Source organism: Micromonospora sp. NPDC023966 (genome assembly GCF_040639095.1).
Classification (GTDB): Bacteria; Actinomycetota; Actinomycetes; order Mycobacteriales; family Micromonosporaceae; genus Micromonospora.
The window spans coordinates 1-53403 of record NZ_JBEZZJ010000019.1 but is presented as its reverse complement, the minus strand read 5'-3'; the positions used below and the strand labels follow the sequence as shown (position 1 = coordinate 53403).

Genomic DNA, 53403 nt, shown 5'->3' with positions numbered 1-53403 from the left:
CGGACTGCGCCCCGAGCGCGGCCGGGCGCACCGCCACCGGCGACCAGGCGGCGGTGAGCACCCGCCGGGAGATCTCCGCGACCACCGGCGGGCGCAGCCAGGGGGCGAGCGGGGCGTATCCACCGCCGAGCACCACGGTGTCCAGGTCAAGCAGGTTCACCACGCCCGCGACGGCCACCCCGAGGGCGGTCCCGGCGTCCGCCAGCGCGGCCAGCGTGGCCGGGTCGCCCGCTGCGGCCAGGTCGGCCAGCCGGGTGGCCGCGGTGTCCGCCGGCAGGTCCGCGCCGGCCAGGCCGGCGGCGGCCAGGATCGCCTCCTGGCCCGCGTACCGCTCCAGGCAGCCCTGGCCGCCGCAGCGGCACGGCCGCCCCTGCGGCTGCACGGGGATGTGACCGATCTCGCCGCTCCAGCCGCGCGTGCCCCGGTAGAGCACCCCGTCCAGCACGATCCCGGCGCCGATGCCGATCTCGCCGGTGATGTGCAGGAAGCTCGCCGAGCCGGGTGGGCCGGCGTGCAGTTCCCCGAGGGCGGCCAGGTTGGCCTCGTTGTCGACCACCAGCGGAGGGACCCCGTGGACGCGCTCGGCGAGCGGGTTCCCGGCGAGCAGGGCGGGCACGTCGACCTCGCGCCAGCCGAGGTTGGGCGCGAGCCGGACGAGGCCGCCGTCGCCGACCAGCCCCGGCACGGCGAGCGCCGCGCCGGCCAGGGTCAGGCCGTCGCGTACGGCGGCGGCGCGGGCCTCGGCGGCCAGCGCGGCGAGCCGGTCCAGGGCGTCGGTGGGGGAGACCGGGCGCAGATCGGCGCGGCGCACCAGGTGGTGCCGGACCGTCCCGGTCAGGTCGACCACGCAGGCGGCCAGGTAGTCGACGTTCACCTCCAGCCCGAGTCCGGCCGGGCCGTCGGCGGCCAGCACCAGGCCGCGGGCGGGCCGCCCCGCCCCGGTGCGCGGCGCGGGCTCCGCCTCGGCCACCAACCGGCCGGCGATCAGGTCGTCGACCACCGCGGAGACGGTGGCCCGGGTCAGCCCGGTCCCGGCGGCGATCTCGGCCCGGGACGGCGGTCGGTCGGCGGCGGCGATCCGCCGGAGCACGACCGCGAGGTTGAGCTCGCGGAGGCTGCCCTGCCGGACCGCCCCGTCGGTGCTGGCGCTGGTCACCGCTTGACACTGCCACATCGCCGCCATTTAATTCAACCACTGAACAAATTGCGGACGACATCCCCGGAGGTCCCCATGGCATCCCGTCCCACCCCCGCCGACAAGTTCTCCTTCGGTCTCTGGACCGTGGGCTGGCCGGCCCGCGACCCGTTCGGCGACGCCACCCGGCCCGCGCTGGACGCGGTCGAGGCCGTCCACAAGCTGGCCGAGCTGGGCGCGTACGGGATCACCTTCCACGACGACGACCTGGTCCCCTTCGGCGCGGACGCCGTCACCCGCGACGGCCACCTGACCCGGTTCCGCAAGGCCCTCGACGAGACCGGCCTGGTCGTGCCGATGGTCACCACCAACCTCTTCACCCACCCGGTGTTCAAGGACGGCGGCTTCACCAGCAACGACCGCGACATCCGCCGGTACGCGCTGCGCAAGGTGCTGCGCAACGTCGACCTCGCCGCCGAGCTGGGCGCCCGCACCTTCGTGATGTGGGGCGGCCGGGAGGGCGCCGAGTACGACCTGGCCAAGGACGTCCGCGCCGCGCTGGACCGCTACCGGGAGGCCGTCGACCTGCTCTGCCAGTACGTCGTCGACCAGGGCTACGACCTGCGCTTCGCCCTCGAGCCGAAGCCGAACGAGCCGCGGGGCGACATCCTGCTGCCGACCGTCGGGCACGCGATGGCCTTCATCTCCACCCTGGCCCACCCCGAGCTGGTCGGCCTGAACCCCGAGGTCGGCCACGAGCAGATGGCCGGGCTGAACTTCGCGCACGGCATCGCCCAGGCGCTCTGGCAGGGCAAGCTGTTCCACATCGACCTCAACGGCCAGCGCGGCATCAAGTACGACCAGGACCTGGTCTTCGGCCACGGTGACCTGCTCAACGCGTTCGCCCTGGTCGACCTGCTGGAGAACGGCGGGCCGAACGGCGGTCCCGCCTACGACGGGCCGCGGCACTTCGACTACAAGCCCTCCCGGACCGAGGACATGACCGGCGTGTGGGCGTCGGCCGAGGCGAACATGCGCACCTACCTGCTGCTCAAGGAGCGGGCCGCGGCGTTCCGGGCCGACCCGGAGGTGGCCGAGGCGCTGGCCGCCAGCAAGGTGACCGAGCTGGCCACCCCGACGCTCAACCCGGGCGAGGGCTACGCCGACCTGCTCGCCGACCGCTCCGCGTTCGAGGAGTTCGACCCGGACGCGGCCGGGGCGAAGGGCTTCGGCTTCGTCCGGCTCAACCAGCTCGCCGTCGAGCACCTGCTCGGCGCGCGCTGAGGCGGGTCGCCATGCCGCTCGTCGCCGGAATCGACTCGTCGACCCAGTCCTGCAAGGTGGTGGTCCGGGACGCGGAGACCGGCGCGCTGGTCCGGCAGGGCCGCGCGCCGCACCCCGAGGGCACCGAGGTCGACCCCCAGGCCTGGTGGGAGGCCCTGCGGACGGCCGTCGCCGAGGCCGGCGGGCTGACCGACGTGGCCGCCGTCGCGGTCGGTGGCCAGCAGCACGGCATGGTCTGCCTGGACGAGGCGGGGCAGGTGGTCCGCCCGGCGCTGCTCTGGAACGACACCCGCTCCGCCGACGCCGCCCGCGAGCTGGTCGAGGAGGCGGGCGGCGGGGAGGCCGGCCGCCGGTTCTGGGCCGACGCGACCGGCTCCGTGCCGGTGGCCAGCTTCACCGTGACGAAGCTGCGCTGGCTGGCCCGGCACGAGCCGGCCAACGCCGACCGGGTGGCCGCCGTCTGCCTGCCGCACGACTGGCTCACCTGGCGGCTGGCCGGCGCCCCCGGCCTGGCCGCGCTGCGCACCGACCGGGGCGACGCCAGCGGCACCGGCTACTGGTCGCCGCGCACCGGCGAATACCGGCTCGACCTGCTGGAACGCGCCTTCGGACGGCGGCTGCGGGTGCCCGTGGTGCTCGGCCCGGCCGAGGTGGCCGGGCACCTCGACCCGGGGGCGCTCGGCGGCGGAGCGGGCGGCGCCGCCGGCCCGGTCCTGCTCGGACCGGGCACCGGGGACAACGCCGCCGCCGCGCTCGGCGCCGGGGCCGGCCCGGGCGACGTGGTCGTCTCGATCGGCACCTCGGGCACCGTCTTCGCGGTCGCCGACACGCCGGCCGCCGACCCGAGCGGGGCGGTCGCGGGCTTCGCGGACGCCACCGGCCGGTTCCTGCCGCTGGTCTGCACCCTCAACGCGGCCCGGGTGCTCGACGCCGCCGCGAGGCTGCTCGGCGTCGACCTGGCCACGCTGAGCGAGCTGGCCCTGGCCGCCCCGCCGGGTGCCGACGGGCTGGTCATGGTGCCCTACCTGGAGGGGGAGCGGACCCCGGACCGGCCCACCGCCACCGGCGCGCTGCACGGCCTCACCCTGGGCACCTCGACCCCGGCCCACCTGGCCCGGGCCGCCGTCGAGGGCATGCTCTGCGCGCTGGCCGACGGCCTCGACGCGCTGACCGCGCAGGGCGCCCGCGCCGACCGGATCATCCTGGTCGGCGGCGGGGCCCGGTCCGCCGCGGTGCGGCGGATCGCCCCGCAGGTCTTCGGCCGCCCGGTGGTCGTGCCCCCGCCCGGGGAGTACGTCGCCGACGGGGCCGCCCGCCAGGCCGCCTGGGTCGCCCTGGGCGGGGCGGCGCCGCCCACCTGGTCGATCGGCGACACCGAGGAGTACGGGGTCGACGACGGTGCCGGACGCGCCGGGCCGGAGTCGTCGGACGTTCCCGCGGTCCGCGAGCGTTACGCGCTGGCCCGGGACCGCGTAGTGGACCGGGTGCGCGGATAAACCGGATGCCGGGCGGCCGACCGGTGGGGATCATCGTGGCGTGCCGCCACCTTCCCCTCCCGGAGACGCCGCCCGGCCCAGCCCGCTGCCCGTCTTCCAGTACGACGACGTCGACAGCCCGGGCGACGTCATCGACACGCTGCTGCTGACCGACTTCGTCACCGGCCGCCATCCCTGGGCGCGGACCGTCCGCCTGGCCAAGGTCCGGGCCGGGGCCCGGCTGGTGCCCGAGCGGGCGGCGCTGACCCGGACCGCCATCGAGCGCAACCGGGTGGCCCGGCTCGCCGGCGGCGACGGCTGGACGGTACGGGTGGTGAGCTGGCGTGGCCGAGGCGCGGAGGTGACGGTCACCGCCGTCGACGAGGCGACCGGCGCGGCGGTCCTTGACGAGATCGTCAAGGGCGGGGCGGAGCCGGTGCAGCCGGACACCGGCCCGATCGGGTTCTGGCACCAGAACCCCCGCCGAGGGGCCCAACGGGACACCCGGCGGATCACGACGCCGACCTGGGCCGACATCCGGGCCAACTATCCAGCCGCGGCGGCGACCCCGCTGGACGCCCTGATGGCGGCGACCCCCGAGACGGTCGCCGGCCGGCTGCTGCTCATGCACGGGCCGCCGGGCACCGGGAAGACCACGGCGCTGCGTGCGCTCGCCCTTCAGTGGCGTGACTGGTGCCAGGTGGACTGCGTCCTCGACCCCGAGGCGCTCTTCGGCGATCCCGCCTACCTGGCCGAGGTGGCGGTGGGGGAGGACGAGGAGGGCGACGACGGCGAGGACCGCCGCCGGTGGCGGCTGCTCATCCTCGAGGACTGCGACGAGCTGATCCGGGGGGAGGCCCGGCAGGCGACCGGGCAGGCCCTGTCCCGCCTGCTCAACCTGACCGATGGGCTGCTCGGCCAGGGGCGCAACGTGCTGGTCGCGATCACCACCAACGAGGAGCTGTCCCGCCTGCATCCGGCGGTGACCCGGCCCGGGCGCTGCCTGGCCCGGATCGAGGTCGGCCCGCTGTCGCACGCCGAGGCGGCCGACTGGCTGGGCACCTCCGCCGGCGTCCCGCCGCAGGGCGCCACCCTCGCCGAGCTGTACGCGCTGCGCGCCGGGACGGCGCCGGCCGGCGCGGTGCCGGTCGAGATCGGCGGCTACCTCTGACCGGGTGGGGGCCCGTGTTCCGGCTGTGATCCGCACCTGATTGGCTGCCCGGCATGAGCAGTGGCACGAGGGTCTCCCGGCGGGGGAACGCGGCCCACCGGTTCTACAGCGTCGTGGTGTTCGTGGTCCTCGCCTCGCTGGACAACGTGGCCATCGGCTTGATCCCGCCGCTGTACGGGCCGATCTCCGGCGCGCTGGGCGTGTCGCAGCGGCTGCTCGGCCTGGTCACCGCGGTCAGCTTCCTGGTCAGCGCGCTCGCCGCGGTGGCCTGGGCGTACGTCGGCGACCGCACCGACCGCAAGCCGCTGCTCATGGTCGGCACGCTGATCTGGGCGGCGGGCACCGGGGGCAGCGCCCTCGCCCAGCACTACCCGACGTTCCTGATCGCCCAGCTCGTCGCCGCGGTCGGGCTGGGCGCGGTCGGCTCGGTCGGCTTCTCCGTTGTCACCGACCTGATCTCGCCCCGCCGCCGGGGGCTGGTGATGAGCTTCTGGGGCCTGTCCCAGGGCGTCGGCACGCTGGCCGGCACCCTGACCGGGGGCCTGCTCGGCGCCACCGACTGGCGGCGGCCGTTCCTGGTGCTCACCGGGGTCGGCCTGGCCGCCACCGTGGCGTACCTGTTCACCTACGACATCCGGCGCGGACAGAGCGAACCGGAGCTGGCCGCGGCGCTTGACGCCGGCGGCGAGTACGACTACCGGATCAGCCGCGCGGACCTGCCCCGGATCCTGGCCCGGCGGACCAACCACTGGCTGGTCCTCCAGGGGCTGACCGCGCAGGCGGCCTTCGGCTCGCTGGTCTGGCTGCCGGTGCTGTTCAGCCAGCGGGCCGAGGCACAGGGCTATTCGGCGGCCACCGCCGTGGTGGTGGGCAGCGTCTTCGCCACCCTGTTCCAGCTCGGCGGGGTGCTCTCCATCGTGGGCGGCCTGGCCGGCGACGCGCTGCAACGGCGTACGCCGAGCGGGCGGGCCCTGGTCGCGGCGGTGGGCATCCTCGCGGCCGTGCCGTTCTACCTGGTCCTGTTCTTCGTGCCGATCCGGATCGACGTGCCGGACGGCGGCAGCTCCGGCGCGGTGATCAGGGCCGTGCTGGCCAGCGTGTTCACCGAGCCGACGGTCGGGCTGAGCCTGCTCGCGGCCGTGCTCGCCCTCGCGCTCACCTCGGCCAACTCGCCCAACTGGTTCGCGCTGATCGCCGACGTCAACCCGCCCGAGCACCGGGGCACGGTCTACAGCCTCGGCAACCTGGTCAACGGGGTCGGCCGGGCGGCCGGCAACGGGCTGGTCGGGGTGGCCTTCCAGGCGCTCCGCGGGGCCTTCCCGCCGCCGCTGAACTACGCCGTCGGGCTGGCCGCGTTCCAGCTCTTCTTCATCCCGACCGGCGTCATGTACTGGCTGGCCGCCCGCACCTCACCCCGGGACATCGCCCAGGTCCACGACCTCCTGCACGCCCGCGCCGACCGCCTGTGAGGAGGGGCCCCCTCTCAACGCCAGGCGTTGAGAGGGGCCCTCCTCGCAGTGTCAGGCGCGGTACCAGACGGTCGTGTCGGTGGAGACGGCATCGCCCTCCAGCGGGCCGCTCGACGCCAGCACCTCGGCGCCGGCCGGCAGCGGCACCGGCTCCGCGCCGAAGTTGGTCAGCACGGTGAGCCCGCCGTTGGTGAAGGCGAGCACCTCGTCACCGGAGGAGAGCCAGCGCAGCGGCCCCCGGGCCAGGCCGTGCTCGCGGCGCAGCCGCAGCGCCGTCCGGTACAGCTCGTAGGTCGAGCCGTCGACCCCGCGCTGCCGGTCGAGCGCGTACTCGGCCCAGAGCGGCGGCTGGGGGAGCCAGCTCGCGTCGGTCGGGCCGAAGCCGTACGACGGGGCGTCGGCCTCCCACGGGATCGGCACCCGGCAGCCGTCCCGGCCGCGCTGGGTGTGCAGGCTGCGCTCCCAGGTCGGGTCCTGCCGGGCCTCGTCGGGCAGCGTGGTGTGCTCAGGCAGCCCCAGTTCCTCGCCCTGGTAGAGGTAGGCCGAGCCGGGTAGGGCGAGCATCAGCAGGCTGGCCGCCCGGGCCCGGCGCAGGCCGAGCGCGGCGTCGGGCTGCGGGTCTCCGATGCCGATGCCGTTGGGGCGGCCGCCGCCGACGGCGAGCCCGAGCCGGGAGGCGTGCCGGACCACGTCGTGGTTCGACAGCACCCACGTGGTCGGGGCGCCCACCGAGTCGGTGGCCTCCAGCGAGCGGGTGATCACCGCGTACTGGGCGGGGGCGGTCCAGGCGGCGAGCAGGTACTCGAAGTTGAACGCCTGGTGCATCTCGTCCGGCCGGACGTAGCGGGCCAGCCGCTCGGCCGGCTCCACCCACGCCTCGGCGACCAGGATCCGCTCCCCGTCGTAGGAGTCGAGCAGCCGCCGCCACTCCCGGTAGATGTCGTGCACACCGTCCTGGTCCCACATCGGCGGGCGCGGCTTGTCCACCTCCTGACCGGAGAGGATCTCCTGCGGCTCCTGCCAGTCGGCCAGGTCGGCCTGCTTGATCAGCCCGTGCGCCACGTCGACCCGGAACCCGTCGACGCCCCGGTCCAGCCAGAACCGCAGGATGTCCAGGAACTCGGCGCGCACCTCCGGGTTGCCCCAGTTGAGGTCGGGCTGGCCGGAGTCGAACAGGTGCAGGTACCACTGGCCGTCCGGCAGCCGGGTCCAGGCCGGCCCGCCGAAGACGCTCTCCCAGTCGTTCGGCGGCGCGGCCCCCTGCGGGCCCTTGCCGTCCCGGAAGATGTACCGCTGCCGCTCCGGGCTGCCCGGCGCGGCCGTGACGGCGGCCTGGAACCAGCGGTGCTGGGACGAGGTGTGGTTCGGGACCAGGTCGACGATCACCCGCAGGCCGCGTGCCTTCGCCTCGGCGATCATCTTGTCGGCGTCCGCCAGGGTGCCGAAGAGCGGGTCGACGTCGCGGTAGTCCGCCACGTCGTAGCCGGCGTCGGCCTGCGGGGACGGGTAGAACGGCGACAGCCAGATCGCGTCGACCCCCAGCTCGCTGAGGTGACCGAGGCGGGCCGTGATGCCCGGGAGGTCGCCGATGCCGTCGCCGTTGGAGTCGGCGAACGAGCGCGGGTAGATCTGGTAGATGACGGCCTCGGTCCACCAGCCGGTGGCCGGGTCCTGCTGCGTCGCGTCGGTGTTCAGCGCCTTCTCCCTGTCGTGCGTGCGGGACGAATCCGTTCAGTTTGCCCGGGGCGGCGCGGTCGATTCACGCACCACCAGGCGAGTGGGCAGGATCACCGAGGCCGGCGACCCGTCGTCGGTGTCGGCGCCGCGCGGCGCCGGCACCAGCCCCGGGTACGCGTGGGCGGCGCGCCCGCCCAGCGGGTCGAGGAGCATCCGCGCGGCGAGCAGCCCCTGCTCCGCCGCCGGTTGGGCGATCGTGCTCAGCCCGAGCGCGCCGGCCAGGTCGTGGTCGTCGATGCCGATCACGCTGACGTCCTGCGGCACCCGCAACCCCGCGTCGCGCAGCGCGGTCATCGCGCCCATCGCCATCTCGTCGCAGGCGGCGAAGATCGCGGTGGGCGGCTCTCCCCGGGCCAGCAGCTCGGCGGTCGCCCGGGTGCCGCCGTCGACGGTGAACTGCGACTCGACGTCCAGGCTCGGGTCGGGCCGGAGCCCGGCCGTGCGCAGCGCCTCCTCGTAGCCGCGTCGCCGGTCCAGGTGGGTGGTGAAGGCCAGCTCGTCGTCCGGGTCGCCGGAGATGTGCGCGATCCGGGTGTGGCCGAGGTCGAGCAGGTGCCGGGTGGCGGTCCGTGCCGCGGCCACGTCGTCGATCCGGACGCAGGGCCAGCCGGGCACCCCGCTGCCGGAGCTGATTGTCACGCCGGGCAGGGCCAGCTTGGTCAGCGCGGTCAGGTCGGCCGGCCGCAGCGGGGTGGCGACCAGGATGATCGCGTCGACCCGCTTGTGCAGGCTGGCCGGGTGCAGCACCCGCTGCCGGATCTGTTCCCGCCCGCCGAGGTTGTAGAGCAGCAGGTCGTAGCCGTTCTGGTGGAGGAAGTCCTCGACCGCCTCGACCACGGTGCCGAAGAACCAGCGGGTGATCCGGGGGACCACCACCGCCACCGTGCCGGTCTTCCCGCCGGCCAGTCGGGAGGCGCTCGGCGAGACGGCGTACTGGAGCTGCTCGGCGGCGGCGAGGACCCGGCGCCGCGTCGCGGCCGAGACCGTCGGCAGGCCGCGCAGCGCCCGGGAGACGGTGGCCGTGGAGACCCCGGCCAGTCGGGCGACATCGTCAATCTTCGTCATCGGTTCCCCGCTCCGACCCGCGCCCGCCGCCGCCGGAGAACCGGCGGCGGCGGAGCATCGGATCAGCCCTTGACGCTGCCGGCGAGCAGGCCCCGCACGAAAAAGCGCTGGAGGGACAGGAACACGATCAGCGGTACGACGATCGACACGAACGCGCCGGCCGTCAGCCGTTGCCACTCGTTGCCCCGGGTGCCGGCCAGCTCGGCGAGCCGGACGGTGAGCGGGGCGGTCTCGTCGCCGCCACCCGCGAAGATCAGCGCGACCAGCAGGTCGTTCCAGACCCACAGGAACTGGAAGATGCCGAACGCGGCCAGTGCCGGGGTGATCAGCGGCAGGACGATGGTGCGGAAGATCTTCGGGTGGGTGGCCCCGTCGACCCGGGCCGCCTCCATCAGGTCCCCCGGGAGCTGCGCGATGAAGTTGTGCAGCAGGAACACGGCGAACGGGAGCGCGAAGCAGGTGTGCGCGAACCACACCTGGGCGAACTTCTGCTCGTCGACCAGGTCCCAGGCGGGGAGCACCTGGACCCCGGCGATGGTGACGCCGGTGGAGAAGAACTTCAGCAGCGGCACGAGAGCCATCTGCAGCGGCACGATCTGCAGCGCGAAGATGGCGATGTAGACCCAGTCCCGTCCCTTGAAGTTCATCCACGCCAGCGCGTACGCGGCCAGCGAGGCGAACGCCAGCGGGAAGAGCACCGACGGGATGGTGATCGCCAGCGAGTTGATGAAGTAGCTGGCCAGCTGCCCCGACGAGCCGGTGCTGAACAACACCTCCTGGTAGTTCTCCAGGGTGAACTGCGGGTCGCTGAAGAACGTCCACCAGCCGGTGGTCTTGATCTGGTCCTCGGGCCGGATCGAGGAGATGAACAGGCCGAAGGTCGGGATCGTCCAGAGCAGCGCGATGACGATCGAGACCAGCGTGGCGGTGCGGCTGTTCAGCCGCTTGCGGACCCGGGCGGCCCGGCTGGGCGTCCCGGTGGCCTGGACGCCGGCTCCGACGGTGGGGGTGGCGGTGGTCATCTCAGCCCTCCCGCTGCTGACGCAGGTTGCGGATCTGGTAGATCACGATCGGGATGACCAGGACGAAGAGGAAGACCGCGAGCGCGGAGCCCTGCCCGTTCTCCTGGTACCGGAACGCCTGGTTGTACATCTCGGTGGCGATCACGTTGGTGTCGTAGTTGCCGTTGGTGGCGGTCCGGACGATGTCGAAGACCTTGAGCGTGGCGATCGAGAGCGTCACCACCACGACGATCAGCGCCGGCCGGATGCTCGGCATGGTGATCTGCCAGAACATCTGCCACGGGGAGACCCCGTCGAGGCGGGCCGCCTCGACGATGTCGGCCGGGATGGCCTTGATCGCCGCGGAGAGCACCACCATGGCGAAGCCGGCCTGGATCCACACCATGATCACGATCAGCAGGAAGGTGTTCAGCGGCGATTCCAGCAGCCACTGCTTCGGCTCCCCGCCCAGGCTCACGACGATCTGGTTGAGCAGGCCGATCTGGTCGCTGTCGCCGCGGTAGGCGTAGACGAACTTCCAGATGATGGCGGCGCCGACGAACGAGATCGCCATCGGCAGGAAGATCAGGGACTTGGCCACCGCCTCGAACCGGGCCTTGTCCACGAGGACGGCGTAGATCAGGCCGAACGCGGTGGCCAGCAGCGGCACGAGGAGCACCCAGACCAGGCTGTTGATCAGCACCCGGACGATCGAGTCCTCGGAGAACATCCAGGTGTAGTTGGCCAGGCCCACCCAGTTGCTGCTGTCCTTGTCCATGAACGAGAGGAGGGTGGTCCGGATCGCCGGCACCACCAGTCCGACGATGAGAAACAGCAGTGTCGGCAACAGGAAGAAGAGCGCGATCACGCCTTCCCGCGGCTTGCGCCGGCGGGGCAGGGACGCGCCGCTCGCCACGGCGGCGACCAGCCTCTCCTCCCGCCGGCGGGCGAACCAGGCCGGCACCACGTCGAGGAGCAGGAGCAGCCCGCCCACCACCGCGACGAAAGCGATCAGCCCGTACATCAGCATGAGGAACTTCGGCTGTTCCGCCGCGAAGTCGAACTCCATCGACCCTCCCTCAAGGGTTCGGTTGCGGGCGGTGGCCCGGCCCGCGTCGCGGACCGGGCCACCGCCTCAGATCACTTCCAGCTGCTCTCGATGCCGTTCAGCACCGTGGTGGTGTCCTTGCCGTTGATCCAGTCGACCATGCCCTTCCAGAAGGTGCCCGCGCCGACCGCGGCCGGCATCAGGTCCGAGCCGTCGAACCGGAACTCGGTCTTCGGGTCCTGCAGGATCTGGACGGAGAGCTTGTCCACCGGGTTCGGGACGTTGTTGATGTCGAGCTTCTTGTTCGCCGACAGCCAGTCGCCGATCTTGGCGCGGCTGTTGACGTACTCGCCGGAGGCCAGGTAGGTCTGCACCGCCTGGACCTCGGGACGGTCCGCGAAGGCCGAGACGAACTCACCGGCGCCCAGCACCGGCTTGCCCTTGGCCGGGTCGACGGCCGGGAAGTAGAACGCGAAGACGTCGCCGTCCTCGGCCACCTTGGTGCCCTCCGGCCACTGGTTGGCGTAGAAGGACGCCTGGCGGTGCATGGCGCACTTGCCGGTGGTGATCGGCGTGCCGGCCTCCTGGAAGGAGGTGGTGGCGATGCTCTTCACGCCGCCGAAGCCGCCGTTGACGTACTTCTCGTTCTTGAGGATGCTGCCGGCCTTGTCGACCGCGTCGGCGACCTTCGGGTCGTTGAACGGGATGCCGTGGGTGGTCCACTGGTCGTAGACCTCCACGCCCTGGGTGCGCAGCAGCACGTCCTCGATCCAGTCGGTGGCCGGCCAGCCGGTGGCGTCACCGGACTCGATGCCCGCGCACCACGGCTTGGTGCCGCTCGCCGCGATCTTGTCGCTGAGCGCGATGAGCTCGTCCCAGGTGGTCGGGACGGTCCAGCCCTTCTCCTTGAAGGTCTTCGGCGAGTACCACACGTAGGACTTCACGTTGGAGCCGAGCGGGACGCCGTAGAGCTTGCCGTCCACGGTGCTGTACTTCAGCCAGTCGGGGGAGAAGTTCTGCTCGGCCAGCGCCTTGGTGTCGGCGCCGACCGTCTTGAGCTTGCCCGCGTCGGCGAACCGCTTGAGCAGGCCCGGCTGCGGGATGAAGGCCAGGTCGGGAGCGTTGCCGCCGTCGACGCGGACGCCCAGCTGGGCCTCGAACTCGCCCGAGCCCTCGTGGTCGATGTCGATGCCGGTGCAGTCCTCGAACTGCTTCCAGGACTGGTCCAGGCGGTCGGCCTCGATGTCCCGGATCGACGAGTAGATCGTGACCTTCTTGCCGTCGTGGCCCTGGTACTTCTCGTATGCGGCGCACTCGGGCGAGCTCGCCTTGCTGCTCTTCTTGTCGTTGCCGGTGCCGCAGGCGGTGACGCCGAGCGCCAGCCCCAGAACGCCGGCGATCGCGAGAGCCTGGCGTGATCTGGCAAACGCCATGCCGATCTCCTTCCTTGCCGGCGCGTGGAGGAAATCGAACTCGCGCCGGTCCGATGGTCGTCCACACATGTAAGCGCTTGCATCCCGTCCGGTCCACCCCCTGGCGGACACGGCCCGGTAACAATCCGGAAACCCGCTCACCGGCCGTGGGCGCGCTCCCACGCTCCGCTGACACGCTGACCTGCGGAGCCCTTCCCATCGATGGAACTTTCTGCCACCCTGTCCCTATCGGATCGAAAACTTTCAACATAGGAGGCAATGGATGCGCAAGCGCTGGTTCAGCCTCGCGGCGGTGACGGCCGTCCTCGTGGCCCTGGTGCCGGCGGCGCCGGCCATGGCCGCGCCGACGTTCAAGGTTCCGTTCCCCTGCAACCAGTCCTGGTCCGGCCAGACCCGGTCCGACCACAGCCCGCCCTACGCCGTCGACTTCAACCGCACCGACGACCTCGGCGACCCGGTGGTGGCCAGCGCGCCCGGCACCGTCGACCGGGTGACGGACCTCGGCAGCACCAGCTACGGCAAGTACGTCCGGATCGACCACGGCAACGGCTACACCACCTACTACGCCCACCTGAGCAGCTTCAACGTCTCCGTCGGGCAGACCGTCGGCTACGGCCGGGTGATCGGCTACGTGGGCAGCACCGGCGGCTCGACCGGCCCGCACCTGCACTACGAGCAGCGGCTCAACGGCAGCGACGTCCAGGTCCGGTTCAACGGGGCGCTCGCCCTCTACTGGGGCACCAAGACCTACACCAGCGACAACGGCTGCTCCGGCGCGAACACCGGTGCCGGCACCGTCAACACCGCCTCCGGCGTGGCGCTGACCGTCCGCTCCGGCCCGGGCACCGGTTACAGCGCGGTCGGCACGGTGGCCGACGGCGCGAGCGTCACCATCTACTGCCAGACCAGCGGCACCTCGGTCTCCGGCACCTACGGCACCAGCTCGATCTGGGACCGGATCGGCTCCGGCCGGTACATCTCCGACGCGTACGTCTACACCGGATACGACGGCTACATCCCGAGCGTGCCCCGCTGCTGACCTGACGGGCGCGGGGCCGTGGGCCCCGCGCAGCGGACAAACCGGGGCCGCCGCAGCACAGCGCCGGGGTCGCCGGGTCCGGCCGCTCCTGTCTGGGAGGACGGAGCTTTCGAACCCGACGACCCCGGCGGGTCAGGGGTGGTGGGAGGTCGGCGCTAATTGTTGAAGATGCTGACGCCGCCCGGGCCGACCAGCAGGCCGACGACGATGAGGACGATGCCCCACAGGATCTGCCGGCGGAACAGCGCAAGGATGCCGGCGACCACCAGTACGACTGCGAGAATCCAGAGAATCAGCTCCATGTCGGCTGGATACCCGTCCGTCGGATCCCGGAAACCTGCTTCTCAGCCCAGATGATCACCCACATGGAAGATGCTGTACGCCTGCTTGATGACCGGGTGCGCGACGTTGCGGACCCGCACGCCGCCCGGGGTGGTGCCCCGCTCGGTGCCGTGGTGGGCGTGCCCGTGCAGGGCCAGCGCGGTGGGCGCCGAGTCGATGGCCTGGCCGAGCTGGTAGCAGCCGAGGAACGGGTAGATCTCCAGCGGCTCGCCAGCGAGCGTGTCCGGCACGGGGGAGTAGTGGGTGAGCGCGACCAGCAGGTCGCAGTCGAGCCCACGCAATGCCGCGCCGAGGGCGTCCGCACTCTCCTTGGTGGTCTGGACGAACGCCTTCATCTCCGGCTCGCCGAAGTCGCTGGCACACCGGCCGGCGAACCCGCCGCCGAACCCCTTCGCCCCGGCCACGCCGAGCCGCCCGCCGGCGCACTCCAGCACGATCCCGGTCCCCTCCAGCACGGTGATCCCGGCGTCCTCCAGCACCTTCACCACCTGCGGCACCTGGTCGCAGTGGTGGTCGTGGTTGCCGAGCACGGTGATCACCGGAACGCCGAGGTCGCCGAACTCCTGTGCCACGCACCGTGCCTCGGACTCGGTGCCGTGCCGGGTCAGGTCCCCAGCGAGCAGGAGCGCGTCGGCGCAGTCGGGCAACTCCTCCAGCGCGGGCCGGAAGCGGCCGACCACGTCCTCGTCCAGGTGCACGTCTCCGACGGCGGCGATCCGGATCACCATCGAACCTCCCTCACGGCAACTCCTCGACCTGGGTGGGGGCCTGCGTGCGGATCACGCCGATGTCGCTGGTGACCGGCACGTCCGGGAAGCGCTCGGTGACCCGCCGCAGGATCTCCTCCCGCCGGTGCGGGCTCTCCACCTCGCCGTAGAGCACCAGGCCGCGCTCGCGGCGCACCACCGTGATGCCCTGCTCGGCGACGTCCGGGTCCTCGGCCAGCATGCTCTGGATCTCGGCCTCGACGTACTCGTCGGGCGGCCCGCCGGCGTGGTGCTCGGTCACGGTGTCTCCCTTCCTCCGGTCGCGCCGCCGGGCAGCACGTCCAGCCGGTCGAGCAGCACCAGGAACGCCTCGGCGTACGGCGAGTGCTGCGTCTCCTTCCGTACCCGTTCCCAGTCGATCTGTTCTCGCAGTGAACGGGCGAGCGGCAGGGCCCGGGCGAAGTCGCAGTAGTGCTGGGAGAAGCTGAGCAGCTTGTGCACCATGAGCTGGCTGGCCGAGAGAACCGGCATGTGGATGGCGTCGACCGGCCGCACGATGGTGTCGGTGAAGGTCTCCTCGGTCACCGGGGTCTCGATGGGCCGGTGGATCAGGTCCACCATCCGACCCTCGTCGTAGACCTTGACCAGCCAGTCCTCCGGGGGGCGTTCGGCGGTGAAGCCGGCCTCGACCAGGGCCTCCAGGGCGCGGTCCACGTCCTGTTGCCGGATCAGGAAGTCCACGTCGTGGTCGCTGGAGTGGCCGCCGTGGGCGTACACGGCGAAGCTGCCGCCCAGCGCGAAGGGGATCTCGGACTGCTTGAGCACGGCGGCGACCTTCTTCAGCGTGTGCACCAGGGTCTCGTCCCCGCGCTCGGCCATCTGGGTCTCCCGTCGTCGTAGGTGGCGGTGGGAATGAAGTTGCGTACCCGGCGAACGGGGCGGCCACACATGTTGCGGGCGCGGCCCGCCGTGCTGGGGACAGATCCGGACAAACCACCGAAGGTGAGCGCGGGTCGGATAGCCTCGGCAGGGTGGCCAGGTCACTGCGGGTGCGGCGCGGCAGGGCCCGACTGCGCGCCGTCGCCCTGATCGGCATCGACGGCTCGGGCAAGACCACCCAGGCTCACCGGCTCGCCGAGGCGCTCAGCGCCGCGGGCCACCCCGCCACCTACCACCGCAACGCCGGCGGCCGCCGCTGGCTCGGCCGGCTGGCCCAGCGACTCGGCCGGCCCGACGCGCAGCGGCTCGTCGGGCGCAACGGGCTGCTCGCCCTGGAGTCGGTGCTCCGCTGGCTGGCCATCGCGCTCGCCCTGCTCACCTGCCTGCTGACCGGCCGCACGGCGGTGATGGACCGCTGGTCCGCCTGCCAGTACGCCAGCATCCGGGCGCACGGCGGGCAGCGCTGGGAGCGGCTGGCCCGGGCCGGCTACCGGGTCTTCCCGCCGCCCCGGGTCACCATCCTGCTGACCGTGGACCCGGTGGAGGCGTACCGGCGGATCGAGCGGCGCGGCACCGACCACGAGAGCATGCAGTGGCTCAGCGCGGCGGCCACCGCCTACCGGACCCTGCCGGAGTACGGCAGCTTCGTGGTGGTGGACGGGAGCGGCAGCCCGGAGGAGGTGTCCCGCCGGATCCGCGCGCACCTGACCGAGTGGCTCTCTGGCGATCCGCCCTCGCCGACCGGCCCGACCCCGGGCGGCACCCGACCGCCGTCCGGCGGGGCCGGTCCCACCGAACCGGTCCCGGCTCAGGCCCGCCCGTAGACCGGGATGCTCGCCCCGCTGGTCGGGGCCGAATCGTCCGAGGCCAGGAAGCGGATCACCGCGGCGATCTCGGCCGGCGGGACCCAGCGCCGGTGGTCGGCGTCCGGCTGGGCGGCCCGGTTGGCCGGTGTGTCGATCACGCTGGGCAGCACCGTGTTGCAGCGCACCCCGCGCGGCCGGTACTCCACCGCCACGGCGTTGGCGAAGGCCTGCACGGCCGCCTTGGCGGTGGCGTAGCCGGCCGCGCCGGGGAACGGGGCCACCGCGGCCCGCGCCGACACGCAGACCACCGCGCCGCCGCCGGCCGCCACCAGGTGCGGCAGCGCGGCCTGGGTGACCAGGTACGTGGGGCGCAGGTTGAGCCGCAGCATCCGGTCGAACTCCTCGATCGGGGTCTCGTGCACCAGCCCGCCGCTGGCGTACCCCCCGACCAGGTTGACCACGGCGCGCAGCGGCGCGCTCGGCTCGTCGGTGGCGGCGGCCACCGCCCGCGCGACCCCGGCGGGGTCCAGCAGGTCGGCCGCGACGCGGACCGGCCCAGCGGCCGCGGGCGCCGTCCCGGCACCCTTCCGTTCGGGTACGACCACCCGCCAGCCGGCCTCCAGGAAGGCGGCGGTGACCGCACCGCCCAGCCCGCCCGTCCCCCCGGTCACCAGCACCGTGCGCTCCGCCATGGGCACACGCTAACCGTCCGGCCCGGTTGGCGGTGAAAGGGGGCGTGATCCGGCCCGGTCGATGTCGGTCGGTCGGGTGGGACCGGCCGACCGGTGACCTCGGCGCGGCCGTCCGGACGGCGCGGCGGGCACGACCGCCGGAGCGGCCGCCGGCCGGCGCGACGGAGTCGACCGGAGCGGAGGAGGTGGCCGGGCTGCGGGAATGGGACCCTTGGCACGGCGGACGGGCGCGGAAGGCGGTACTTTTCCCGATACGCGGCGTCATGGTTGACGGTCACGCCTCGTGAAAGTAAGTTTCATCCGTGGCGAAGAGTCCGAAGATTTCTGCGAGTCACGAGCCCGGTGGACTGATCGTCCACATCAGCGGCCTCCTGCCCTCGCTGTCCCCGGCTGAGCAGCGGGTGGCCCGGCTGGTCGTCGCCGACCCGGCCGACGCCGCCCGGCGCACCATCACCGACCTCGCCACCGCCGCCCAGACATCCGAGGCCACCGTCATCCGGTTCTGCCGGTCGGTCGGCATGGACGGCTACCCCCAGCTGCGCATCCGGCTCGCCGCCGAGGCCGCCCGCCGGATCGAGCCACCGGACGCCCGGGTGGTCGGCGGCGACATCCCGCCCGGCGCCGACCTGGCGCAGATCATCGCCACCATCGCGTTCAACGACGCGCGGGCCGTGGAGGAGACCGCCGAGCAGCTCGACCCGGCCGTCTGCGAGCGGGTGGTCGAGGCGATCGGCGGGGCCGGCCGGATCGACGTCTACGGCGCCGGCGCCAGCGGCTTCGTCGCCTCGGACTTCCAGCAGAAGCTGCACCGCATCGGCCGCACCGCCTTCTACTTTCCGGACGTGCACACCGCGCTCACCTCGGCCGCACTGCTCGGCCGAGGCGACGTCGCGGTCGGCATCTCGCACACCGGCACCACCTCGGACGTCATCGAGGTGCTCGAACAGGCCCGCGCCCGGGGCGCCACCACGGTCGCGCTGACCAACTTCCCCCGCTCGCCGATCACCGAGGTCGCCGACCACGTGCTGACCACCGCGGCCCGGGAGACCACCTACCGCTCCGGCGCGATGGCCAGCCGGCTGGCCCAGTTGACCGTGGTCGACTGCCTCTTCGTGGGGGTGGCCGCCCGGAACCGGGCCAAGGCCAGGAAGGCCCTGGAGGTGACCGCCGAGGCGGTCCAGTCGCACCGGGTCGGCGCCGGCCGGAGGCGGGCATGACGGCGGGGCGGGTGGAGCGGGACGAGATCGCCGCGGTGCGGCCCGTGGTCCGGGTCGGCGCCCCCACCGAGCGGCGCAACCCGCACAGCCTCGACCTCGACCTGATGTCGACCCGGGACGTGCTCACCGTCATCAACGAGGCGGACCGGCGGGTGCCCGCCGCCGTGGCCGCCGTCCTCGACGAGATCGCCGAGACCGTCGACCTGGCCGTCGCCGCGCTGCGCGGCGGCAACCGGGTGCACTACTTCGGCGCCGGCACCTCCGGCCGTCTCGGCGTGCTGGACGCCGCCGAGCTGGCTCCCACCTTCAACTCGCCGCGGCACTGGTTCTGCGCCCACCTGGCCGGCGGCCCCGAGGCCATGTGGCGGGCCGTCGAGGACGCCGAGGACGACGAGCGCGGCGGCGCCGCCGAGGCCGCCGACTGCGTACGCCCCGGCGACCTGGTGGTCGGGCTGGCCGCCAGCGGGCGCACCCCGTACGTCCTCGGGGCGCTCGCCGCAGCCCGGGCGCAGGGGGCCGCGACCGTGCTGCTCTGCGCCAATCCGGAGGCCGAAGCCGCCGGGTCGGTCGACGTCTTCATCGGGGTGGACACCGGACCGGAGGTGGTCACCGGGTCGACCCGGATGAAGGCGGGCACCGCGCAGAAGTTGGTGCTCAACACGTTCTCGACGGCCGTCATGGTGCGCCTCGGCCGGGTCTACTCGAACCTCATGATCGACATGGTGGCCACGAACGCCAAGTTGCGCGGCCGGATGATCTCGATCCTCATGGAGGCCACCGGCTGTGCCGAGGAGATCTGCCGCAGCGCCCTGAACGAGGCGGACGGCGACCTCAAGACAGCCCTCGTCTCGCTGGTCTCCGGCGCCGAGGTCTCCGCCGCCCGAGCCGCCCTGGCCCGCTCCGCCGACCAGGTACGCGGCGCGCTCGCCCTGCTCGCCTCCTGACGCCTTCGCCCCGCCGGGTCCCCTCCCGGCGGCCTCCGCACCACGGGTGCGACGCGTATCACGTGGCGGAAGGGACGTCTCGCCCGGTGCGGATTGTTCAACCAGGCGTGGGGTAATCCTCACCGGTGGCTGAACCGACGGGTCCGCGAGCGCGTATCTCGCAGTGACCAGGATCGCAATGATGCGGTGACGCGGGTCGCTGTGTTCATGGAATTCGCAATGGTGCGATTTCCTGAGCGGACGACGATTCCGCTGCTCCGACGCCTCCTGGCCGGGGCGCACGCGAGCCACCCGGGCAGGGGTCCTGACAGCAAACATGGACCGGGCTCTCAGCTACTACTCAGGCATTCGTGACAGTTTCGACTCACGACATGGAATCCCCGACGCGTCTCATCTGTTGTGTAGGTGTCAGCACCTGCGGGCACAGCGGAGGTTACGGGGAGGGCTGATGAACGTGGGGATGGCAAGGAACCGGGCAACCGGCGCGAGCGAGGGGACCGTGGCAATCGTGGACAAGAACATCGGCATGCGTACCGACGAGGTCGCCGAGGAGCGGGACCTGGTCGGCGTCTACCTGCACGAGATCTCCCGGACGCCGCTGCTGGACGCCGCCAAGGAGGTCGATCTCTCCAAGGCGATCGAGGCCGGCCTCTACGCCGAGCACCTGCTCGGCGAGGACCGCGTCCCCGCCGGCGTCGACCGGGAGGACCTGGAGCGGCTGGTCGTCGAGGGTGAGCGCGCGAAGGACCTGTTCATCCGCGCCAACCTGCGACTGGTCGTCTCGATCGCCCGCCGCTACGTGCGGTCGGGCATGCCCATGCTGGACCTGATCCAGGAGGGCAACACCGGCCTGGTCCGGGCCGTCGAGAAGTTCGACTACGAGCGCGGCTACAAGTTCTCCACCTACGCGACCTGGTGGATCCGTCAGGCCATCAGCCGGGCGATCGCCCAGCAGGAGCGCACCGTGCGGCTGCCCGTGCACCTGGTCGAGGACGTCAACCGGATGCGCAACGTGGCCCGGCAGCTCACCCGTGAGCTGGGCAGCGACCCGGAGCCGGAGCAGATCGCGGCGGCGCTCGGCGTCACCGTCGAGCGGGTCAACGAGCTGCGCCGCTGGTCGCAGGACACCGTCTCGCTGGACACCCCGGTGGGCGACGACGGCGACACCAACCTCGGCGACCTGGTCGCCGACAGCGACGCCCCGTCGCCGGAGGAGATCGTCCTCACCGGCCTGGAGCGGCAGCGGATCGAGGGTCTGCTCAACCACCTCGACGACCGTTCGGCCGGCATCATGCGGGCCCGCTACGGCCTGGAGGACGGGCGCGAGCACTCGCTCACCGAGGTCGCCTCGCGGTTCTCGCTCTCCCGCGAGCGGATCCGCCAGCTGGAGATCCAGGCCCTCGGCCGGCTCCGTGAGCTGGCCCGCGCCGAGGGGCTGCAGGCGGCCTGAGCTGGTAGTAATGGATTGAACGAACGGCCGGCGTCCGATAGGGGGACGCCGGCCGTTCGTCGTCTCGGGGTCAGCGCACCCGGCCGTAGCCGGCGATGCTCATGATGTCCATGTCCCGCTTGTTGACGTTGCGGCCCGCGCTGGGCGCGTCGATGATCTGGCCCCCGCCCACGTAGATGGCCACGTGGCCGAGGCCGGAGTAGAACACCAGGTCGCCGGGTTGCAGCGAACCACGACTGATCCGTGAGGTCGCGTCCCACTGCATCGCCGCGTTGTGCGGCAGGGACTTGCCGGCGGCCCGCCAGGCCGCCAGGGTCAGGCCCGAGCAGTCGTAGCTGCCTGGGCCGTCGTCGCCGTAGCCGTACGGCTTGCCGATCGCACCGTAGGCGTAGCGCACGGCCACGCCGGCGGAGCCGGAGATGGCCGGGGCGCTGCCGGCGGAGCTGGACTTCGCGGGCGCCTCGGTGGCCCGGCCGTACGCCTTCCGGCGCAGCTCGTAGAGGCGGGCCAGGTCCGCCTCGATCTTCTTCTTGCCGACGGTCAGCTGCTTGGCCTGCGCCGCCTCCCGGGCCAGCGTGGCGTCGAGCCGGGTCTTCTGGTCGATCAGCCGGCGCTGGTTCTCGGTGAAGCCGGCGATGGTCTGCTGTCGCTGGCGGGTCAGCTGGTCCAGGGTGCCCAGCCGGTCCGGCAGCGTGGCCGGCCCGCCCGGCTCCAGCAGGGCGTGCGCGGTGCGCATGCCCCCGGTCTTGTACGCGGTCGCGGCGAGGACGCCCACGTCGGCGCGGCTCCGCTCGGCCTGCTCCTGCAGCGGGCCGATCCTGGCCTGCAACGTGGCCGCGGTGGCCTTGTTGGCCTTGATCTCCTCGTTGAGCTTGTTGTACGACTCGACGATTCGCTCCAGCTCAGTCGAGGACTTCTCGATCTGCTTCGTCAGCTCGGCGGGGGTGGGCTCGGCGCGAGCCACCGACGCCGGGGCGAGCAGCGCGGCCGAGAGGCCGGCGACCGCCAGCGAGCGCAGCAGGATCCGTAAGGACGACAAGAGCGGAAGGCTCCTCTCCGACTCCTCGCCGGGCGGCGCGCGCGACCCGGCGACACCGGCCCGGGGCCATCCGGGTGGATGGCGGTCGACCGGACCAGCCTGCCCAACCTAACCCGTGACCGGTGTGGCGGTGAGTTGAAGCAGGGGCGAAAGTTGGCAAAGTGCCAGGAAGTGCCGCCGGTACGGGTGACGCTTCGTGACCGGTTCGCGGGCGGGCCGTCGCGGAACCGGCGTCCGGTGGGCGTATCGCGCCACTGGCCCGATTCGTCGTTCTGGGCGGATGTCGCCAGGCAACGCTCCGCAAAGTTACGACAAAGGCGGATATCGATCCCGTTTCCCGGCGCGATGCTCTCCCGGCGGCAGGCGGGTGGCCAGGGAAAACGCCCGGCCGGGGTGGCGGGCCCGCAACACAATGAAGCGCGGAGCCCGGGAATCCCGCGCGGCAGCATCGTCGGCGCGGCACCCGGCCCCGCGATCCCCGGGAGGCCGCCGTGCAGACCGATGGCTCCACCACCCGCCCGCCCCGGTCACCGGGCGCGACCACACCGACCCTGCTCTACGCCCGGCCGGGCATCGTGGTCACCGGCGAGCGCTTCACCGTCGGCCGCAAGAGTTGGCCGGTCGCCGACATCACGCAGCTCTGGACGGCCCGCGGCCCGCAGGACCGGCTCGCCCTCCGGGCGGTCGCCGTCTCCGCCGCGCTGATCGGCGCGGTCGGCCTGCTGCTCGGCTTCACCGGCGGGCTGCAACGGCTCACCGCGGCGGCGTACCTCACGCTGGGCGCGGTGGGGCTGCTGCCACTGCTGCTCGTGCTGGTCGGGGACCGCTGGCGGCCCCGGGCGCACGAGCTGTGGGGACGGCTCGGCGGCGCGGAGGTGCTGCTGTTCAGCAGCGACGACGAGCGGCAGTTCGGTCAGGTCACCCGGGCCCTGCAACGGGCCCGGGAGGGGGTACGCCACGGCGGCTGGACGGACCCGCCGGCGGCCCAGCCGTGGCGGCCGAACCGCTGACCGCCCCGGGTCAGCCGGCGACCGGCGCCGGGGTGCGCTTCGGCTGCTCGGCGGCCAGCCAGTGGCTCACCCGGCGCTCGGCGTAGAACGAGACGAACGGCACGGTGCCGGCGAGCATCACCAGCAGCATCCGCTTCAGCGGCCAGTCGGTGCGGCGCGACAGGTCGAAGGTCAGCGCCAGGTAGATCATGTACAGCCAGCCGTGGGCGGTGCCGACCACGGCCACCACGGTCGGGTTGTCGAAGCCGTACTTCAGCGGCATGCCGATCAGGACCAGCACCACCAGCGCGACGCCCACGATCCAGGCGATCACGCGGTACCGGGTAAGGGCTCCGCCCACCGTCGTCCGTCCTTCCGCACCGGCCTCAGCCGGGATAGTCGCCGGGCCTCGCGCCCGGGTTGGCGTTCAACCAGGAAAGGTAGCGGTTGTACGCGGCCAGTTCGCCGTCGTCGACCCCGTCGACCGGGGCGGCCGGCACCCGGCTGACCCGCACCGGCCGGCGTACCGCCGGGGTGGTGGCGGCCGGCTCGGGGTCGGCGGCCGCAGGCGGCGCCGGGGTGGCCCGCTGCTCGCGCGTGGCCCGCAGCGTGTGCCGCAGCTCACGCCACCAGACGAAGATCACGAAGCCGGCGAAGACCGGCCACTCGATCGCGTAACCGAAGCTCAGCGTGTTGCCTCCGGCGGCCCGGGTGACCTGCCACCAGCCCAGCCCGAGGAAGCCCACCACCAGCACGACCATGGCCACGTGGCGAGCGATCCACGCCGGTGTCCAGAGCCGCTTCATGCCATCGAGGGTACCGGGCCCGCCAGCCGTCTCCGACGCGGCGTCGTAGGTGGATCGGGGTTTGGTGACACCCCGGCTGGGCATTCGTCTAGACGCCAGCCCGAACGAGACGAGGGGGCGACGATGACCGAATCAGTACGCCGTGACGCCAGTCCGGAGCAGCGGGTGACCGAGTGGGACGGCGACCACGCGCGCACCCAGGACGTGGACGGTGAGCTGCTCGGGGTGGACCCCGCCGAGCTCGGCGACGAGGACCTGATCCGGGAGATGCAGAGCCTGCACCGGACCCGGCTGGACACCCTCCGGCACGCCACCGACTCGGCGCTCGCCAACCACCTGCGCCGCACCGCCGAGCTGGAGACCGAGTACCTGGCCCGGCACCCGGGCCGGGAGGTCGACCCGAGCCGGCTGCGGGACGCCTGATGGCCAGCCACGCCGAGCGCGGCATGTCCGCGCCGCCCGAGGTGGTCTTCAACACCGCCACGGACCCGGACCGGTCGTCGGCCTGGCTGCCCGAGGAGCTGCGCCGGTCCGGCACCCACCGGGTCGAGGTGGTCGACGCCGAGGACATGCGGGCGCGCTGGAGCTCCGAGTCCGCCGGCTGGTCGGCGGACATCGACGTCGAGCCGGCCGACGCCGGTGGCGCCCGGGTGCGGCTGGACCTCAACGGCACCGACCACGGGATGGCCGACGAGATCCTGGCCAGCCTCGCCCGCGAGGTGGCCGACAACCTGACCGCCGGCTGAGCCGGCACCGCCACGACGATCGAGGAGGCCGGGTGACCGGGAGTGGCCTGAAACAGAAGGTGGCGCGGATACGCCAGGCGTACGCGCCGCACGAGCACCGGCCGCTCGGCGGCTACCTGTTGGCGATGGGCACCTACGGCGCGGTCACCGCGTCGCTGGTCGGCCTGGTCAAGGCGTCCGGCCGCCCGGTGCCGGAGCGGCCCTCGGCCGGCGATGTCGTGCTGCTCTCGATCGCGACCCACAAGCTGAGCCGGCTGCTCTCCAAGGACGCGATCACCAGCCCGCTGCGCGCGCCGTTCACCCGGTACGACCACCCGATCGGCAGCGGCGAGGTGATGGAGGAGGTCCGGGACCAGGGCAGCCCGACCCGGCACGCGGTTGGCGAGTTGGTGAGCTGCCCCTTCTGCCTGGCCGTCTGGGTGGCCACCGGCCTCACCGGCGGGCTGGTGCTGGCGCCCCGGCTGACCCGGCTGGTCGCCACCGCGCTGACCGCGGTGGCCGCCTCCGACTTCCTCCAGATGGGTTACGCGGCGGCCCAGCAGGCGGCCGAGGGCGGGCACCAGGCGGAGTGACCTCACGACGGAAAGGGGGCCGCGCACCGCGCCGGCCCCCTTTTTTGGTGTTCGGCCCGCTCAGGTGGGGGTGGTGCCGTGGTCCTCGCCGGCCCAGCCGCGCGACGCCTCCGGCTCCCGCTCGTCGCGGTCTTCGCCGGTGATGATGTCGTCGGCGACCGCGGTCTCGTCGTGCTCGCCGGCGAAGTCGGGGTCCGGCAGCGTGTCCGTGCCCTCCGGTGGCTGGCCGAGCGCCGGGGGATGCTCGTGTTCCTGGTTACGGTCGCTCATCGCGCTGTCCTCTCCGTCCTCGGGCCGTCCGCGGAACGCTCAGCCCGCCGTCCCGCCGAGCAGGTCGGCCGCCTCGTCGACCGCGTACTCACCCTCGGGCAGCGCCGCGATCCGGGACAGCAGTTCGGCGGGAAGTTCGGCGGACACCGCCCGGCGGTAGATGTTCGCCTGGGTGACCCGCTCCTGGCCGCGGAAGATGTCGTCGAGCAGTTCGTCGAGCTGCCGGGTCTCCGGCTGCTCGGTCACGGGCGCGTCGTCGGTCACGCCGATCAGCTACCCGGGCCCGAATCGGTCAAACGTCGCCACCCGCCCCGACCCCGTCCCGTTGATCATGAGGTTAGCGGCAGTAAGCCGCCGCTAACTTCATGATCAACGGCCGCCTGACGGCTGGGGTGGGGCGGGTGGGGGTGCTTCAGGCGGGGGTGGGGAGGGTGGCGCGGCGGGTGCGGACCGCCTGGGCGAGGTGGTCGAGGACCTCGGCGGTGGTGTCCCAGCCGATGCAGGCGTCGGTCACCGACTGGCCGTAGGTCAGCCGGCGGGTGGGGTCGAGGTCCTGGCGGCCGGGCTGGAGGAAGCTCTCCAGCATGATGCCGACGATGCCGCGCTGACCGGCGGCGAGCTGGGCGGCCACGTCGGCGGCGACCACCGGCTGGTTGCGGTGGTCCTTGCCGCTGTTGGCGTGGCTGGCGTCCACCACCACCCGCTCGGGCAGCCCGGCCGCGCGCAGTAGGTCGAGCGCGCCCGCCACCGACTCCGCGTCGTAGTTGGGCCGGCCACCGCCGCCGCGCAGCACCAGGTGACCGTCGGCGTTGCCCCGGGTGTGCATGATCGCCGGGGTGCCGGAGACGTCGATGCCGGGGAAGACGTGCGGCACGCCGGCCGCCCGGATCGCGTCCACCGCCGTGGCGATGCTGCCGTCGGGGCGGTTCTTCATGCCGATCGGCATGGACAGCCCGGAGGCGAGCTGGCGGTGCACCTGGCTCTCCACGGTCCGCGCGCCGATCGCGCCCCAGGCCACCGTGTCGGCGATGTACTGGGGGGTGATCGGGTCGAGGAACTCGCACCCGACCGGCAGGCCCAGCCGTAGCACGTCGAGCAGGAGCGCCCGCGCGGTGCGCAGGCCGGTGTTCACGTCGCCGGAGCCGTCCAGGCCCGGGTCGTTGATCAGGCCCTTCCAGCCCACGGTCGAGCGCGGCTTCTCGAAGTAGACCCGCATCACCACGAGCAGGTCGTCGGCGAGTCGGTCGGCGGCCTGGCGCAGCCGGCCCGCGTACTCCAGGGCGGCGGCGGGGTCGTGCACCGAGCAGGGGCCGACCACGACCAGCAGCCGGTCGTCGGCGCGGTCGAGCACCCGGCCGACGGCACGCCGGCCGGCCACCACGGCCTCGGCGAGGGACTCCTCGAGCGGCAGGTGGTGGTGCAGCAGAGCCGGGGTGGTCAGCGGCACGACACGGTCGATCCGCTGGTCGATGACCCGATGGACATCCGGGGTCGTCGTCACGGTGGGGTTCCTTCCGCCGACCGTGCCCGGGGCCGGCGCCCGGGATCGAGCCGGCTGCTCGTACGCGAAAGGGCAGGGAATCATCCCTGCCCGGCCGGCTCGAAGAGGAGTGACGTCAGCTCATGGTTGAGTCACCGGCTCCTCCAGCCGGCTGCCTAAACCATCGATACGACCGCGTCACGCCCGCCAGCGTACCCGACGGGATGGGCGGGTCTCACCCGCTCGTCGGGCAAGCCGCGCCCCATGTTAACGCTGATCGATGGAACGCCGGGTAACGCGGGCGGCACCGGACGTGTCCGCCGGCCGTCCGCGCGCGTTGATCGCAGGGCTGGGCCGGCCGGTCGTCCCGATATCTGGGAGGCGGGGCGCCGGTGGGGCCATCGCGGGGTGCGGGAACGGTGGGCCGAATGACCTGCTCCGCGTACCGCATGGTGGGAGGCGCGGGGGTTCCGCGGTCTTCCGGCGGGGGTATGGGAACGGCATGAGCCAGGAGCAGAGCGACCAGGACCGGATCGAGTCCCGGGCCCACCTGCTGCCCGAGGAGGCGGCGGTCGGCAGCGAGGACCCGGAGGCGCAGGCCGACGGGATCCTCGCCGAATCGGACATCCGGGAGGAGGACCGGAACGCCGCCCCGGACACGGTGCTGGAGCACCGGACGTCCGATCAGACCGTGACCCCCGTCGAGCCGCCCGACTGAGCCGTGGCGCCGCGGGCCCGCTGGGAACCCCGGTAGGTGGTGTCCCGCAACCAGGCGAGCGGACCGACCACCCGCAGGCCCGGCGGCGCGTTGCCGATCGGATCGAAGGCCAGCGCGGCGTCCTCCCGGGCGCCGCGCCGGCCGTCCATCCGCACCTCGCCGAACGGTCGCCACGGCCCGACCGCCGAGGCCACCGCCAGCACGAGCCGCGGCCCGTCGTCGCCGGCCACCGCCGACAGCTCGGCCAGGCCGCGGCCCAGCTCCGGCGAGTCCGGGTCGGCCAGCACCGCCAGGTACAGGCGCCGCCGGCCCGCCCGGAACGACATGATCGAGCTGTACGTCCCGGTGAAGCGACGCCGCGGCAGCGGCAGGTGGCGCAGCACCGGCGCGGCCCCACTCGAACTCGCGAGCAGGTCCACCGGCGACTCCGGGTCGCGGTGCAGCCGGATGCCCACCCCGAGCACGTCCGGCCAGCTCCCCGGGGTGGGCACGCCCTTGGACAGCCGGACCGTCGCCGGCCACCGCCCGGGCAGGTCGAGCAGCGGCACGCCGGTCGGCGGGCCCGGCGTACCCCAGATCAGCACCTCGGCGGAGAAGGTGCGGCCGGCGGGATGCAGCAGCCGGGCGTGCCGGAGCCGGGCCAGTGCGGCGGCGGCGCGTTCGACCGCGGACGATGCGGGGGAGGACATGTCGGGCGAGTACCCCGGCACGCGGGGACGATGCTCCCCGCGCGTCACCTTTCCACCCGCGAGATCGGATAGCGTCGTGCCATGCCCGACAGCGGTTACCCCTGGCCGATCGAGACGACCCGACTGGACAACGGTCTACGCGTGGTGGTGAGCGAGGACCGCACCGCCCCCGCGGTCGCCGTGAACCTCTGGTACGACGTGGGTTCCCGCCACGAGCCGGCGGGCCAGACGGGCTTCGCCCACCTCTTCGAGCACCTGATGTTCGAGGGCTCCGTCAACGTGGCGAAGACCGAGCACATGAAGCTCATCCAGGGCTCCGGCGGCTCGCTCAACGCCACCACCAACCCGGACCGGACCAACTACTTCGAGACGGTCCCGGCCGAGCACCTGGAGTTGGCGCTCTGGCTGGAGGCCGACCGGATGGGCGGGCTGGTCCCGGCGCTGACCCAGGAGACGCTGGACAACCAGCGGGACGTGGTCAAGAACGAGCGGCGCCAGCGCTACGAGAACGTGCCGTACGGCGACGCCTGGCTGCGCCTGCTGCCGCTGCTCTACCCGCCCGGCCATCCGTACCACCACGCCACGATCGGTTCGATGGCCGACCTGAACGCCGCCGACCTGGCCACCTTCCAGGCGTTCCACAGCACCTGGTACGCGCCGAACAACGCGGTCCTCACCGTGGTCGGCGACACCACCGCCGCCGAGGTGTTCGCGCTGGCCGACAAGTACTTCGGCGCCCTGCCGCCGCGCGACGACATCCCGGCCGCCCCGGACGGGCGCACCGTCCCGGCGACCGGGCGGCCCGCGGCGGAGATGGTCACCGCCGACGTGCCCGCTCCCCGGGTCTACCTGGCGCACCGCACCCACCCGTTCGGCACGCCCGGCTACGACGTGACCACCGTGCTCGCCACCGTGCTGGGCAGCGGCCGGGGCAGCCGGCTCTACCAGCGGCTCGCCGACGGCGAGCGGATCGCCCAGCCGGACCTGGTCGGGGCGTACGGGGTGGACCTCGCGCACGGCCCGGCGCCGCTGATCGCCACCGCCACGGCCCGCCCCGGGGTGACCGGGGAGCGGCTGCGCGAGGGGCTGACCGACGTGGTCGACGAGCTGGCCACCGTGCCGGTGACCGCCGCCGAGCTGGACCGGGCCAAGGCGCTGCTGAGCACCATGTGGTGGCGGCAGATGTCCACGGTGGACGGCCGGGCGGACACCCTCGGCCGGTACGCCACCCAGTTCGGTGACCCGGCCAAGGCCGCCGAGCGGCTGCCCGCCTGGCTCGCCGTCACCGCGGAACAGATCGCCGAGCAGGCCGCCGAGCTGCTCGGCCCGGCCGACCGGGCGACCCTTTCCTACCTGCCCGAGGAGACCTCATGACGCTGATCACCGCCCGTCCCGGCCCGGGCGCCGCCCGCCCGTACCGGTTTCCGCAGGTGGTCCGCCGGTCCGCCGCCGGCGGGCAGGTCGTCGCCGCGCACCTGCCCGGGCAGAACCTCGCCGTCGCGCTGCTGCTGCTCGACGGCGGCGCCGCTCGGGAGCCGGTCGGCAAGGAGGGGCTCGGCGGGGTGCTGGCCAAGGCGCTGGAGGAGGGGACCGCGCAGCGGGACGCCACCGCGTACGCCCTGGCCATCGAGGCGCTCGGCACCGAGCTGGTGACCGGCCTGGACTGGGACTCCTTCCAGATCAGCGTGCAGGCGCCGGTGGACCGGCTGAGCGCGGCCGTGGAACTGCTCGCCGAGGCGGTGCGGACGCCGAAGCTCGACCCGGCCGACGTGCGCCGGGTCCGCGACGACGAGGCGACCGCGCTGCGGATGGACTGGGCGAACCCCGGTCCCCGAGCCGACGCCGTGCTCCGCGCCGACCTCTTCGGCGCGGACAACCGCTGGGGCCGCCCGCTCTACGGCGACCCGGAGAGCGTGGCCGCCCTGGACGTGGACGACGTGACGGTCTTCCACTCCGAGTGGCTCATCCGCCCCGGCACGCTGATCGTCGCCGGTGACCTGGAGCGGATCGATCTCGACGCGCTCGCCGCGACGGTGTTCACCGGGGCGGGCGGCGGCGCCGTGGACAAGGGCGGCCCGATCGAGGTGCCGGTGTCGGACCGGCGGCGGATCATCCTGGTCGACCGTCCCGGCTCGGTGCAGTCCACGCTCCGCCTCGGGCACCCGTCGCCGCACCGCGCCCACCCGGACCACGTGCCGATGACGCTGGCCGGCACGGTGCTCGGCGGGGCGTTCACCTCGCGGCTCAACCACCTGATCCGCGAGGTGCGCGGCTACACGTACGGGATCCGGGGCGACTTCGCCTCGTCCCGCCGGTTCGGCCGGTTCGCGATCAGCTCCGGGGTGCAGACCGCGGTGACCGCGCCGGCCCTGGTCGAGGCGGTCGGCGAGGTGTCCCGTACCCGGCTGACCGGGGTGACCGAGGACGAGCTGGCGGTCGCCCGCTCCTGGCGGGCCGGCCAGCTCTCGGTCGAGCTGCAGAGCCCCCGGGCCATCGCCTCGGCGCTGACCACGCTGGTGGTGCACGACCTGCCGGACGACTATCACGCCCGGCTGCGCGAGGCGCTGCTCGCCGCGACCGTCGAGGAGGTCTCCGCGGCGGCCGCCGCCCACCTGCACCCGGAGTCGCTCACCATGGTCGTCGAGGGCGACTCGGCGGTGATCCGGGACGAGCTGGTGGCCGCCGGCCTCGGCGAGGTGGTCGACCACACCGCCTGACGGCGCGGCACCGGGTGTGATTCGCGTCGCGTCGGCCGGTCGGCGGTCATCGGGTGCCGTACGCGGATGCTGCGGCCGGGGGCCCGGCCGGCGGGGGATTCTCCGCCGGCGGCCCGCCGTCGGGCGTTGTCGTTGCAGGTGGCGGACCCGATCGGCGAAGGCGCGGGCCGCCGGCGCGGCCCGCGCGGTGGGAAAGCGTTCCCGCCGGCGCCGTCCAGCTGGGTAGCCTCGCGGGCATGAGGATCGGCATTGTGGGGGCCACCGGCCAGGTCGGTGGCGTGATGCGGCAGGTGCTGGCGGAGCGCGAGTTCCCGGCGGAGCAGGTGCGGCTGTTCGCCTCGGCCCGGTCGGCCGGGCGCACGCTGCCCTGGCGCGACGGCGAGGTCACCGTCGAGGACGCCGCCACGGCGGACTACCGGGGCCTGGACATCGTGCTCTTCTCGGCGGGCAAGGGCACCGCGAAGGAACTGGCCCCCCGGGTCGCCGAGGCCGGCGCGGTCGTCATCGACAACTCCTCGGCGTTCCGGATGGACCCCGAGGTGCCGCTGGTGGTCGCCGAGGTCAACCCGCATGCCGTCGCCGACCGGCCCAAGGGCATCGTGGCCAACCCGAACTGCACCACCATGGCGGCCATGCCGGTGCTGCGCCCGCTGCACCAGGAGGCCGAGCTCGTCGGCCTGGTCGTCGCCACCTATCAGGCGGTCTCCGGGGCCGGCCTGGCCGGCGTGGCGGAGCTGGACGAGCAGGTCCGCAAGGTCGCCGAGCACGCGGCCGAACTCGCGTTCGACGGCTCGGCCGTCGAGTTCCCCGCGCCGCGCTCGTTCGCCCGTCCGGTCGCCTTCAACGTGCTCCCGCTGGCCGGCGCGATCGTCGACGACGGGTCCTTCGAGACCGACGAGGAGCAGAAGCTGCGCAACGAGAGCCGGAAGATCCTCGGGATTCCCGGGCTCAAGGTCTCCGGCACCTGCGTCCGGGTGCCGGTCTTCACCGGCCACTCCCTCCAGGTCAACGCGCGCTTCGCCCGGCCGATCACCCCGGCCCGGGCCCGCGAGCTGCTCGACGGCGCGCCGGGCGTGGCGCTCTCCGAGGTGCCGACCCCGCTGGAGGCGGCCGGCCAGGACCCCACCTTCGTCGGGCGGATCCGCGCCGACGAGACCGTCGAGCACGGCCTCGCCCTGTTCTGCTCCAACGACAACCTGCGCAAGGGCGCCGCCCTCAACGCCGTGCAGATCGCCGAACTGGTCGCCGCCGAACTCCGCTGATCCCGGTCCCGCGTGCCCGGCCGGTGGCCGGGCACGCGGGCGGGAAATGCGGTGAGATGGGTACGACCCCACCAGTCGACACGGGAGGCCCCCATTGGCGGACGAGCGGACCCGGCAGGCCCTGACCGACCTCATCGCGAGCCGCCGGCTCGGCGTGCTCGCCACTTTGAAGCGGGACGGCCGGCCACAGCTGTCCACGGTGGTCTTCTCCTTCGACCGGGAGGCCGGGCTGATCCGGATCTCGGTCACCGACGGCCGGGCCAAGACCGCCAACCTGCGCCGTGACCCCCGGGCCAGCTTCCATGTCAGCAGCGAGGACGGCTGGGCGTACGCGGTGGCCGAGGCCCGCGCCGAGCTGACCCCGGTGGCGGAGCGACCGGACGACCCGACCGTCGAGGAACTGGTCGGGCTCTACCGGGCGGTGCAGGGCGAACACCCGGACTGGGACGACTTCCGGCGGGCCATGGTGGCCGAGCACCGGCTGGTGCTCCGGCTGCACGTCGAGCGGGTCTACGGGATGCCTCCACGCGGCTGAGCGGCGCGGCGGAAGGGGTCCGGGTTACCTCACCCGGGCCGCCGGGTAGACCGCCGTGCCGACACCGAGAGGGGAGCACCATGACAACGGTCGGAGAGTTCATGACGACCCGGTTGGTGACGATGGACGGCAGCGACACCCTCACCGCCGCGGCGCAGGAAATGCGGGACAGCGCGATCGGCGACGTGGTGGTGACCGATGGCGACAACGTGGTCGGCATCGTCACGGACCGGGACATCACGGTGCGGGGCGTGGCCGAGAACATGGATCCCAACACCACCCGGCTCAACCAGATCACCAGCAAGGACGTGGTGACGGTGAGCCAGTACGACGACGCGGTGGCCGCCGCCGACCTGATGCGCACCTACGCGGTCCGCCGGTTGCCGGTGATCGACGACGGCCGCCTGGTCGGCCTCGTCTCCATGGGTGACCTGGCCGTGGAGCGGGAGCCCCAGTCGGTGCTCGCCGACATCAGCGCCGACGAACCGAACAACTGACTCGTCCGCCGCGGTGACGCCGGTTCCCGGTTCGGGGGCCGGCGTTTCGCGCTGCCCTGGACGCGCAGGCGCCGCGGCATCCGAAGGCCGACTCACCCGAACCGGGCGAGGTTGACCCCGTACCGCGGTGGGGACCCGTCCTCGGACGTCGGAGGCCGCGGATCGCGGGAGGAGTCGCCCGGATGGACATGACCACGAGATTCTTCGAGGAACTGGACCGGCGAGGGTTCGAACCGCTGCTGGCCAAGACCTCCGGAACCCTCCGGTTCGACCTGCACGAGGGGCCGCAGACCACGCACTGGCTGCTGGAGATCGACCGGGGCAATCTCCGGGTCCGCCAGGAGGACCAGGAGGCCGACACCGTGGTGGGGACCGAACCGCGGCTCTTCGGCGAGCTGGTCAGCGGTGAGGAGAACACCATCGCCGCCCTGCTGCGCGGGGACATGACGGTCTCCGGTGACCTGCGCCTGGTGTTGCAGATCGAGCGGATCTTTCCCGGTCCGCCGGACTCCCGGGGACCGCGCCACTCGTTCCAGAGGAGGACTGTCTGATGGCCGCGAGCAACACCATCCGGATCCTGGACGGCAACACGTTCGTGGTCTCCGAGGACACCGGTGACATCGAGGCCACGCCGAGCGAGCCGACCGGCCTCTTCTCGCTGGACATGAGGTTCCTCTCGAAGTGGGTGCTCACCGTCAACGGCGAGCGCCTGAATGCGCTCTCCTACGACGACCTCCAGTACTACGAGGCCCGGTTCTTCCTGGTGCCGGGGATGGCCACGCACTACATCGACGCCAAGCTGTCGATCATCCGGGAGCGGGCGGTGGGGGGCAGCTTCCGGGAGTCGCTGACCATCCTCAACCACGACGAGAAGGCGGTCGACCTGGAGATCCGGATGGACGCCGGCGCCGACTTCGCCGACCTCTTCCAGGTCAAGGACGAGATCCTGAACAAGAAGGGCGAGACCTACGCCGAGGCCGAGTCGGACAAGCTCCGGCTCGGCTACCGGCGGGGCAACTTCCGCCGGGAGACGGTCATCTCCGCCTCCCGGCCGGCCCGCTACGACCACAACGGGTTCGCCTGGAGCATCCACCTGGAACCCAACGAGCAGTGGGACACCGCCATCGACGTGCAGACGCACGCGGTCGGACCGGGCGGGCGGGACCTGCGGATGGGGCTGCGCGCGCACGGCACCGAGCGGCTGGCCCTCCAGCACGACCTGGAGGAGTGGGTCGCCCGGGCGCCGAAGGTGAACACCGAGCACGAGCAGTTGGCCTCGACGTACCGGCGCAGCCTGATCGACCTGGCCGCGCTGCGGTTCTCGCCGCTCTCGCTCGGCGGGCAGACGCTGCCGGCCGCCGGTCTGCCCTGGTTCATGACCATGTTCGGCCGGGACAGCATCCTCACCTGCCTCCAGGTGCTGCCGTTCGCCCCGGAGATGTCGAAGACCACGCTGCGCATCCTCGGCGCGTTGCAGGGCACCCGGTTCGACGACTTCCGTGACGAGGACCCGGGCCGGATCCTGCACGAGATGCGCTACGGCGAGACCGCCGCCTTCGAGGAGCAGCCGCACTCGCCGTACTACGGCTCGGTGGACGCGACGCCGCTGTTCATCGTCCTGCTCGACGAGTACGAGAAGTGGAGCGGCGACGTCGCGCTGGTCAAGGAGCTGGAACGGGAGTGCCGGGCCGCGCTGAAGTGGATCGACGACTACGCCGACCTGGTCGGCAGTGGCTACATCTGGTACGAGCGGCGCAACAGCGACACCGGCCTGGAGAACCAGTGCTGGAAGGACTCCTGGGACTCCATCTCCTACTCCGACGGCACGCTGCCGCCGTTCCCGCGGGCCACCTGCGAGGTGCAGGGGTACGCGTACGACGCGAAGATGCGGGCCGCCCGGCTGGCCCGGGAGTTCTGGGACGATCCGGCGTACGCCGACCAGCTGGAACGCGAGGCGGCGCAGCTGAAGGAGCGGTTCAACCGGGACTGGTGGGTGCCCGACGGCGGCTACTACGCCCTGGCCCTCGACCCGACCGGCCGGCAGTGCGACGTGCTCAGCTCCAACATCGGCCACCTGCTGTGGAGCGGCATCGTGGAAGACGACCGGGCGGCGCAGATCGCGGCACACCTGGTCGGTCCGCGGCTCTTCTCCGGCTGGGGGGTGCGCACCCTGGCCGAGGGCGAGGTCCGCTACAACCCGATCGGCTACCACAACGGCACGATCTGGCCGTTCGACAACTCCTTCATCGCCTGGGGCCTGCGCCGGTACGGCTTCGCCGAGGAGGCCGCCACCATCGCCAACGGCATCCTGGACGCGGCGCGGTACTTCGACGGGCGGCTGCCGGAGGCGTTCGGTGGCTACCAGCGGGAGCTGACCAAGTTCCCGGTGGAGTACCCGACGGCGTGCAGCCCGCAGGCCTGGTCGACCGGGGCTCCGCTGATGCTGATCCGGACCATGCTGGGCCTGGAGCCGCACGAGGGACACCTCGCGGTGGACCCGCGGCTGCCCCTCGGCATGGGCCGGATCGAGGTGCTGGACATCCCGGGCCGGTGGGGCCGGGTGGACGCCTTCGCCCGGGGCCGGATCGACCTGCGCAACATGGTCGACTGACCGGCGCCGCCGAGCCCGCGGGCCCGACGGCGCCCGCGCGCTCAGTGCCCGGGCAGCAGCGTGTCGCCGTGCGCCTCGCTCTCGGGGAGCAGGCAGAACTCGTTGCCCTCCGGGTCGGCCAGCACGGTCCACCGGGGCAGCTCGCGAACCACCGTCGCGCCCGCCTCCAGCACGGCGGCCCGCTCCTCGGCGTCACCGACCAGGTCGAGGTGGATCCGGCCGGAGGCGGGCAGGTCGTCGACCGGGCTGATCCAGACGTCGGGCCGGCGGCCGGCGGGGTCGCGCAGCAGCACCGACTCGTCCGGCTCCAGCGACCGGTCGGCGAGCTTCACCCGGTCCTGGTCGACCACGGGCAGCCCGGTCACCGTGCTCCAGAACGGGGCGAGCAGGTAGGGGTCGCGGCAGTGGATGACGATGGCGGTGAGCTCGGGCATGCCCTGCACCGTAGTCGGCTCAGGCCGGCGGCAGGACGGTGTCCAGGAACGCGGCGGTGACCGCCCGGATGTCGGGGCGGGCCAGGTCGAGCGCGTGCCCGCCGTGGGTGAGCCAGAGGTGCGCCGGGTGGCCGGCGGCGAGCAGCCGGCCGGCCAGCCGGACCGACTGGGCGGCCGGCACCGCCGCGTCGTCGCGGCCGTGCACCAGCAGCACCGGCACGCCCGAACCCAGATGGCTGGCGACGGTCGCGTCCACGGTCGCCGCGTCGCCCGCGGCGGGCGGGTGGCCGAGCAGGCCCACCCACGGGTCGTCGTGGCGGCGCAGCCGCTGCCACTCCGGGTCCACCGGGTCGACCGGCGCCCAGTACGCCAGCACCGCCCGGACGTCGCCCGGCCGCTCCACCCCGCGCAGACCCAGGTGCAGGGCCAGCATCGCGCCGGCCGAGTCGCCGCCGACCAGCAGCGGCAACCCGCCCGCCGCGGCCCGGGCGGCGCGCGCGGCGGCGCGTACGTCGTCGAGCTGGGCCGGCCAGTGGGCCTCGGCCGCGAAGCGGTAGGTGGCGGGCACCACCCGCAGCCCGAGCGGGGCGAGGGCGGACCCGTCCTCGTCGGAGCGGGCCCGCCACCCGCCGCCGTGGATCCAGAGCAGTACCGCGCGATCGGTCATCCGGCCATGCTGGCCGCTCGGGGGCGCCGCCCGCCACTCGCTCTGCGGATGGCAGAGCGGGCGCCTTTCGCCCCTACGGTCGCGTAACCTACTCGGGGTAAAGTTGGCGAATGTCGGAACTCGTGTACCCGCCCGTGATCCTCGCCGCCAAGACGATGTTCCGCGCTCTCGACCTGCGCCTGCGCATCGAGGGCAGCCACCACGTGCCGCGCACCGGCGGGGCGGTGCTGGCGTCCAACCACGTCAGCTACCTCGACTTCATCTTCTGCGGGTACGGCGCGCACGACTCCCGCCGGCTGGTCCGGTTCATGGCCAAGGAGTCCGTCTTCCGGCACAAGGTCTCCGGCCCGCTGATGCGCGGCATGAAACACATCCCGGTGAACCGGGCCGCCGGCGCCGGGTCGTACGCCTCGGCGGTGGGCGCGCTGCGCCGCGGCGAGGTGGTCGGCGTCTTCCCGGAGGCGACCATCAGCCGCTCCTTCACCGTGAAGGACCTGAAGAACGGCGCGGCCCGGATGGCCCAGGAGGCCGCCGTGCCGCTGCTGCCGGTCGCGCTCTGGGGCACCCAGCGGCTGTGGACCAAGGGCCGGCCGCGCACCCTGACCCGCCGGCACACCCCGATCAGCATCCTGGTGGGCGAGCCGATGGACCCGGCCGACTACCCGGACGGCAACGCCCTGACCGCCGAACTGCGCACCCGGCTCGCCGCGCTGGTCGACCGGGCCCAGCGGGAGTACCCGGACCAGCCCAGCGGCCCGGACGACGCCTGGTGGCAGCCGGCCCACCTGGGCGGCACCGCGCCGACCCCGGAGCAGGCCGTCGAGCTGGACCGCCAGGACCGCCGTACCCGCACCGCCTGATCCGCGCCTGGGGCGTGGCCGGATCGTTCCGCATCCGGGCATGATGGTGTCTGCCGGCCGGGCGCCCGCCCGACCAGGATCGAGCCCATGAGCAGAGCAGCACTCGTCGTCATCGACGTCCAGGAGTCCTTCCGGCAGCGCCCGATCTGGGCCCACGCCTCCCAGCCGGACATCGTCGACCAGGTGAACCGGCTGGTCGACGCGGCCCGCGGCCGTGGCGACCTGGTGGTCTGGGTCCTGCACGCCGAGCCGGGCACCGGTGGCGTCTTCGACCCGGCGCTCGGGCACGTCCGGCTGATCGACGGCCTCGCCCCGGCGGCCGGGGAGCCGACGCTGGTCAAGACCTCGCACAACGCCTTCACCACCACCAACCTCCAGCAGGTGCTCACCCTCGCCGGGATCCGCGAGGTGACGGTCTGCGGCATCCGCACCGAGCAGTGTGTGGAGACCACCGCCCGGGTCGGCTGCGACCTCGGGTACGAGATGACCTTCGTGACCGACGCGACCGTCACCTTCCCCACCCCGCACCGGGATCTGCCGGCCGACGCCCCGCTGGAGCAGATCCTGGCCGACTCCCGCACCCTGTCCACCGCCGAGATGATCGCTCGCACCGAGTACGCCCTGGCCGGCCGGTTCGCCACTGTGCGCACCGTCGCCGAGGTCGTGCGACAACTCCAGCTCGGCGCGTCTGGCGCCGCGCCACGACCTGGAGCCGTCGCCGGCGCGGTCCCGGTCGGCGCCTGATCCGATGGCCCGGGTCGACCGACGGCTCCAGCTCGGCGCGTCCGGCGCCGCGCCCCGACCCGGCGCCGTCGTGTTTCTCCTGGTCCCGCAGCTGCACCTGCTGGACCTCGCCGGGCCGGCCCAGGTCTTCTCCACCGCCGCCGACCTCGGGTACGACTACCGCCTGCACTACGTCGCCGCCACGCCCGAGGTGCCGACCGTGCAGGGAGTGTCGTTGCGGGCCACGCCGGACTGGCCCGCGCTGGGCCCCGACGACCTCGTGGTCGTACCCGGGTGGCGGTTGTCGGCGCACGGCCCGGCGGGGCCGGTCGGCCCGGACGAGCTGCGGCGGCTGGCCGACCACCACGCGGCCGGCGGCACCGTGGCGAGCGTCTGCGCGGGCGCCTTCGCGCTGGCCAGGGCCGGCCTGCTCGACGGGCGGCGCTGCACCACCCACCACGACGTGCAGGACGAGCTGGCCCGGCGGCACCCGGCGGCCCGGGTGGTCCGGGACGTGCTCTACGTGGTCGACGACCGGGTGGTCAGCTCGGCCGGCATCGCCAGCGGCATCGACGTCGCGCTGCACCTGATCGCCACCCGGCACGGCCCGGCGGTGGCCGCCCGGATCGCCCGCACGCTCGTCGTGTACGCCCGGCGCAACGGCCACGAGCAGCAGGCCAGCGCGATGATGCGGCACCGGTCGCACCTCTCCGACGCGGTGCACCGGGCGCAGGACCTGATCGACGCGCGCTACGCCGAGCCGCTGCCGCTGGCGGAGCTGGCCGCCGCCTGCGGGGTGGCCGAACGCAGCCTGAGCCGGCTGTTCCGCCAGGCCACCGGGCTGACCCCGCTCGGCTACCAGCAACTGCTGCGGGTGGAACGCGCCGAGCACCTCATCGGGCACGGCGCCACGGTGGAGGCCGCTGCCCGGGCCGTCGGCTTCACCGACGCCCGGATGCTGCGCCGGCTGCGCTCCCGGGGTCGCCCAGCCGCGCTGCGGCTGGTCGGCTGAGCCCTCGCGTCAGCAGGCGGAGCCGGGGCGGTCCCGCGCCGGGACGTCCTGGCGGGGCCAGGCCGCGGGCTCCGCCACCGCCGGGCGGTAGTAGTCGTCGCGGGACAGGAACTCGACCGGCAGCGAACCGGGCAGGGTCACCGCGCCCCGGGCCGGGCCGGGCGCCGGGCCCATCCGGACCCGCAGGGTGTCCCGCTCCGGCGGCGAGAGGTCCACCAGCTCGGGGCGGGCCAGCCGGTACGCGGCCACCGAGCGGCGTACCTGCCGGGCCAGCGCGGTGACCAGGCCAATCGGGCCGGCGAGCGCCAGCGCGGGCTGCCGGATGGTGCGCAGCGCGTCGCAGACCACCCGCAGCTCGCCGGTGCCGCCCGGGCCCTCGGCCAGCTCCAGCCGGGACGGCCACTGCCAGCGGATCTGGCCGCTGACCAGGCGGGACAGCCGGACCGGGCGCCGGTGCCGGGCGTCCGTCCGGCTGTCCCGCCCGGAGACCAGGGACAGCTCGGAGCCGGTGCAGACGTACGCCAGCCGCCGGTCGGTGAGCGTGACCGTCGCGGGGGTGGGCAGCGCCCAGGACCGGACGTCGTCGGTGGGGCCGAGCAGGTGACCGGCCACCGGCAGCCGGTGCTGCCCGAGCAGGTGTTCGCCCGGCTCGGGGATCAGCGCGTGCCGCCGATCGAGCACGGGGCGGGTGGGATCGTCATCGACGTCGAAGCGGTGCGGCCCGATGAAGAAGGGTGCGGCGTCCTCCGGCACGGTCACGACCTCCCGGTCCCGGTCTGCGATACGTCGAGCCTGGCCCACCTGGGTGCGGCTGTCATGACAGCCGTTAGGGGGTCGGCCGGTCGGCGGACGCCTGAGACCGGTAGATGCCGATATCTTCCGGCCGGACGAGGCCGTCCTCGATCGCCCGGGCGAGCAGCGCCGCCTTCGTGGCGGCCGGCCGCCCCGCACGGGTGTACTTGATCCGCGCCCGGTCCACGTACTGCTTCACGGTGTGCTCGCTGATCCGCATCCGGCGCGCCACCGACGCCTTCGACATCGACTGGAACCACAGCAGCAGGGCCTCGCGCTCCTTGTCCGACAGGGCCGGCCGGTCCGGCCGGGGGTCGCCCACGAGCGCCCCGGCCAGCGCGGGCGGCACGTACGGGCGGTCGTTCGCGGCGGCGAGCACGGTGGCCACGCAGTGCTCCCGCCCCTCGTGCTTGGCCAGGAACGCCACCGCGCCGGCGTCCAGCGCGGCCAGCATGGTCTCCGGGTCGGTGTGCTCGGAGTAGACCACCACCCGGCGACCCGCGGCGCTCAGCTCGGCCAGCTTGTCGAGCACCATCCGCCCGTGCAGCCGCAGGTCGAGCAGGACCACCTCGGCGTCCGGGGCGGCGCGCAGCACCACGTCCGGGTCGTCCCCGGTGGCCAGCACCCGCAGCCCGGGCTCGCCGGCCAGCCAGGCGCGTACCCCGTCGATCACGACCGGATGGTCGTCCACGATCGCCACGCCGACCGGCTGCGCGCCGGTCACGTCCTCCGCCACCGGGTCTGCGTCCATCTGATCTCCCCGTCCCGCTCGTGCAGGTGTTCCACCGGCCCGTCCCCGTGCCCGCCGGGCGGGCCGGTCGCGTCCGGCCCGTCGTGGTCGGGCGTGACCAGGCTGACCACCACCTCGTCGGGGCCGGCCACCACGGTCAGCCGGGCCCAGCCCCGGGCGCCGGCGAGCGCCGCGGTCGGCGGGTCGGCCAGCCGCCGGCGGACCTCGACCGGCAGCTCAGGCGGCGCCCCGAGCGCGACCAGCGCGATCGGCAGGCCGTTCCGTTCCGCCAGGTCGGCGGCGGCGCGCAGCTCGTGCAGCAGCGGATCCGGCACGTCGTCCGACTCGGCGATCAGCCGGCGCAGCCGGGCCGCCGCCAGCAGGGCCCGGTGGCGTACCGCCGGGTCGGCCGGGTCGGCGTCGCCGGCCGCGAGGGCGGCCAGCACCTCCTTCGCCGTGCCGCTGACCAGGGCGAGCCGCGCCTGCCGGTCCCGCCGCGCCCGTTCCGCCGCGTCCCGCTCCGCCGCCACGACCAGGGCCGCCGCGGCGGTGCCGGCCCGGTCCCGGGCCAGCGCGGCGATCGCCGCCGCGCCGGCGAAGACCGCCACCGGCAGTGACGAGGTGCCGTAGACGTACATCGCATAGCGGCTGAGGTCGGCCGGGGCGGTGGCGTCGTGCAGGACCACCGCGGCCAGGGCGATCGCCGCGTGCGCGCCGAGCAGCGCGAGCAGCCAGCCCAGTGGCCGCCGCCAGAGCACCACCAGGAAGAACCAGGCCAGCCCGCCCCACACCCAGTTGGCCGTCGTGAACAGCTGCCGCTCACCGGCCGCCGCGAAGACCGTCCCGTCGACCACGAGCAACGCCGCCGCCAGCCGCCGGGCGGGTGGCAGCCCGCCGCCCAGCAGGCGTACGCCGGCCGCGCCGCCGATCGCCGCGGTCACCAGCCAGCCGGCGGCGACCACCGGCGGGGCGGCCAGCCGGGACCAGGCACCGAGCAGCGCCGGCAGCCCGATCGCCAGGTGCCAGGCCAGCGCGATCACCACCGCCACGATCCGCGCACCCCGGTCCGAGGCGTCGGACACCGCGTGCGCCGCGGTCGCGGCCGCCCCCGGATCGGCGCGCTCCGGCCTCCGCTGCCGTACGGCCGGACGGGTCGCCGTGCCGGTCCCGGCCGTTCCCGACTCAGTGGACACCCGGCCACTCCAGTCGGATCCGGGTGCCGGCGCCAGGGGCGGAGGTCACCTCTGCGCGGCCACCCACCGTGGCCATCCGGCCGTGGATGGACTCGCGCAGCCCGTACCGGTGGGCCGGGACGGTGGCCGGGTCGAAGCCGGGGCCGTCGTCGGCCACCTCGACCACCACGGCGCCGGCGTCCCGGGCCAGGCGCAGCGTGGCCGCGGCGCCCGGCGCGTGCCGGACCACGTTGGCCAGCGCGGCGGCGGCGCTGTCGGCGAGCGCCGCGGCGACACCCGCCGGCACCCGGCACGGCATCAGCGTCGCGGCCACGGTCAGCTCGGGCAGCCGGGCGAGGACCGTCCGCAGCCGCTCGTCCAGGGCCACCGCGCCGGCCGCCGGTGCCGAGCGCGCGTCGGCAAGCTCGGTGAGGGCACGCAGGTCGGCCGCGCACCGCTCGCGCAGCGCGGCGGACCGGCCGGACACCGCGCCGAGCCCGACCATGGTGAGCGTGGCGAGGACGGTGTCGTGCAGGTCCCGGTTCTGCCGCCGCTCGGCCTCCCGGGCGCCCCGCCCCACCACCGCCTCGTGGGACAGCCGCTGGAAGTCCGTGAAGGCGGCGTCGGCGTGCCCGATCCGGCGGCGCATCACCGCGGTCATCATCGCCGTGCAACCGGTCTGCACCAGCAGCGTCCCGGCGTGCGCCCGCGCCTCCACCGGGTTGCCGGCCAGGGTGGCGCCGGCCGCGTAGCCGGCGGTGACCAGCAGACCGGCCGGGACCGACCAGCGGGTCGGGGCGGTGGCCTGCGCGTTGATCACGGTGGTGCTGGCGAGCACCGCGACCCAGCTCCCCTCGCCGGGCAGCACCTCCGGTGCGACCAGCCAGGGGATGGCCAGCCCGGTCGCGGTGGTCAGCGCCACGTCACCAGCCACCAGCGCGCCGGCGATCCCGTACCGGAGCGCGCGTACGGCGTACCAGACGGACCAGGCGGTGAGCGCGACGATCGCCGGGACCAGCAGGGCCACCCGGACCGGCGGGGTGCGCACCGCCAGCGCGACCACCGCGGCGACCACGCCGCAGGTGATCCGGAGCAGCGCCGGCAGGGTGGTGAAGACCAGGGTGAACGCGCCGCCCGCCGGCCGGTCCAGTGGGGACGGCGGCAGGGTCGTGGCGGCTACGACCGGCATCGGGGGAGGTGTCCTTCCGGCAGCGACCCGGTCGGGTCCGCACGGCCTAGATCGACGCCGGAGAATAGCATGCTCGCAGGCAACTGGTCACCCACGGTACGCGGCGCGTCGCTCTACCGGATTCCGGCCGGTGATGGGCCGGCTCCGACCTGCTCAGGCGCGGGCCACCGCGAGCAGGTGGGAGCTGGCACCGAGCACCGCCGGGTCGCGTTCGAACGCCTCGGCACAGGCCACCGCGTCGGCGAAGAGTCGCTCGGCCGGGCCGGTGCCGAGCGCGTTCAGCAGCGGCCAGAGCGGACCCTCCAGCCCGTACAGCGCGGGGGTCGGCAGGCCGGCCGCGACGAATTCGTCCACGACCTGCTCCGGGCGGTGGAAGTAGGCCGTGGTGAAGCCGGTCCGGGGGTCGTTCACCCCGGTGGCGTACGCCTCGCGCAGCAGCGAGCGGCTGCGCTCGTCCACCAGGCCCTGCGCGGTCAGGTCGATCAGGGCCGCGTTGCGGCTGATCACCGCCGCGAGCACCGGACCGCCGGGCCGGGTCACCCGGGCCGCCTCGCGCAGCGTGGCCACCCGGTCCGCCCGGTCGGGCAGGTGATAGAGCGGGCCGAGCAGCAGGGTCGCGTCGGCCGAGCCGCCGGGCAGCGGCAGTTCCCGGGCATCGCCCACAGTCGCGGTGATCCCCGGGTGTGCCGCCCGGGCCGCCGCCACGTGCGCCGGCACCAGATCGATCAGGTGCACCCGGTGCCCGGCCGTGGCGAGCCAGCCCGCGTACGCGCCGGGGCCACCGCCGACGTCCAGCACCTCGGCTGGTGGGGCGGGAAGCAAGCGGCTGAGCAGGTCGCGGGTGCGGCGTGCCTCCAGCCGTCTCTGGGGCGTCCGGTCGAGCCGGTCGGCCTCGTCGAAGACCTCGGTGTAGTAGCGCCGGATGTCCGGCTCGGCGGGTCGGTGCTGCGGCATGCGTCGATGGTGGACGACGGGGTCCCGGGCGGTCACCCGGTTTACCGGGCGAACCGCTGGCGCGGCGCTCCTACCCTGCGACCATGACGTACCAACCGGCCATGGTGCCGCCCAGGAAGTCGAACACGACCCGGGTCGTGCTCACCGTCGTCGGTGTGGTGCTCGCGCTCTGCTGCGTGGGCGGCGTCGTCGGCGGCTTCGCCCTCTACCGCGCGGTGCAGGACGCCACCGGCCCGGCCCGGACCACCGTGGACACGTTCGCCGGCGCGCTGGTCGCCCGCGACTACCCGACCGCGTACGACCAGCTCTGCGGGCGGGTGCGTGACCGGGTCAGCCGGGAGGACTTCGTCCGGCAGCAGTCCGCCCAGCCCGCGCTGACCGGCTACCGCATCGTCGGGTTGAACGTCACGAACAGCAACGGGCGGGTCCGCGGGTCGGCGGACGTGCGCTTCACCCCGCAGAGCGGCACCACCGTGACGCAGGCATTCGTCCTCGTCAAGGAGGACGGCGGGTGGCGGATCTGCGAGTGACGGTGGCGCGACGATCCGCCGTCGTCGCGATCGCCCGGGGGTGACGGTGTGACATCCCACGGGGGACCGGCGCTGAGGGGACGGAACGAAAGCACAGGACTCGTGACCAGCGTGTCCGTGTTCACACCCCATAACGGAGTCCGTTGGTCTCCGGCGCCGGGCGGGCCACTTCACCCCCCCTCCGCCCTCCGGCGTCGGTACCGCGGCTCGCACGGACGACCTGCCCCCCGGTTTCTCCGTGCGAGGTCGCGATCCGCGCTCGATCCGGCGCGGCGAGGCGGCGGCCGCCCCCCGGCCGCCGCCTCACTCATCTCCGCCTACCGGGCGGACGCCTCGTCGGCGCGCCGGCGCAGCCACTCCAGCGCCGACCCGGCGTGGCGCAGCACCGAGATGTGCCCGTCATCCGGGTAGCGGCGCAGCTCCGCTGCGGGACAGTGCCGGGCCAGCCACTCGGCGTGAGCCACCGGCGCGATCCCGTCCCGCTCGCCGTGCAGCAGCAGCACCGGCGGCGTCACCTGGGCGGGGTCGAAGCCCCACGGGTGCACGTAGGCCAGGTCGTCGTCGATCAGCCCGCCCGGACCGGACCGCGTCGCCGGGCCCACCACACTGTCGAACCAGGACCACTCGGCGTGCAGCGCGGCCAGGTCGGCCGGGGTGAACTCCGGGTCGTACACGGCGCCTGAGTTCTCGTGCGCCTCCTTGGCCGCCCGTCCCGCGGCGGCCGCCCGCAGCGACGCCACCCCGGCGGGCACCATGCCGGCGAACCAGTCCAGGCCGGCCGCGCCGTACGGCGCCAGGGCGGCGCCGCACACCACCGCGACCACCCGGTCGGGCAGGAGCGCCCCGCAGGCCAGGGCGTGCGGACCGCCGCCGGAGTGGCCCATCATCGCGAACCGGTCGAGGCCCAGCGCGTCGGCCACCGCGGCGACGTCGGCGGCCGCGGAGGCGATGTCCCGCCCCGGCAGCGGCGTCGATCCGCCGTAGCCGGGACGGTCGTGGGAGACCCAGCGGAGGCCGAGCCGGTCGGCCGCGGCGAACAGCGGCGCGGGCGGCGCGCCGATGTTCGGCGTGCCGTGGTGCCAGAAGACGGCGAGACGGTCCGACCCGCCGGTGTCGTAGACGTGCAGAGTGCGGCCGTCGCTCAGGCCGAGGTCCGTCTCGGTCACCATGGCCGGAGCGTACGTCGACCCCGCCCCGGCCGCCGACCGGGACCGCACGCCGTTCACCGCCGACAGCCGCCGCCACGTCTCGGTGTACGAGCGGGTCGGCGCCGGTACGGTCGGGGCGTGACCGAGACCGCCCACCTGACCGAGACCCGGTCCGCGTACGACGCCGTCGCCGTCGACTACGCCGCGCTGGTCACTGCCAAGCTGCCCGAGCTGCCGCTGGACCGGGCACTGCTCGGCGCCTTCGCCGAGCTGGTCCGCGCCGCCGGCGGGCCGGTGGCCGACCTCGGCTGCGGTCCGGGCCACGTCACCGCCCACCTGGCGGCCCTGGGCGTCGAGGCGTTCGGCCTCGACCTGTCGCCGCGGATGGTCGCGCTGGCCCGCCGGGCGTACCCGGGGCTGCGCTTCGAGGTCGGCTCGATGACCGGGCTGGACCTGCCCGACGGGCGGCTCGGCGGGGTGCTCAGCTGGTGGTCCATCGTGCACACCCCGCGCGAGCTGCTGCCCCGGGTGTTCGCCGAGTTCCAGCGGGTACTCGCCCCCGGCGGGCACGCGCTGCTCGGCTTCCACGGCGGCGACGACGAGCACGTCCGCCGCGACCAGGCCTACGGCCACCGGGTGGCGCTCGACGTGCACTTCGCCCGGCCCGACGGGATCGCCGGGCTGCTCGCGGAGGCGGGTCTCGTGGTCACCGCGAGCATGTGGGCGGCGCCGGAGCAGGGGCGGCGCCGCCCGTCGGCGTACCTGTTCGCCCGCAAGCCTGGGTAGGGTCGACGCGTGGCGGTGTTCGGGGCGGTTCTGCTGGTCGTCGGCTGTCTCGCCGGGGTCCTCGCGCTCCTGGCCTGGCTGGGGTCGCGGGTGCGGCGCCGGGGCGTCGGCGGTGACGTGATGGGGCCGTTCGACGAGATCTGGCATCCCGCCGCGCACCGGTTCCGCGCCGAGATCAGGGTGTACGGGGAGCGCGTGGTGCCGCCCCGCTCCGGCGAACCGGAGGGTGTGGTCTAGGTCACACCCTGGGTCCGGCCGGGCTGTCGAATCGGTTGCTCCTCGGCCGTCGACAGGGTGGAAGCCGGCGCGGGGCCGGCCACGAAGGAGGCACCATCATGCGACTCACCATCACCACGTTCCTGACCCTCGACGGCGTCATGCAGGCCCCGGGCGGCGTGGAGGAGGACCGCTCCGGCGGGTTCGACCTGGGCGGCTGGCTGCCGCCGCACTTCGACGAGACGGTCGGCGGGTGGATGGGTGAGACCTTGGAGCGGGCCGAGGCCCTGCTGCTAGGCCGCCGCACCTACGACATCATGGCCGCCTACTGGCCGCACGTGACCGACCCGGCCGAGGGCGGGCCGGACAACCCGCTCAACCGGCTGCCGAAGTACGTCGCCACCAACCGGGACGACGAGCTGAACTGGTCGGGTTCGCACCGCCTCGGCGGCGACCTGGCCGCCGCGGTCACCGAACTCAAGAACCGCCCCGGCGGCGAACTCCAGGTGCACGGCAGCGGCGCGCTCGCCCGGTCGCTGATGCGGGAAGGGCTCATCGACACGTACCAGCTGCTGGTCTTTCCGGTCGTGCTGGGGCGCGGGCAGCGACTCTTCGCCGACGGCGTGCCCCCGGCGGGCCTGCGGCTGACCGGCACCCGCACCTCCGGCACCGGGGTGACCATGCTGACCTACGACAGCACGGGCGCGCCGAGCTTCGTCAACGTCTGAGGGGCGCGGGTTCCTGGAGGTGGTCGTGTCTCCACTGGGGAGTATCACTCCTGTGGCATCGACCACCCCAACCGGATGAAAAGGAAGATCACGGATGGCTGGTCGCGGCACCCTGTCCGCTCAAGCCGTCTGCCGTAGTCGGATCGCGTCGGTCCTGGCCAGCGGTACTGGCTGTACGAATGGCTGTACGGCTGCGCGCTAGGCCGGGTCTTCAAGCGACGCCGGTGCGGCAAGCTCGGCCAGGTGGTGCAGCGAGTTGGCGAGATGCTCGGGCCCGAACGGCGGGAATTGGAGGTATTCCCGAATGAACTGCGGCACCGCCGACCAGTCGTAGGTGAGCGTCACCTCGGTCTCCGACGGACCGAGCGGCGCAAGCTCATAACGCCAGATCCAGCCGCCGAACTCCAGGCGACCGTCGCCCTTCTCCTCCCCGGTCAGCCAGCCGATGGCGCGCGGCGGGTCGAGCACCTGGACCTTGTTGACCACCTGGTAGTCCCCATCCGGATGGTTGGCGTGATACATGTCCATCCGGAAGATCTGCCCGACCTCGGTCAGCGGAGCCCGGTCGACAGATTCCTGAACCCAGCCGGTGCCATCGATCGCGGAGTGAGTCGTCGGGTCTGCCAGCACCGCGAACACCTTTGCGGCAGGCGCGGCGACAGTCAGGGTGGCGCTCACGTTCTCCTGGTCCACCGTGTGCAACCTCCTCGTCATCTCGTCTCGAACCTCCCACAGATGCGGAGGGGAGGTTCCCAACATGCCGACGACGCGGCGAGGCGGAACTCATCGGTCGTCTTGGGGGACCGAACCGACCGTCCACCGGCCGTACGTGGGCACTCTGCTCATCGGGGTGCTCGGTCCGCTGGCTCGGGGTGCCCGCCGGACTGCTCAGCAGCACGCGCCAGGATGGGGCGGGACCGCCAGATCCGCAAGGACAGGCGCAGCAGGTAGAGATGCACAGCTGCCACGACGGCCGTCACCGCAAGCCCGGTCAGCCCGTCGATGGTGCCAATATCCGCCACCAAGACCATGGCCAGTACCACGAGGCTGACGAGATAGATCGCCGCCGCCACCAGGAAGACGAGGCCCAGGGCCGGGACGATCCTCGCGGCCCTCGCCGATCCTTGCCTGAGGAGCTGGGCCACCTTGAGCGCCACCACGACGGCGACGGCCGGGGCCGCCCACTCGACGATGATGACCGGCCGCTGGCTGGTACCCCGCGAGGCATCCCACGCCAGGTAGTCGAAGAACCCGAACAACGGGCCGATGAACCCGAAGGTCAGCACCCAGGTCACAGGCCTAACCACCAGGGTCAGCACGGCGCCGATGCAGAGAAGGCGGCTGACGCAGCTTCCCGATGCCGGCGTCCTCACAGCATGGAGTGTGCCGGGCTCGACGCCGCTGCGCTGTCCCGCCACGATCAAGCCTCGACAGGCCGTCCTGGCGTGCCGCAGGCCGTCTGTTGTACTTCAAACGGGCGCGGTAAAGCCGCTGACCTGGGGTGACGGTGGTGCGCCCGGCAGGATTCGAACCTGCGGCCTTGGGATCAGAAGAAGATCGCGGATGGCTGGCCGGGTGGTTTGCTCCTGGTCAGCCCGTCCGTGGTTGTCGGGCAGCGTCGGCGTCAGCGGACGGGCTTGGCTGTACGAATGGCTGTACAGCGACAGGACGAGCGGGAGTTCGTCCTAGCTCTTGTTGTCCTCGAACTCCCACAGCCCGAGTCGACCGACCTTCTCTACAAACTCAGCCCGGCTGGCCGCCTCGACGTTCCCGATCAGCTTGCGTAGCGCCGCCTCAACAGCTGCGGTTGAGAACTCTTCTACGAACAGCCAATGGCGCCCTACCAGGAAGGGCTGCCGCCGCAGTAGGTCCGCCAGGGCGGCAGGCGTGCAGGCAGTCACCTGGTACTGCTCCTCGCCTGCCTCCCCAACGGCCCCGACGTACACCTCCACCAGCTGGAAGGTGTTCGAAGGATCGAAGGGCTCCCCTGATTCCACGTCCGGGAAACGCACCTGCCGGACCTCTGCGCGCATGGTGGCAAGTTAACGCCAACGTTCTAGCGACTCACGCGGTGGGCCACACCGTTCGGAACAACGGATCTCCTCGTCGGGCAGTCGTAGACCGTCCGGGGAGGCTGGCATGGGTCAGGATGTGCCGATGACGATCTCCGCTGACGACTCCGGTCGGGTCCGGATTGTGACGGCGGTTCTTCGCGACGGCGATCGGGTGTTGCTGTGTCATCGAAGCGCCGGACGCCGTTGGTATCCCGACGTGTGGGACCTGCCGGGCGGTCATGTTGAGGAGGGGGAGGATCCGAAAGAGAGCCTTGTCCGCGAGCTTCGGGAGGAGTTGGGAATCACGGCATCGGAGCCGTCCAGCCCGCCGATGCATGAGATCCGGACCGCGACGTTCGACATGCAGATCTGGTTGGTCGACAGGTGGACCGGAACACCCGTCAACGCCGCGCCGGACGAGCACGACGCTGTGGCGTGGTTCGAGACGGCCGACCTTGACAGCCTGCGTCTCGCCCATGAGTCGTATCTCTCGATGCTCACCGCCGTGCTCGTCACGTGACGTCGCTCCGGAAGCCAGGGGTGCGTGCTGCGGGGCAGGTCCGGGCCGTCCTGCCGGCGCTCCTACGCCCACGTCCTGCCGGAGATCGAGCGGGCTGCCGTGGACGAGGCCCGCGAAGCACCTCTTCGGGTGACTTGGCTGTACGGAGGCGCGTGGTGATCGTCGACCGGGAGCGGAAAGCTGCTGACCTGCGGTGACGGTGGTGCGCCCGGCAGGATTCGAACCTGCGGCCTTGGGATTAGAAGTCCCCTGCTCTATCCGCTGAGCTACGGGCGCGCGTCGACGATGTCGCGCCAAGAGGGTACCGCCGACCCGGGCCTCGCCGGGGGAACGGGTGGGCGCGGCCACGTCGCTGCTCAGGGTCCCACGGCCCGGCTCCCGCGGGCACCCCGATAACCGGGTCACGGGCCACCGGCCCCAGGTCGGTCCGTACCCTCGGCGTCGTGCTGCTCGACCAGGAAACCGAGAACGAGATCGCGTACGAGCTGTGCCAGCTCCTCGGCCGCGCCATCCTGCCCGTCGTCGGGTCCGACGGCCCCGGCGCGCCGGCCGGGACCTTCGGCACCGCCTTCTTCTACAGCGAGCTGGTCGGCGCGACCGACGACGGCGAGGTGGTGCAGGAGTGGCTGCTCACCGCCGCAGCGACCACCCGGACGCCGTACGGGGAGATCGGGCTGCGGCCGAGCGTCACCGAGCCGGCGGACGGGGCTGCGGAGCCGATCGAGCTGCCCGACTTCGCGAGCCGGTGGCTGCAACTGCCGGAGCTCGGTCTGGCCGCCATGCCCACCGGCGGGCTGCACGGGTACGCCGACGATCGGGGCTGGAGCTGGCGTACCCAGCAGGTGACCGACGCCGTGGCCGCGCCGGCCGACGCGGTCGCCCGGGTGGGCGCGGAGCCCGGCTCGGCGTTCGTGCTGGCGCTCGGCGTCGGTGCCGACGGGTCGCGGCCGCTGGAGGCGGTGATCGAGCGGGTGGCGCGCGACGGCGACGAGGTGCGGGTCACCCCCGAACTGCCGCCGGGGTACGTGGGCGCGCCGGTGTTCGGCGTCGAGGTGCCCGACGGAGGCCTCTCGTTGCGCTGCCTGGGCCTCCTGCTGCCGGCGAACGACGGCGGTCACCCGGTCGCGACGTTCGACCGGATCCGGTCGGCCCTGGCGGCGGCGACCGCCGGCTACCGCTGACCCGCCCGGCTCAGCTCTCGGCGGTCGCGCCGGCCGGCTCGTCGGCCGGCTCGTCGGCCGGCCGCCGCGGCGCCGGCGTCGCGGGTTCCGGCTCGGTCGGTCCGACGCCGAGGAAGCCGTCCGCCCACCGTCCGACCTCCGCGAACACCTTTTCGCGTACGGCGGGGCCGGAGAGGGTCAGGTCGTGCAGCCCGCCGTCGAAGCGGGCCAGGGTGACGTGCCGGCCGAGCCGGGGCGCCCAGCGCACCATGTGCTCCACGTCGAGCACCGCGTCGGCGAGGGTGGCGGAGTCGTGCCACTTGGTGCCCCGGTAGCTGCGGGTGGAGCAGGCCAGCAGCACCGGCACCGGGATGTCCAGGCCGGCCCGGAGCTGACGCTGGCCGGCGCGGATCGCGTTGATCCAGCCCGCCCGCACCGGGAACCCGGCGAGCGGCTTCCAGGCCAGGTCGTAGCGCCACTCGCCGCGGTGGTCGGCGTGCAGGCTCTCGCCGTACACGGTGCCCAGCCCGAACGGGAGGATGCGTTGCGGCGCCCGGCGGCCCAGCCGGGAGACGGCGGCCGCGAGGGGTCGGCGGACCAGCCAGGGCGCGTTGATGTCGAAGAACGGGCTATTCAGGAAGATGCCATCGACCAGGCCGGCCTCGCGGCGGGCGTGCGCCCAGAGCGAGATGATCAGGCCGCCGGTGGAGTGGCCCATGGCGAGCAGGGTGTCGTGCCCCTCGTCCTCGCGGATGATCTTCGCGGCGGCGTCCAGCTCAGGGAAGTAGTCGCTCAGGTCGCGGCAGAAGTTCGGGGTCTGGTGCGGTTGCAGGCTGCGGCCGTACTTGCGCAGGTCGAGGGCGTAGAAGTCCCAGCCGCGCTCGGCGAAGAAGTCGGCGACGTGGGTCTGGAAGAAGTAGTCGACGAAGCCGTGCACATAGAGGACGGCCCGGCCGGTGGGGCGCTCCGCCCGCCGGCGGACCAGGGTCGCGACGACCGGTCCCTCGTCGTCGGTGCCCAGGTCGATCGTCTGCCGCTCGTACGGCGGTCCCAGCACGTCCGGTTCCACGACCGCGACGGTACGCCGCCACGCTACCCGGCGGTAGCCCCCCGCCCCCGTCGCGCCGGCACCGGGCACGGGCGGGGGCGGGGCGGCCTCAGACAGTCTCGGCGTCGGCGCGCTCGGCGGCCTGCGCGGGGATGCCCTCCGGCTGGTCGGTCTCGCGCAGGTGCTTGTTGTGGCGCGGCTCCTGCCGGGTCTTCGCGTCGTTGAGCCGGCGGCGCAGGTCGTCCCGGACGTCGTTGAGCGCGGCGTGCAGGTCCTCCTCGGTGGAGGTGGTGACGATCTTCTGCCGGCCCGCGACCCAGCACTCCAGCGTGACCTTCTGGCCCCGGGCGTTCCGGTCCTTGACCGACACCTCCAGCTCGGTGGCGTCGGCGTGGAACCCGGCGAGCCGGGCGTCGAGGGTCGCGAACTGCTCCGCGATCCAGTTCCGGTCGCCCTGGGAGAACCCGGCGCCGACCCGGAGGCACTCGGCCACGGTCGCGGGGTTCGCCACGGCGCTCATCGGCGGGCCTCGCAGACGTCTCGGAGAAGCATCGTCGCTCCCTTTCTCTCGGTTGATCAAGTTCATACCCAGTCGGTGCGCGTCCGGAACCGCCTCATCGGGTGACCTTCGGATCAGGTTCCGCCGCAGGTCAGGGCGTAGGTCCGGCGGTGCCTAGCAGGTCGGGCCCTGATCAGGTGGTTGTCCACGGTGAGATGCTTCGTCCCGCCCGGTCGGCCATGATCGTCGTGCTCCCGGCGCTGGTCTGACTCTTTGTCCACCTGGCGCCTCGGCTG

At 73.4% G+C, this 53403-nt stretch carries 62 protein-coding genes and 1 tRNA gene (1 of these 63 only partly in view); 31 read left to right on the top strand and 32 right to left on the bottom strand.

All coding sequences use genetic code 11. The features are described 5' to 3' along the window. A protein-coding gene (locus AB0F68_RS23045; RefSeq protein ID WP_357341606.1) for an ROK family transcriptional regulator crosses the window boundary here: on the bottom strand, positions 1-1183 show its 5' portion. It extends 77 nt beyond the left edge of the window; only the first 1183 of its 1260 coding nucleotides appear in the window; the start codon lies at positions 1181-1183; the stop codon falls past the left edge of the window. A 48-nt stretch (positions 1184-1231) separates the two neighbouring features. Here AB0F68_RS23045 and xylA point away from each other — a divergent pair, with 48 nt between their 5' ends. The 4 genes from xylA to AB0F68_RS23025 are packed head-to-tail and all read left to right on the top strand — an operon-like array spanning position 1232 to position 6534. After that, on the top strand, positions 1232-2419 hold the full coding sequence (xylA, locus tag AB0F68_RS23040; protein WP_357341605.1) for a xylose isomerase: 1188 nt from the start codon (positions 1232-1234) through the stop codon (positions 2417-2419). An 11-nt stretch (positions 2420-2430) separates the two neighbouring features. Beyond that, complete coding sequence (gene xylB, locus AB0F68_RS23035; RefSeq protein ID WP_357341604.1) at positions 2431-3915, top strand: xylulokinase; 1485 nt, start codon at positions 2431-2433, stop codon at positions 3913-3915. Between the two features lie 40 nt (positions 3916-3955). Then, a complete protein-coding gene (locus tag AB0F68_RS23030; RefSeq protein ID WP_357341603.1) occupies positions 3956-5065 on the top strand; it encodes a DUF5925 domain-containing protein in 1110 nt (369 codons plus the stop codon). A 53-nt stretch (positions 5066-5118) separates the two neighbouring features. Next, entirely contained in the window at positions 5119-6534 is a 1416-nt protein-coding gene (locus tag AB0F68_RS23025) for an MFS transporter (protein WP_357341602.1), read from the top strand. Between the two features lie 51 nt (positions 6535-6585). Here the strand turns inward: AB0F68_RS23025 and AB0F68_RS23020 are convergent, their stop codons facing one another. The 5 genes from AB0F68_RS23020 to AB0F68_RS23000 form a co-directional block, all read right to left on the bottom strand. Continuing rightward, on the bottom strand, positions 6586-8229 hold the full coding sequence (locus AB0F68_RS23020) for a glycoside hydrolase family 13 protein (protein ID WP_357341646.1): 1644 nt from the start codon (positions 8227-8229) through the stop codon (positions 6586-6588). A gap of 36 nt (positions 8230-8265) precedes the next feature. After that, on the bottom strand, positions 8266-9336 hold the full coding sequence (locus AB0F68_RS23015) for a LacI family DNA-binding transcriptional regulator (RefSeq protein WP_357341601.1): 1071 nt from the start codon (positions 9334-9336) through the stop codon (positions 8266-8268). A gap of 62 nt (positions 9337-9398) precedes the next feature. Next, entirely contained in the window at positions 9399-10358 is a 960-nt protein-coding gene (locus AB0F68_RS23010; protein ID WP_357341600.1) for a carbohydrate ABC transporter permease, read from the bottom strand. Position 10359: 1 nt separating this feature from the next. Continuing rightward, positions 10360-11406 (bottom strand): sugar ABC transporter permease, encoded by a 1047-nt coding sequence (locus tag AB0F68_RS23005; protein ID WP_357341599.1) that lies wholly within the window; start codon positions 11404-11406, stop codon positions 10360-10362. 71 nt (positions 11407-11477) lie between these two features. Continuing rightward, on the bottom strand, positions 11478-12818 hold the full coding sequence (locus AB0F68_RS23000) for an ABC transporter substrate-binding protein (RefSeq protein ID WP_262284678.1): 1341 nt from the start codon (positions 12816-12818) through the stop codon (positions 11478-11480). Positions 12819-13080: 262 nt separating this feature from the next. On the opposite strand from AB0F68_RS23000, the gene AB0F68_RS22995 reads away from it, so the two are divergent. Further along, complete coding sequence (locus AB0F68_RS22995; protein ID WP_357341598.1) at positions 13081-13857, top strand: peptidoglycan DD-metalloendopeptidase family protein; 777 nt, start codon at positions 13081-13083, stop codon at positions 13855-13857. A 155-nt stretch (positions 13858-14012) separates the two neighbouring features. Here AB0F68_RS22995 and AB0F68_RS22990 read toward each other — a convergent pair whose 3' ends face one another. From AB0F68_RS22990 to AB0F68_RS22975, 4 genes are read right to left on the bottom strand one after another with little or no spacing between them, the layout of a single operon-like run. Beyond that, complete coding sequence (locus AB0F68_RS22990) at positions 14013-14159, bottom strand: GPGG-motif small membrane protein (protein ID WP_165949678.1); 147 nt, start codon at positions 14157-14159, stop codon at positions 14013-14015. 42 nt (positions 14160-14201) lie between these two features. Next, on the bottom strand, positions 14202-14927 hold the full coding sequence (locus AB0F68_RS22985) for a metallophosphoesterase (RefSeq protein WP_357341597.1): 726 nt from the start codon (positions 14925-14927) through the stop codon (positions 14202-14204). 10 nt (positions 14928-14937) lie between these two features. Continuing rightward, entirely contained in the window at positions 14938-15147 is a 210-nt protein-coding gene (locus AB0F68_RS22980; protein WP_357341645.1) for a hypothetical protein, read from the bottom strand. 56 nt (positions 15148-15203) lie between these two features. Then, positions 15204-15854 carry a nucleotidyltransferase gene (locus AB0F68_RS22975; protein WP_357341596.1) on the bottom strand — a complete coding sequence of 217 codons (651 nt, stop codon included), beginning with the start codon at positions 15852-15854 and terminating at the stop codon, positions 15204-15206. Positions 15855-15937: 83 nt separating this feature from the next. On the opposite strand from AB0F68_RS22975, the gene AB0F68_RS22970 reads away from it, so the two are divergent. Then, positions 15938-16669 carry a thymidylate kinase gene (locus AB0F68_RS22970; RefSeq protein WP_357341595.1) on the top strand — a complete coding sequence of 244 codons (732 nt, stop codon included), beginning with the start codon at positions 15938-15940 and terminating at the stop codon, positions 16667-16669. On the opposite strand, the gene AB0F68_RS22965 is transcribed toward AB0F68_RS22970, so the two are convergent. After that, the gene (locus AB0F68_RS22965) at positions 16654-17343 is read right to left on the bottom strand and encodes an SDR family NAD(P)-dependent oxidoreductase (RefSeq protein ID WP_357341594.1); all 690 of its coding nucleotides are present in this window, start codon (positions 17341-17343) and stop codon (positions 16654-16656) included. The genes AB0F68_RS22970 and AB0F68_RS22965 overlap by 16 nt on opposite strands. Positions 17344-17645: 302 nt before the next feature. Between AB0F68_RS22965 and AB0F68_RS22960 the strand changes: the two genes are divergently transcribed. The 3 genes from AB0F68_RS22960 (at position 17646) to AB0F68_RS22950 (ending at position 20954) form a co-directional block, all read left to right on the top strand. Continuing rightward, positions 17646-18560, top strand: coding sequence for a MurR/RpiR family transcriptional regulator (locus AB0F68_RS22960; RefSeq protein ID WP_357341593.1), 915 nt, complete (start codon positions 17646-17648; stop codon positions 18558-18560). Next, the gene (gene murQ, locus AB0F68_RS22955; RefSeq protein WP_357341592.1) at positions 18557-19504 is read left to right on the top strand and encodes an N-acetylmuramic acid 6-phosphate etherase; all 948 of its coding nucleotides are present in this window, start codon (positions 18557-18559) and stop codon (positions 19502-19504) included. The genes AB0F68_RS22960 and murQ overlap by 4 nt, the downstream gene beginning before the upstream one ends. 460 nt (positions 19505-19964) lie before the next feature. Beyond that, positions 19965-20954 (top strand): sigma-70 family RNA polymerase sigma factor, encoded by a 990-nt coding sequence (locus AB0F68_RS22950; protein WP_208602949.1) that lies wholly within the window; start codon positions 19965-19967, stop codon positions 20952-20954. 70 nt (positions 20955-21024) lie between these two features. On the opposite strand, the gene AB0F68_RS22945 is transcribed toward AB0F68_RS22950, so the two are convergent. Continuing rightward, positions 21025-21993, bottom strand: a complete 969-nt coding sequence (locus AB0F68_RS22945; RefSeq protein WP_357341591.1) for an NlpC/P60 family protein — start codon at positions 21991-21993, stop codon at positions 21025-21027. 491 nt (positions 21994-22484) lie between these two features. Here AB0F68_RS22945 and AB0F68_RS22940 point away from each other — a divergent pair, with 491 nt between their 5' ends. Further along, a complete protein-coding gene (locus AB0F68_RS22940) occupies positions 22485-23003 on the top strand; it encodes a DUF6232 family protein (RefSeq protein WP_357341590.1) in 519 nt (172 codons plus the stop codon). Positions 23004-23013: 10 nt separating this feature from the next. Here AB0F68_RS22940 and AB0F68_RS22935 read toward each other — a convergent pair whose 3' ends face one another. Together AB0F68_RS22935 and AB0F68_RS22930 are read right to left on the bottom strand one after the other, a co-directional pair. Next, positions 23014-23343 carry a DUF3817 domain-containing protein gene (locus AB0F68_RS22935; RefSeq protein WP_357341589.1) on the bottom strand — a complete coding sequence of 110 codons (330 nt, stop codon included), beginning with the start codon at positions 23341-23343 and terminating at the stop codon, positions 23014-23016. 25 nt (positions 23344-23368) lie between these two features. Beyond that, positions 23369-23788, bottom strand: a complete 420-nt coding sequence (locus AB0F68_RS22930; protein WP_357341588.1) for a hypothetical protein — start codon at positions 23786-23788, stop codon at positions 23369-23371. Positions 23789-23911: 123 nt separating this feature from the next. On the opposite strand from AB0F68_RS22930, the gene AB0F68_RS22925 reads away from it, so the two are divergent. Genes AB0F68_RS22925 through AB0F68_RS22915 form a run of 3 tightly spaced genes read left to right on the top strand, consistent with a single transcriptional unit; the run spans position 23912 to position 25106 of the window. Beyond that, positions 23912-24211, top strand: a complete 300-nt coding sequence (locus AB0F68_RS22925; RefSeq protein ID WP_091269715.1) for a DUF6158 family protein — start codon at positions 23912-23914, stop codon at positions 24209-24211. After that, on the top strand, positions 24211-24534 hold the full coding sequence (locus tag AB0F68_RS22920; protein WP_355644524.1) for a hypothetical protein: 324 nt from the start codon (positions 24211-24213) through the stop codon (positions 24532-24534). The genes AB0F68_RS22925 and AB0F68_RS22920 overlap by 1 nt, the downstream gene beginning before the upstream one ends. Positions 24535-24566: 32 nt before the next feature. Further along, positions 24567-25106 carry a DUF1360 domain-containing protein gene (locus AB0F68_RS22915; protein ID WP_357341587.1) on the top strand — a complete coding sequence of 180 codons (540 nt, stop codon included), beginning with the start codon at positions 24567-24569 and terminating at the stop codon, positions 25104-25106. Positions 25107-25166: 60 nt separating this feature from the next. Here the strand turns inward: AB0F68_RS22915 and AB0F68_RS22910 are convergent, their stop codons facing one another. The 3 genes from AB0F68_RS22910 to AB0F68_RS22900 form a co-directional block, all read right to left on the bottom strand. Then, positions 25167-25376: a hypothetical protein gene (locus AB0F68_RS22910; protein WP_357341586.1), complete on the bottom strand. Its 210-nt coding sequence runs from the start codon at positions 25374-25376 to the stop codon at positions 25167-25169. A gap of 39 nt (positions 25377-25415) precedes the next feature. Further along, positions 25416-25640: a hypothetical protein gene (locus tag AB0F68_RS22905; RefSeq protein ID WP_357341585.1), complete on the bottom strand. Its 225-nt coding sequence runs from the start codon at positions 25638-25640 to the stop codon at positions 25416-25418. 148 nt (positions 25641-25788) lie between these two features. Then, positions 25789-26877, bottom strand: a complete 1089-nt coding sequence (locus AB0F68_RS22900) for a 3-deoxy-7-phosphoheptulonate synthase (RefSeq protein ID WP_357341584.1) — start codon at positions 26875-26877, stop codon at positions 25789-25791. Between the two features lie 481 nt (positions 26878-27358). Here AB0F68_RS22900 and AB0F68_RS22895 point away from each other — a divergent pair, with 481 nt between their 5' ends. Next, positions 27359-27574 (top strand): hypothetical protein, encoded by a 216-nt coding sequence (locus tag AB0F68_RS22895; protein ID WP_357341583.1) that lies wholly within the window; start codon positions 27359-27361, stop codon positions 27572-27574. On the opposite strand, the gene AB0F68_RS22890 is transcribed toward AB0F68_RS22895, so the two are convergent. Further along, entirely contained in the window at positions 27541-28263 is a 723-nt protein-coding gene (locus AB0F68_RS22890; RefSeq protein ID WP_357341582.1) for a phosphodiesterase, read from the bottom strand. The genes AB0F68_RS22895 and AB0F68_RS22890 overlap by 34 nt on opposite strands. An 81-nt stretch (positions 28264-28344) precedes the next feature. Between AB0F68_RS22890 and AB0F68_RS22885 the strand changes: the two genes are divergently transcribed. The 7 genes from AB0F68_RS22885 to AB0F68_RS22855 all read left to right on the top strand — a co-directional run bounded on the left by AB0F68_RS22885 (position 28345) and on the right by AB0F68_RS22855 (position 35885). Then, complete coding sequence (locus AB0F68_RS22885; RefSeq protein WP_357341581.1) at positions 28345-29637, top strand: pitrilysin family protein; 1293 nt, start codon at positions 28345-28347, stop codon at positions 29635-29637. Next, on the top strand, positions 29634-30980 hold the full coding sequence (locus tag AB0F68_RS22880) for a pitrilysin family protein (protein ID WP_357341580.1): 1347 nt from the start codon (positions 29634-29636) through the stop codon (positions 30978-30980). The genes AB0F68_RS22885 and AB0F68_RS22880 overlap by 4 nt, the downstream gene beginning before the upstream one ends. 236 nt (positions 30981-31216) lie before the next feature. Continuing rightward, positions 31217-32242: an aspartate-semialdehyde dehydrogenase gene (locus AB0F68_RS22875; protein ID WP_357341579.1), complete on the top strand. Its 1026-nt coding sequence runs from the start codon at positions 31217-31219 to the stop codon at positions 32240-32242. 94 nt (positions 32243-32336) lie between these two features. After that, complete coding sequence (locus AB0F68_RS22870) at positions 32337-32777, top strand: PPOX class F420-dependent oxidoreductase (RefSeq protein WP_357341578.1); 441 nt, start codon at positions 32337-32339, stop codon at positions 32775-32777. Between the two features lie 80 nt (positions 32778-32857). Continuing rightward, positions 32858-33274: a CBS domain-containing protein gene (locus AB0F68_RS22865; protein ID WP_189197835.1), complete on the top strand. Its 417-nt coding sequence runs from the start codon at positions 32858-32860 to the stop codon at positions 33272-33274. A gap of 182 nt (positions 33275-33456) precedes the next feature. Then, positions 33457-33825 carry an SCP2 sterol-binding domain-containing protein gene (locus tag AB0F68_RS22860; RefSeq protein WP_357341577.1) on the top strand — a complete coding sequence of 123 codons (369 nt, stop codon included), beginning with the start codon at positions 33457-33459 and terminating at the stop codon, positions 33823-33825. After that, complete coding sequence (locus AB0F68_RS22855) at positions 33825-35885, top strand: glycogen debranching N-terminal domain-containing protein (protein ID WP_357341576.1); 2061 nt, start codon at positions 33825-33827, stop codon at positions 35883-35885. Before AB0F68_RS22860 ends, AB0F68_RS22855 begins: the two co-directional genes overlap by 1 nt. Before the next feature lie 41 nt (positions 35886-35926). Here the strand turns inward: AB0F68_RS22855 and AB0F68_RS22850 are convergent, their stop codons facing one another. Further along, positions 35927-36319: a VOC family protein gene (locus tag AB0F68_RS22850; protein WP_357341575.1), complete on the bottom strand. Its 393-nt coding sequence runs from the start codon at positions 36317-36319 to the stop codon at positions 35927-35929. A gap of 19 nt (positions 36320-36338) precedes the next feature. Beyond that, positions 36339-36986 (bottom strand): alpha/beta hydrolase, encoded by a 648-nt coding sequence (locus AB0F68_RS22845; protein WP_357341574.1) that lies wholly within the window; start codon positions 36984-36986, stop codon positions 36339-36341. A 110-nt stretch (positions 36987-37096) separates the two neighbouring features. Between AB0F68_RS22845 and AB0F68_RS22840 the strand changes: the two genes are divergently transcribed. From AB0F68_RS22840 to AB0F68_RS22830, 3 genes are all read left to right on the top strand, one after another. Next, positions 37097-37846: a lysophospholipid acyltransferase family protein gene (locus AB0F68_RS22840; protein WP_357341573.1), complete on the top strand. Its 750-nt coding sequence runs from the start codon at positions 37097-37099 to the stop codon at positions 37844-37846. An 87-nt stretch (positions 37847-37933) separates the two neighbouring features. Beyond that, positions 37934-38590, top strand: a complete 657-nt coding sequence (locus AB0F68_RS22835) for an isochorismatase family protein (protein WP_357341572.1) — start codon at positions 37934-37936, stop codon at positions 38588-38590. Between the two features lie 4 nt (positions 38591-38594). After that, a complete protein-coding gene (locus AB0F68_RS22830) occupies positions 38595-39581 on the top strand; it encodes a DJ-1/PfpI family protein (RefSeq protein WP_357341571.1) in 987 nt (328 codons plus the stop codon). Between the two features lie 9 nt (positions 39582-39590). On the opposite strand, the gene AB0F68_RS22825 is transcribed toward AB0F68_RS22830, so the two are convergent. The 5 genes from AB0F68_RS22825 to AB0F68_RS22805 all read right to left on the bottom strand — a co-directional run bounded on the left by AB0F68_RS22825 (position 39591) and on the right by AB0F68_RS22805 (position 44418). Next, on the bottom strand, positions 39591-40334 hold the full coding sequence (locus tag AB0F68_RS22825) for a hypothetical protein (protein ID WP_357341644.1): 744 nt from the start codon (positions 40332-40334) through the stop codon (positions 39591-39593). A gap of 73 nt (positions 40335-40407) precedes the next feature. Beyond that, positions 40408-41124, bottom strand: coding sequence for a response regulator transcription factor (locus tag AB0F68_RS22820; protein WP_357341570.1), 717 nt, complete (start codon positions 41122-41124; stop codon positions 40408-40410). Beyond that, on the bottom strand, positions 41094-42296 hold the full coding sequence (locus AB0F68_RS22815) for a hypothetical protein (protein WP_357341569.1): 1203 nt from the start codon (positions 42294-42296) through the stop codon (positions 41094-41096). The genes AB0F68_RS22820 and AB0F68_RS22815 overlap by 31 nt, the downstream gene beginning before the upstream one ends. Further along, on the bottom strand, positions 42286-43464 hold the full coding sequence (locus AB0F68_RS22810) for an ATP-binding protein (protein ID WP_357341568.1): 1179 nt from the start codon (positions 43462-43464) through the stop codon (positions 42286-42288). The genes AB0F68_RS22815 and AB0F68_RS22810 overlap by 11 nt, the downstream gene beginning before the upstream one ends. A gap of 153 nt (positions 43465-43617) precedes the next feature. Further along, on the bottom strand, positions 43618-44418 hold the full coding sequence (locus AB0F68_RS22805; RefSeq protein WP_357341567.1) for a class I SAM-dependent methyltransferase: 801 nt from the start codon (positions 44416-44418) through the stop codon (positions 43618-43620). An 83-nt stretch (positions 44419-44501) separates the two neighbouring features. Between AB0F68_RS22805 and AB0F68_RS22800 the strand changes: the two genes are divergently transcribed. After that, the gene (locus AB0F68_RS22800) at positions 44502-44948 is read left to right on the top strand and encodes a hypothetical protein (RefSeq protein WP_357341566.1); all 447 of its coding nucleotides are present in this window, start codon (positions 44502-44504) and stop codon (positions 44946-44948) included. A 317-nt stretch (positions 44949-45265) separates the two neighbouring features. Here AB0F68_RS22800 and AB0F68_RS22795 read toward each other — a convergent pair whose 3' ends face one another. Next, a complete protein-coding gene (locus tag AB0F68_RS22795; protein ID WP_357341565.1) occupies positions 45266-46117 on the bottom strand; it encodes an alpha/beta hydrolase in 852 nt (283 codons plus the stop codon). Between AB0F68_RS22795 and AB0F68_RS22790 the strand changes: the two genes are divergently transcribed. The 4 genes from AB0F68_RS22790 to AB0F68_RS22775 all read left to right on the top strand — a co-directional run bounded on the left by AB0F68_RS22790 (position 46116) and on the right by AB0F68_RS22775 (position 47826). After that, positions 46116-46238, top strand: a complete 123-nt coding sequence (locus tag AB0F68_RS22790; RefSeq protein ID WP_357341564.1) for a hypothetical protein — start codon at positions 46116-46118, stop codon at positions 46236-46238. The two genes, AB0F68_RS22795 and AB0F68_RS22790, sit on opposite strands and share 2 nt — an antisense overlap. Then, a complete protein-coding gene (locus AB0F68_RS22785) occupies positions 46235-46882 on the top strand; it encodes a class I SAM-dependent methyltransferase (RefSeq protein WP_357341563.1) in 648 nt (215 codons plus the stop codon). The genes AB0F68_RS22790 and AB0F68_RS22785 overlap by 4 nt, the downstream gene beginning before the upstream one ends. Before the next feature lie 9 nt (positions 46883-46891). Next, on the top strand, positions 46892-47119 hold the full coding sequence (locus AB0F68_RS22780) for a hypothetical protein (RefSeq protein WP_357341562.1): 228 nt from the start codon (positions 46892-46894) through the stop codon (positions 47117-47119). Between the two features lie 98 nt (positions 47120-47217). Continuing rightward, positions 47218-47826, top strand: coding sequence for a dihydrofolate reductase family protein (locus AB0F68_RS22775; protein WP_357341561.1), 609 nt, complete (start codon positions 47218-47220; stop codon positions 47824-47826). Between the two features lie 198 nt (positions 47827-48024). Here the strand turns inward: AB0F68_RS22775 and AB0F68_RS22770 are convergent, their stop codons facing one another. The 3 genes from AB0F68_RS22770 to AB0F68_RS22760 all read right to left on the bottom strand — a co-directional run bounded on the left by AB0F68_RS22770 (position 48025) and on the right by AB0F68_RS22760 (position 49859). Beyond that, the gene (locus AB0F68_RS22770) at positions 48025-48519 is read right to left on the bottom strand and encodes an SRPBCC family protein (protein WP_357341560.1); all 495 of its coding nucleotides are present in this window, start codon (positions 48517-48519) and stop codon (positions 48025-48027) included. Between the two features lie 149 nt (positions 48520-48668). Beyond that, positions 48669-49121 (bottom strand): hypothetical protein, encoded by a 453-nt coding sequence (locus AB0F68_RS22765; protein ID WP_357341559.1) that lies wholly within the window; start codon positions 49119-49121, stop codon positions 48669-48671. A gap of 390 nt (positions 49122-49511) precedes the next feature. Next, positions 49512-49859, bottom strand: coding sequence for an immunity 8 family protein (locus AB0F68_RS22760; protein ID WP_357341558.1), 348 nt, complete (start codon positions 49857-49859; stop codon positions 49512-49514). A gap of 106 nt (positions 49860-49965) precedes the next feature. On the opposite strand from AB0F68_RS22760, the gene AB0F68_RS22755 reads away from it, so the two are divergent. After that, complete coding sequence (locus tag AB0F68_RS22755) at positions 49966-50400, top strand: NUDIX domain-containing protein (RefSeq protein WP_357341557.1); 435 nt, start codon at positions 49966-49968, stop codon at positions 50398-50400. A 200-nt stretch (positions 50401-50600) separates the two neighbouring features. Here AB0F68_RS22755 and AB0F68_RS22750 read toward each other — a convergent pair. Then, positions 50601-50676 (bottom strand) — tRNA-Arg (locus AB0F68_RS22750). 167 nt (positions 50677-50843) lie between these two features. Here AB0F68_RS22750 and AB0F68_RS22745 point away from each other — a divergent pair. Continuing rightward, positions 50844-51581 (top strand): hypothetical protein, encoded by a 738-nt coding sequence (locus tag AB0F68_RS22745; RefSeq protein WP_357341556.1) that lies wholly within the window; start codon positions 50844-50846, stop codon positions 51579-51581. Positions 51582-51591: 10 nt separating this feature from the next. On the opposite strand, the gene AB0F68_RS22740 is transcribed toward AB0F68_RS22745, so the two are convergent. Both AB0F68_RS22740 and AB0F68_RS22735 read right to left on the bottom strand, forming a co-directional pair. Further along, entirely contained in the window at positions 51592-52629 is a 1038-nt protein-coding gene (locus tag AB0F68_RS22740; RefSeq protein WP_357341555.1) for an alpha/beta hydrolase, read from the bottom strand. An 88-nt stretch (positions 52630-52717) separates the two neighbouring features. Continuing rightward, on the bottom strand, positions 52718-53128 hold the full coding sequence (locus AB0F68_RS22735; RefSeq protein WP_357341554.1) for an HPF/RaiA family ribosome-associated protein: 411 nt from the start codon (positions 53126-53128) through the stop codon (positions 52718-52720). Positions 53129-53403 lie beyond the last annotated feature (275 nt).

Bases quoted from the DNA above. Each gene is read 5' to 3' on its own strand.
- AB0F68_RS23010 (WP_357341600.1), bottom strand. From the start codon at position 10,358: ATGACCACCGCCACCCCCACCGTCGGAGCCGGCGTCCAGGCCACCGGG.
- xylB (WP_357341604.1), top strand. From the start codon at position 2,431: ATGCCGCTCGTCGCCGGAATCGACTCGTCGACCCAGTCCTGCAAGGTG.
- AB0F68_RS22920 (WP_355644524.1), top strand. From the start codon at position 24,211: ATGGCCAGCCACGCCGAGCGCGGCATGTCCGCGCCGCCCGAGGTGGTC.
- AB0F68_RS22890 (WP_357341582.1), bottom strand. From the start codon at position 28,263: ATGTCCTCCCCCGCATCGTCCGCGGTCGAACGCGCCGCCGCCGCACTG.
- AB0F68_RS23025 (WP_357341602.1), top strand. From the start codon at position 5,119: ATGAGCAGTGGCACGAGGGTCTCCCGGCGGGGGAACGCGGCCCACCGG.
- AB0F68_RS22965 (WP_357341594.1), bottom strand. From the start codon at position 17,343: ATGGCGGAGCGCACGGTGCTGGTGACCGGGGGGACGGGCGGGCTGGGC.
- AB0F68_RS22885 (WP_357341581.1), top strand. From the start codon at position 28,345: ATGCCCGACAGCGGTTACCCCTGGCCGATCGAGACGACCCGACTGGAC.
- AB0F68_RS22990 (WP_165949678.1), bottom strand. From the start codon at position 14,159: ATGGAGCTGATTCTCTGGATTCTCGCAGTCGTACTGGTGGTCGCCGGC.
- AB0F68_RS22830 (WP_357341571.1), top strand. From the start codon at position 38,595: ATGGCCCGGGTCGACCGACGGCTCCAGCTCGGCGCGTCCGGCGCCGCG.
- AB0F68_RS22795 (WP_357341565.1), bottom strand. From the start codon at position 46,117: ATGGTGACCGAGACGGACCTCGGCCTGAGCGACGGCCGCACTCTGCAC.
- AB0F68_RS22995 (WP_357341598.1), top strand. From the start codon at position 13,081: ATGCGCAAGCGCTGGTTCAGCCTCGCGGCGGTGACGGCCGTCCTCGTG.
- AB0F68_RS22925 (WP_091269715.1), top strand. From the start codon at position 23,912: ATGACCGAATCAGTACGCCGTGACGCCAGTCCGGAGCAGCGGGTGACC.
- AB0F68_RS22760 (WP_357341558.1), bottom strand. From the start codon at position 49,859: ATGCGCGCAGAGGTCCGGCAGGTGCGTTTCCCGGACGTGGAATCAGGG.
- AB0F68_RS22910 (WP_357341586.1), bottom strand. From the start codon at position 25,376: ATGAGCGACCGTAACCAGGAACACGAGCATCCCCCGGCGCTCGGCCAG.
- AB0F68_RS22840 (WP_357341573.1), top strand. From the start codon at position 37,097: ATGTCGGAACTCGTGTACCCGCCCGTGATCCTCGCCGCCAAGACGATG.
- AB0F68_RS22755 (WP_357341557.1), top strand. From the start codon at position 49,966: ATGGGTCAGGATGTGCCGATGACGATCTCCGCTGACGACTCCGGTCGG.
- AB0F68_RS22845 (WP_357341574.1), bottom strand. From the start codon at position 36,986: ATGACCGATCGCGCGGTACTGCTCTGGATCCACGGCGGCGGGTGGCGG.
- AB0F68_RS22875 (WP_357341579.1), top strand. From the start codon at position 31,217: ATGAGGATCGGCATTGTGGGGGCCACCGGCCAGGTCGGTGGCGTGATG.
- AB0F68_RS22860 (WP_357341577.1), top strand. From the start codon at position 33,457: ATGGACATGACCACGAGATTCTTCGAGGAACTGGACCGGCGAGGGTTC.
- AB0F68_RS22850 (WP_357341575.1), bottom strand. From the start codon at position 36,319: ATGCCCGAGCTCACCGCCATCGTCATCCACTGCCGCGACCCCTACCTG.
- AB0F68_RS22820 (WP_357341570.1), bottom strand. From the start codon at position 41,124: ATGGACGCAGACCCGGTGGCGGAGGACGTGACCGGCGCGCAGCCGGTC.
- AB0F68_RS22880 (WP_357341580.1), top strand. From the start codon at position 29,634: ATGACGCTGATCACCGCCCGTCCCGGCCCGGGCGCCGCCCGCCCGTAC.
- AB0F68_RS22805 (WP_357341567.1), bottom strand. From the start codon at position 44,418: ATGCCGCAGCACCGACCCGCCGAGCCGGACATCCGGCGCTACTACACC.
- AB0F68_RS22790 (WP_357341564.1), top strand. From the start codon at position 46,116: ATGGCCGGAGCGTACGTCGACCCCGCCCCGGCCGCCGACCGGGACCGC.
- AB0F68_RS22985 (WP_357341597.1), bottom strand. From the start codon at position 14,927: ATGGTGATCCGGATCGCCGCCGTCGGAGACGTGCACCTGGACGAGGAC.
- murQ (WP_357341592.1), top strand. From the start codon at position 18,557: ATGACGGCGGGGCGGGTGGAGCGGGACGAGATCGCCGCGGTGCGGCCC.
- AB0F68_RS22895 (WP_357341583.1), top strand. From the start codon at position 27,359: ATGAGCCAGGAGCAGAGCGACCAGGACCGGATCGAGTCCCGGGCCCAC.
- AB0F68_RS22800 (WP_357341566.1), top strand. From the start codon at position 44,502: ATGACGTACCAACCGGCCATGGTGCCGCCCAGGAAGTCGAACACGACC.
- AB0F68_RS22980 (WP_357341645.1), bottom strand. From the start codon at position 15,147: ATGCTGGCCGAGGACCCGGACGTCGCCGAGCAGGGCATCACGGTGGTG.
- AB0F68_RS22865 (WP_189197835.1), top strand. From the start codon at position 32,858: ATGACAACGGTCGGAGAGTTCATGACGACCCGGTTGGTGACGATGGAC.
- AB0F68_RS23005 (WP_357341599.1), bottom strand. From the start codon at position 11,406: ATGGAGTTCGACTTCGCGGCGGAACAGCCGAAGTTCCTCATGCTGATG.
- AB0F68_RS23015 (WP_357341601.1), bottom strand. From the start codon at position 9,336: ATGACGAAGATTGACGATGTCGCCCGACTGGCCGGGGTCTCCACGGCC.
- AB0F68_RS22835 (WP_357341572.1), top strand. From the start codon at position 37,934: ATGAGCAGAGCAGCACTCGTCGTCATCGACGTCCAGGAGTCCTTCCGG.
- xylA (WP_357341605.1), top strand. From the start codon at position 1,232: ATGGCATCCCGTCCCACCCCCGCCGACAAGTTCTCCTTCGGTCTCTGG.
- AB0F68_RS22930 (WP_357341588.1), bottom strand. From the start codon at position 23,788: ATGAAGCGGCTCTGGACACCGGCGTGGATCGCTCGCCACGTGGCCATG.
- AB0F68_RS22735 (WP_357341554.1), bottom strand. From the start codon at position 53,128: ATGAGCGCCGTGGCGAACCCCGCGACCGTGGCCGAGTGCCTCCGGGTC.
- AB0F68_RS22950 (WP_208602949.1), top strand. From the start codon at position 19,965: ATGGCAAGGAACCGGGCAACCGGCGCGAGCGAGGGGACCGTGGCAATC.
- AB0F68_RS22855 (WP_357341576.1), top strand. From the start codon at position 33,825: ATGGCCGCGAGCAACACCATCCGGATCCTGGACGGCAACACGTTCGTG.
- AB0F68_RS22775 (WP_357341561.1), top strand. From the start codon at position 47,218: ATGCGACTCACCATCACCACGTTCCTGACCCTCGACGGCGTCATGCAG.
- AB0F68_RS23000 (WP_262284678.1), bottom strand. From the start codon at position 12,818: ATGGCGTTTGCCAGATCACGCCAGGCTCTCGCGATCGCCGGCGTTCTG.
- AB0F68_RS22810 (WP_357341568.1), bottom strand. From the start codon at position 43,464: ATGCCGGTCGTAGCCGCCACGACCCTGCCGCCGTCCCCACTGGACCGG.